General features: G+C 59.4%; 48 protein-coding genes, 1 tRNA gene and 1 pseudogene (2 of these 50 only partly in view). 21 read left to right on the top strand and 29 right to left on the bottom strand.

Annotated features, from left to right (window positions below; all coding sequences use genetic code 11):
• The 7 genes from EV281_RS25480 to EV281_RS25450 all read right to left on the bottom strand — a co-directional run.
• Window positions 1-1,692: the 5' portion of a glycogen/starch/alpha-glucan phosphorylase gene (locus tag EV281_RS25480; protein ID WP_132657049.1), read on the bottom strand. The gene continues 771 nt to the left of window position 1, outside the view; 1,692 of the gene's 2,463 nt are visible here — the first part of the coding sequence; its start codon is at window positions 1,690-1,692; the stop codon falls past the left edge of the window.
• 276 nt (window positions 1,693-1,968) lie between these two features.
• Window positions 1,969-3,153, bottom strand: a complete 1,185-nt coding sequence (locus tag EV281_RS25475; protein WP_132657048.1) for a TadE/TadG family type IV pilus assembly protein — start codon at window positions 3,151-3,153, stop codon at window positions 1,969-1,971.
• Between the two features lie 116 nt (window positions 3,154-3,269).
• Window positions 3,270-4,157 (bottom strand): transglutaminase family protein, encoded by an 888-nt coding sequence (locus EV281_RS25470; RefSeq protein ID WP_132657047.1) that lies wholly within the window; start codon window positions 4,155-4,157, stop codon window positions 3,270-3,272.
• Entirely contained in the window at window positions 4,154-6,565 is a 2,412-nt protein-coding gene (locus EV281_RS25465) for a circularly permuted type 2 ATP-grasp protein (RefSeq protein WP_132657046.1), read from the bottom strand. The genes EV281_RS25470 and EV281_RS25465 overlap by 4 nt, the downstream gene beginning before the upstream one ends.
• A gap of 14 nt (window positions 6,566-6,579) precedes the next feature.
• Window positions 6,580-9,900 carry a transglutaminase family protein gene (locus tag EV281_RS25460; protein WP_132657045.1) on the bottom strand — a complete coding sequence of 1,107 codons (3,321 nt, stop codon included), beginning with the start codon at window positions 9,898-9,900 and terminating at the stop codon, window positions 6,580-6,582.
• Window positions 9,901-10,008: 108 nt separating this feature from the next.
• A complete protein-coding gene (locus EV281_RS25455) occupies window positions 10,009-11,391 on the bottom strand; it encodes a sensor histidine kinase (RefSeq protein ID WP_132657044.1) in 1,383 nt (460 codons plus the stop codon).
• Window positions 11,388-12,065: a response regulator transcription factor gene (locus tag EV281_RS25450; protein ID WP_132657043.1), complete on the bottom strand. Its 678-nt coding sequence runs from the start codon at window positions 12,063-12,065 to the stop codon at window positions 11,388-11,390. The genes EV281_RS25455 and EV281_RS25450 overlap by 4 nt, the downstream gene beginning before the upstream one ends.
• A 181-nt stretch (window positions 12,066-12,246) precedes the next feature.
• Here EV281_RS25450 and EV281_RS32015 point away from each other — a divergent pair, with 181 nt between their 5' ends.
• The 8 genes and pseudogenes from EV281_RS32015 (at window position 12,247) to EV281_RS31275 (ending at window position 20,267) form a co-directional block, all read left to right on the top strand.
• Complete coding sequence (locus EV281_RS32015; RefSeq protein ID WP_281027486.1) at window positions 12,247-12,372, top strand: hypothetical protein; 126 nt, start codon at window positions 12,247-12,249, stop codon at window positions 12,370-12,372.
• 40 nt (window positions 12,373-12,412) lie between these two features.
• Window positions 12,413-12,946 (top strand): annotated as a pseudogene (locus tag EV281_RS25445) (GNAT family N-acetyltransferase); the annotation flags it as partial.
• A 43-nt stretch (window positions 12,947-12,989) separates the two neighbouring features.
• Window positions 12,990-14,054 carry an ABC transporter substrate-binding protein gene (locus EV281_RS25440; RefSeq protein WP_184328084.1) on the top strand — a complete coding sequence of 355 codons (1,065 nt, stop codon included), beginning with the start codon at window positions 12,990-12,992 and terminating at the stop codon, window positions 14,052-14,054.
• A 454-nt stretch (window positions 14,055-14,508) separates the two neighbouring features.
• Window positions 14,509-16,434: a methyl-accepting chemotaxis protein gene (locus tag EV281_RS25435; RefSeq protein ID WP_132657041.1), complete on the top strand. Its 1,926-nt coding sequence runs from the start codon at window positions 14,509-14,511 to the stop codon at window positions 16,432-16,434.
• A 340-nt stretch (window positions 16,435-16,774) separates the two neighbouring features.
• Entirely contained in the window at window positions 16,775-17,719 is a 945-nt protein-coding gene (locus EV281_RS25430; RefSeq protein ID WP_132657040.1) for a tripartite tricarboxylate transporter substrate binding protein, read from the top strand.
• Window positions 17,716-18,207: a tripartite tricarboxylate transporter TctB family protein gene (locus tag EV281_RS25425; RefSeq protein WP_132657039.1), complete on the top strand. Its 492-nt coding sequence runs from the start codon at window positions 17,716-17,718 to the stop codon at window positions 18,205-18,207. Before EV281_RS25430 ends, EV281_RS25425 begins: the two co-directional genes overlap by 4 nt.
• 92 nt (window positions 18,208-18,299) lie before the next feature.
• Entirely contained in the window at window positions 18,300-19,817 is a 1,518-nt protein-coding gene (locus tag EV281_RS25420; protein ID WP_132657038.1) for a tripartite tricarboxylate transporter permease, read from the top strand.
• Window positions 19,818-20,096: 279 nt separating this feature from the next.
• On the top strand, window positions 20,097-20,267 hold the full coding sequence (locus EV281_RS31275; RefSeq protein WP_165911956.1) for a hypothetical protein: 171 nt from the start codon (window positions 20,097-20,099) through the stop codon (window positions 20,265-20,267).
• A gap of 126 nt (window positions 20,268-20,393) precedes the next feature.
• Here the strand turns inward: EV281_RS31275 and EV281_RS25415 are convergent, their stop codons facing one another.
• Complete coding sequence (locus EV281_RS25415; protein ID WP_132657037.1) at window positions 20,394-21,488, bottom strand: DUF475 domain-containing protein; 1,095 nt, start codon at window positions 21,486-21,488, stop codon at window positions 20,394-20,396.
• Window positions 21,489-21,859: 371 nt separating this feature from the next.
• On the opposite strand from EV281_RS25415, the gene EV281_RS25410 reads away from it, so the two are divergent.
• The 3 genes from EV281_RS25410 to EV281_RS25405 all read left to right on the top strand — a co-directional run bounded on the left by EV281_RS25410 (window position 21,860) and on the right by EV281_RS25405 (window position 23,189).
• On the top strand, window positions 21,860-22,099 hold the full coding sequence (locus EV281_RS25410) for a hypothetical protein (protein WP_132657036.1): 240 nt from the start codon (window positions 21,860-21,862) through the stop codon (window positions 22,097-22,099).
• A gap of 38 nt (window positions 22,100-22,137) precedes the next feature.
• The gene (locus tag EV281_RS31270; RefSeq protein WP_165911955.1) at window positions 22,138-22,314 is read left to right on the top strand and encodes a hypothetical protein; all 177 of its coding nucleotides are present in this window, start codon (window positions 22,138-22,140) and stop codon (window positions 22,312-22,314) included.
• A 233-nt stretch (window positions 22,315-22,547) separates the two neighbouring features.
• A complete protein-coding gene (locus tag EV281_RS25405; protein ID WP_245508354.1) occupies window positions 22,548-23,189 on the top strand; it encodes a hypothetical protein in 642 nt (213 codons plus the stop codon).
• 13 nt (window positions 23,190-23,202) lie between these two features.
• On the opposite strand, the gene EV281_RS25400 is transcribed toward EV281_RS25405, so the two are convergent.
• The 3 genes from EV281_RS25400 to cpdR1 form a co-directional block, all read right to left on the bottom strand.
• The gene (locus tag EV281_RS25400; RefSeq protein WP_132657034.1) at window positions 23,203-23,712 is read right to left on the bottom strand and encodes a hypothetical protein; all 510 of its coding nucleotides are present in this window, start codon (window positions 23,710-23,712) and stop codon (window positions 23,203-23,205) included.
• Window positions 23,713-23,899: 187 nt separating this feature from the next.
• A tRNA-Val gene (locus EV281_RS25395) sits at window positions 23,900-23,974 on the bottom strand.
• An 84-nt stretch (window positions 23,975-24,058) separates the two neighbouring features.
• On the bottom strand, window positions 24,059-24,421 hold the full coding sequence (gene cpdR1, locus EV281_RS25390; RefSeq protein ID WP_007527565.1) for a response regulator CpdR1: 363 nt from the start codon (window positions 24,419-24,421) through the stop codon (window positions 24,059-24,061).
• Between the two features lie 189 nt (window positions 24,422-24,610).
• On the opposite strand from cpdR1, the gene EV281_RS25385 reads away from it, so the two are divergent.
• Complete coding sequence (locus tag EV281_RS25385) at window positions 24,611-25,492, top strand: N-formylglutamate amidohydrolase (RefSeq protein ID WP_132657033.1); 882 nt, start codon at window positions 24,611-24,613, stop codon at window positions 25,490-25,492.
• A 249-nt stretch (window positions 25,493-25,741) separates the two neighbouring features.
• Entirely contained in the window at window positions 25,742-26,515 is a 774-nt protein-coding gene (gene hisN / locus EV281_RS25380) for a histidinol-phosphatase (RefSeq protein WP_132657032.1), read from the top strand.
• Between the two features lie 38 nt (window positions 26,516-26,553).
• On the opposite strand, the gene EV281_RS25375 is transcribed toward hisN, so the two are convergent.
• The gene (locus tag EV281_RS25375; protein WP_132657031.1) at window positions 26,554-27,525 is read right to left on the bottom strand and encodes an alpha/beta hydrolase; all 972 of its coding nucleotides are present in this window, start codon (window positions 27,523-27,525) and stop codon (window positions 26,554-26,556) included.
• A 236-nt stretch (window positions 27,526-27,761) separates the two neighbouring features.
• Here EV281_RS25375 and EV281_RS25370 point away from each other — a divergent pair, with 236 nt between their 5' ends.
• Window positions 27,762-28,289, top strand: a complete 528-nt coding sequence (locus EV281_RS25370; protein ID WP_132657030.1) for a hypothetical protein — start codon at window positions 27,762-27,764, stop codon at window positions 28,287-28,289.
• Window positions 28,290-28,612: 323 nt separating this feature from the next.
• Window positions 28,613-29,083: an Hsp20 family protein gene (locus EV281_RS25365; protein WP_132657029.1), complete on the top strand. Its 471-nt coding sequence runs from the start codon at window positions 28,613-28,615 to the stop codon at window positions 29,081-29,083.
• 72 nt (window positions 29,084-29,155) lie between these two features.
• On the opposite strand, the gene EV281_RS25360 is transcribed toward EV281_RS25365, so the two are convergent.
• Entirely contained in the window at window positions 29,156-30,160 is a 1,005-nt protein-coding gene (locus tag EV281_RS25360) for a bile acid:sodium symporter family protein (RefSeq protein WP_132657028.1), read from the bottom strand.
• Window positions 30,161-30,254: 94 nt separating this feature from the next.
• Between EV281_RS25360 and EV281_RS25355 the strand changes: the two genes are divergently transcribed.
• Window positions 30,255-31,109 (top strand): LysR family transcriptional regulator, encoded by an 855-nt coding sequence (locus tag EV281_RS25355; RefSeq protein WP_132657027.1) that lies wholly within the window; start codon window positions 30,255-30,257, stop codon window positions 31,107-31,109.
• A gap of 109 nt (window positions 31,110-31,218) precedes the next feature.
• On the opposite strand, the gene EV281_RS25350 is transcribed toward EV281_RS25355, so the two are convergent.
• Window positions 31,219-32,271 (bottom strand): low specificity L-threonine aldolase, encoded by a 1,053-nt coding sequence (locus EV281_RS25350; protein WP_132657026.1) that lies wholly within the window; start codon window positions 32,269-32,271, stop codon window positions 31,219-31,221.
• Window positions 32,272-32,819: 548 nt separating this feature from the next.
• Here EV281_RS25350 and gltB point away from each other — a divergent pair.
• From gltB to EV281_RS25335, 3 genes are all read left to right on the top strand, one after another.
• On the top strand, window positions 32,820-37,544 hold the full coding sequence (gltB, locus tag EV281_RS25345) for a glutamate synthase large subunit (protein WP_132657025.1): 4,725 nt from the start codon (window positions 32,820-32,822) through the stop codon (window positions 37,542-37,544).
• A 224-nt stretch (window positions 37,545-37,768) separates the two neighbouring features.
• Window positions 37,769-39,223, top strand: a complete 1,455-nt coding sequence (locus EV281_RS25340; RefSeq protein WP_132657024.1) for a glutamate synthase subunit beta — start codon at window positions 37,769-37,771, stop codon at window positions 39,221-39,223.
• 252 nt (window positions 39,224-39,475) lie between these two features.
• The gene (locus EV281_RS25335) at window positions 39,476-40,117 is read left to right on the top strand and encodes a hypothetical protein (protein WP_132657023.1); all 642 of its coding nucleotides are present in this window, start codon (window positions 39,476-39,478) and stop codon (window positions 40,115-40,117) included.
• Window positions 40,118-40,260: 143 nt separating this feature from the next.
• Here EV281_RS25335 and EV281_RS25330 read toward each other — a convergent pair whose 3' ends face one another.
• Together EV281_RS25330 and EV281_RS25325 are read right to left on the bottom strand one after the other, a co-directional pair.
• A complete protein-coding gene (locus EV281_RS25330; protein WP_132657022.1) occupies window positions 40,261-41,472 on the bottom strand; it encodes a DUF459 domain-containing protein in 1,212 nt (403 codons plus the stop codon).
• Between the two features lie 191 nt (window positions 41,473-41,663).
• Window positions 41,664-42,887 carry a lytic murein transglycosylase gene (locus EV281_RS25325; RefSeq protein ID WP_132657021.1) on the bottom strand — a complete coding sequence of 408 codons (1,224 nt, stop codon included), beginning with the start codon at window positions 42,885-42,887 and terminating at the stop codon, window positions 41,664-41,666.
• A 204-nt stretch (window positions 42,888-43,091) separates the two neighbouring features.
• Between EV281_RS25325 and galU the strand changes: the two genes are divergently transcribed.
• Window positions 43,092-43,979, top strand: coding sequence for a UTP--glucose-1-phosphate uridylyltransferase GalU (gene galU, locus EV281_RS25320; protein ID WP_132657020.1), 888 nt, complete (start codon window positions 43,092-43,094; stop codon window positions 43,977-43,979).
• Window positions 43,980-43,985: 6 nt separating this feature from the next.
• Here galU and EV281_RS25315 read toward each other — a convergent pair whose 3' ends face one another.
• Window positions 43,986-45,527, bottom strand: a complete 1,542-nt coding sequence (locus EV281_RS25315) for an outer membrane beta-barrel protein (RefSeq protein WP_132657019.1) — start codon at window positions 45,525-45,527, stop codon at window positions 43,986-43,988.
• A gap of 143 nt (window positions 45,528-45,670) precedes the next feature.
• On the opposite strand from EV281_RS25315, the gene EV281_RS25310 reads away from it, so the two are divergent.
• Entirely contained in the window at window positions 45,671-46,666 is a 996-nt protein-coding gene (locus tag EV281_RS25310) for a KpsF/GutQ family sugar-phosphate isomerase (protein ID WP_132657018.1), read from the top strand.
• Here EV281_RS25310 and EV281_RS25305 read toward each other — a convergent pair whose 3' ends face one another.
• From EV281_RS25305 to EV281_RS25250, 12 genes are all read right to left on the bottom strand, one after another.
• Window positions 46,667-47,122 (bottom strand): NfeD family protein, encoded by a 456-nt coding sequence (locus EV281_RS25305; protein ID WP_132657017.1) that lies wholly within the window; start codon window positions 47,120-47,122, stop codon window positions 46,667-46,669.
• Between the two features lie 3 nt (window positions 47,123-47,125).
• Window positions 47,126-48,151: an SPFH domain-containing protein gene (locus EV281_RS25300; protein ID WP_132657016.1), complete on the bottom strand. Its 1,026-nt coding sequence runs from the start codon at window positions 48,149-48,151 to the stop codon at window positions 47,126-47,128.
• Between the two features lie 83 nt (window positions 48,152-48,234).
• On the bottom strand, window positions 48,235-48,498 hold the full coding sequence (locus EV281_RS25295) for a hypothetical protein (RefSeq protein WP_132657015.1): 264 nt from the start codon (window positions 48,496-48,498) through the stop codon (window positions 48,235-48,237).
• A gap of 156 nt (window positions 48,499-48,654) precedes the next feature.
• Window positions 48,655-49,686 carry a ferrochelatase gene (hemH, locus tag EV281_RS25290; protein WP_132657014.1) on the bottom strand — a complete coding sequence of 344 codons (1,032 nt, stop codon included), beginning with the start codon at window positions 49,684-49,686 and terminating at the stop codon, window positions 48,655-48,657.
• A 126-nt stretch (window positions 49,687-49,812) separates the two neighbouring features.
• Window positions 49,813-51,747, bottom strand: a complete 1,935-nt coding sequence (locus EV281_RS25285) for a bifunctional UDP-sugar hydrolase/5'-nucleotidase (protein ID WP_132657013.1) — start codon at window positions 51,745-51,747, stop codon at window positions 49,813-49,815.
• 200 nt (window positions 51,748-51,947) lie between these two features.
• The gene (gene omp10, locus EV281_RS25280; RefSeq protein WP_132657012.1) at window positions 51,948-52,316 is read right to left on the bottom strand and encodes an outer membrane lipoprotein Omp10; all 369 of its coding nucleotides are present in this window, start codon (window positions 52,314-52,316) and stop codon (window positions 51,948-51,950) included.
• 171 nt (window positions 52,317-52,487) lie between these two features.
• Window positions 52,488-53,933 (bottom strand): homospermidine synthase, encoded by a 1,446-nt coding sequence (locus tag EV281_RS25275; protein WP_132657011.1) that lies wholly within the window; start codon window positions 53,931-53,933, stop codon window positions 52,488-52,490.
• Window positions 53,934-54,063: 130 nt separating this feature from the next.
• Entirely contained in the window at window positions 54,064-54,921 is an 858-nt protein-coding gene (locus EV281_RS25270; protein WP_132657010.1) for a DUF3445 domain-containing protein, read from the bottom strand.
• 46 nt (window positions 54,922-54,967) lie between these two features.
• Window positions 54,968-55,252: a YciI family protein gene (locus EV281_RS25265; RefSeq protein ID WP_132657009.1), complete on the bottom strand. Its 285-nt coding sequence runs from the start codon at window positions 55,250-55,252 to the stop codon at window positions 54,968-54,970.
• Window positions 55,253-55,254: 2 nt separating this feature from the next.
• On the bottom strand, window positions 55,255-55,884 hold the full coding sequence (locus EV281_RS25260) for an aminotransferase class IV family protein (protein ID WP_132657008.1): 630 nt from the start codon (window positions 55,882-55,884) through the stop codon (window positions 55,255-55,257).
• A complete protein-coding gene (locus tag EV281_RS25255; RefSeq protein WP_132657007.1) occupies window positions 55,881-57,041 on the bottom strand; it encodes an aminodeoxychorismate synthase component I in 1,161 nt (386 codons plus the stop codon). Before EV281_RS25255 ends, EV281_RS25260 begins: the two co-directional genes overlap by 4 nt.
• 27 nt (window positions 57,042-57,068) lie before the next feature.
• Window positions 57,069-57,671 carry the 3' portion of a M3 family oligoendopeptidase gene (locus tag EV281_RS25250; protein ID WP_132657006.1) on the bottom strand. Its footprint extends 1,251 nt past the window's final position, so the window shows 603 of its 1,854 coding nt (coding positions 1,252-1,854); its start codon lies beyond the right edge, outside the window; it ends in the stop codon at window positions 57,069-57,071.

Raw genomic sequence — 57,671 nt, 5'->3', positions numbered from 1 at the left:
CTCGTGGATGCGCTTGATCTGGATGTCGAACATCGCCGACGGATCGAGCTTCACGCCCATGCGGCTGGCGACGAGATTGGAGAGCGCCACCTTGTTCGCGCGCTTTACGGCTGCAAACTTCTGCTGGAAGCTCGGGTCCGTTGCGAATTTGTCGAGTGCACGCAGCTTTTCGGCGTCATCAAGGAATTCATCGCCGATCGCCTCGCGCACCAGGCTGGTGAGGCCTGGATTGCACTGCTGCAGCCAACGGCGCGGCGTGATGCCGTTGGTCTTGTTGTTGATGCGGTCGGGATAGAGCTTATGCAGGTCGGCGAAGACCGTGACCTTCATGAGGTCCGTGTGCAGCGCGGAGACGCCATTGATCGAGTGTGAGCCGACAAAGGCGAGGTTACCCATGCGCACGCGGCGTTCGCCGCTCTCGTCGATCAACGAGATCGAACGGATTTCCGTGTCGGAGAAATTGCGGGTCTTGCGGGCTTCGATGAGGACCTTGGCGTTGATCGCGTAGATGATCTGCATGTGGCGCGGCAGCAGACGCTCGAAAAGCGGAACCGGCCAGCTTTCCAGCGCTTCGGGAAGAAGCGTGTGGTTGGTGTAGGAGATGGTGCGGCGGGTAATGTCCCAGGCCGTATCGAAATCCAGTCCGTGCACGTCGCAGAGCAGGCGCGTCAATTCGGCAACGGAAACGGCTGGGTGCGTATCGTTGAGCTGGATCGCCACCTTATCCGGCAGGGATGTGAAGTCGTCATACTGCTGCAGGTGACGACGCAGGATGTCCTGGAGCGATGCGGACGAGAAGAAATATTCCTGGCGCAGACGCAGTTCCTGCCCCGCGGGCGTCGCATCGGCCGGATAAAGAACGCGCGTCAGGCTTTCGGCCCTGTTGCTCTCGCGTAGCGCGCCTATGTGGTCGCCGGCATTGAAAGCATCGAGCAGGATCGGGTCGATCGGCTGCGCCGACCAAAGGCGCAGCGTATTGACGCGCTTGCCGCGCCAGCCGACGACAGGAGTGTCGAAGGCGGCAGCGATGACGCGCTCGGCTGGCTTCCAGACATAGCGCGGCTGTTCGTCATGGCCGGTTATGACCTCGATCGATCCGCCGAAGCCGATCTCATACGCACTTTCTCGGCGTTCGAATTCCCAGGGATTGCCGTGAGCGAGCCAGTTTTCCGGCAATTCCACTTGCCAGCCATCCGCCATCTGCTGACGGAAGAGACCGTGAACGTAGCGGATGCCGTAGCCGTAGGCCGGCACATCGACGGTTGCCATCGATTCCATGAAGCAGGCGGCGAGGCGGCCGAGACCACCGTTGCCGAGTGCGGCATCGGGTTCGAGGCCGGCAATGACATTGATATCGACGCCGAGCGAAGCCAGCGCATCCCGAACCTCTTCCATCAGGTTGAGATTGGAGACGGCGTCACGCATCAGGCGCCCGATCAGAAATTCGAGAGACATGTAATAGACGCGCTTGGCGCCGGTCTCATAAACCTTGCGGGTGGATTCCATCCACTTGTCGATGATGCGGTCACGCACCACGAGGATGGTTGCCGTCAACCAGTCATGCGGCTTTGCAACCTTGGCATCCTTGCCGATCCGGTAGGTCAAACGCTCGATGATTTCCTCGGCGAGGATTTCTGGCCGTGAACTGCGCGGAGCGGGGGAAGGAATGGTCGGCTTCGAAACAGTATTCATGGTCAGTCTCGCCAATTTTGATTTGGTTACAGTATGTTATGCCTGATTCAATCGATTTGTCGCTTACGCCGACAGGGCAGTTTATGCACCGTTATCACGCACTTGCAACAAGGGAATCGGGTAAACGAAAAATTTGCGGAACCTTCATATTTGAGGGGATTAAGGGACTTGATTTCAATCGGTTTTCCCGATCTGATGGGTGGAATAAGGATCAAACGAAAAGCCGCCCCGGTTTGTTCCGGGACGGCTTTTTGATTGAGAGAACGGAGGCTTTGATTACTGCGTCAGCAGGGTTTTGTCGGCGGCCGCGTTCTGCCCAATGGCCTGAAAGGCGGCAATGAGGTCGTTCATACTTTCTGCCTGGAAGTAGTAGGTAGGTCCACTGGCGCACGTGCTCAGGAGGTTTTTTCCCGCTTCGGGGGCCATGAATGCGATCGAATAGATATTGATCCCGTCCTTTTTGGCATTGGCGCAGGTGGCCAGCGTCTTCGTGTCGGATGCAGAATTGTTGTTTTCACCATCAGTCATGAAGACGATATATTTAGTTAGCTTGTTGTTGCCGGCATCAGCCTGAATCTTTGACTCCGAGCCTCCACCTGTCGAATTCAGGCCATTATAGGCTTTCTCCATCGGCACTGACGATTCCGTGTTGCCGCCTGCCGACATCGTATCGATGACTTCGGTCCTCGTCTTGGAAGTGCCCCAGTTGAAGTTATTAGAGTCCTGGATGGTGCCGCTCCACGCGATTGCGTTGGTGCGAACGTATTTGGATTGCGGGTCGGCCTTGTCCAACTGATCGAGAAGAAGGTTGGCAGCCGTCTTCAATGCGTCAATTTTCTTAATATAGCACGGGCTCTTCGTACCGATCGACTGACCGCTGGTATTATATTGCTTGCAACTCGTTGTCGGCACAATCTTGGTGCCGGTATTTGCGAGCATCGAGCCGGATTCGTCGAGAACGAGCGTCATAGAAACCGCGCTACGCTCCTGGCTGATGCCGCCGGTTGAGGTGCCTGCCGCCGCTATCTTGGACGTTTTGAATCCTAGGACGTTCATGAATGGCGTCAGGCTCAGCGGATAGGACGTATTGACCGAGATCTTGTAGCTTTTGCCGCCTGACGAGGTGGTCGTGTCGATGTTCACGGCCGTCGATGTTTCCAAAGCACTGATAGTTGCCGCATCGACATAGTTTGCCATCTGGCCGATCACGAAATCCTTGGCGAGGGTCTTTGCCTGATCGTCGGTGGTGACCTTGCCGGCAGAAAGTGCGGACGCTGCTGCAAGAGCTCCAGCGTCGGCTGCTTCTTGTAGCTGGCGCTGCGAAGCCATGATGTTCATGGTATCAATCGCGAAGCCTGCGGCGCCGATGAGCACCGGCAGCAATATTGCCGTCATCATACCGAAATTGCCACCACGGTCGCGCCGCAGCCGATCAAGAAGCGAATGCAGGGTGTTCATCATGTCCACCGATTCAAGGGAGCCCTAATTAGGCGCTATTGATGGACCAGATGACTTTAACGGCCGCTAAAACAGTGTCTAAAATTCTAGGAAAACCGCGGTTTTTTCCTATTTCGGGATTATTTCAGCGGAATTACGTCCACCGCCTGCACGGAACGCTGGCTTCCATAGCTTTTGAGTACACCGATAACGGGAGCGACATCGGCATAGTCACGGCCATACGCGACGACGATATGGTCGGTGCCTGCGGGAATATTGTTGGTGGGATCGAGCTCAATCCAGCCTGCCGTTTCTCCGCACCAGACCCGCACCCAGGCATGCATGGCGTCAGCCCCCTCCAGCCGTTCCTTGCCGGGAGGCGGAATGGTGCGCAGGAAGCCGGAGACGTAGCCGGCGGGAATGCCGAGACTGCGCAAGGCAAGGATCATCACATGGGTAAAGTCCTGACAGACGCCACGCTTCAGTTCGAACGATTCCAACGGCGTCGTGTCGACGGTTGTCGCCTCCGAATCGTAGGTGAAATCCTTATTGATACGGGCGCAGAGCGCGTAAGCGATCTGCATGACCGTCAGCGAAGGCTGGACGCAGGCCTTTGCGTATTCGGTGATCGCCTTGGTTTCCGTCAGGCGCGGACTGTCGCCAAGGAAATGATGGGGGGATTCCGGATCGAGCGACCAGATGCCGGCGACTTCTTTCGGCAGGTCGGCCAGCAATGGCGAGAAGTCGGCCGATATGACCTGGCTTTCGACCTGTACGCGGGCCTGCATGCGGATATCGAGGGTTTCATGCGGCGAGCGCAGCAGGAAGGATGTTGCCGGATGCTCGAAAAAATCGACGAAGTACGATTGTTCGTCGGGCTGCGGCGAAATGCTGATCGAGCCTGCGATCAGGCGTTGCCGGTTCGCCAGCGAGAGTGGCATGAGGCGCATGATATGGCGCGCACCGGATGCCGGCGTGTCGTAGGCATAGCCCATATGCAGGGTAAGATCGTAGAGCAGGGCCGTCATCCGAGATAGGTCTGCGCCAGGAGGTCGGAGAGGAGCTCCAGCTCGCGCTCGAGCCGGTGGTAGACATCGCTGTTCATCGTCTCCGGCGTCATGACGGCAAGTCCGGAATGCAGGCGCATTGCCTCGCGGTAGAAGGGCGACATCTGGCCGTTGATGAAGGCGTTCGGCAGCTGTTCAACCTCGCGATGGATCTCGTTCATCTGGAAGAGGATCGAGCGCGGGTTGAGCGGATCGAGCGCCAGGAGGTCGGTGACCGTCAGCCGTGCGGTGTTGACGTTGTAGCGGCGGCGGTGGGTCATGACGCTGTCGCCGATTTCGAGGAGCATGTCGAGCGCGCCATCGGGCGCTTCCGGGCCGGACATGCGGCCGAGAAGCCGCGTCATGTGCAGGCCGCGTTCTATGTAGCGGCCGAGCGAGAGGAAGCGCCAGCCGGTGAAACGATACATGTTTTCATGCACGAGGCCGGCAAAACCTGCGAGCTTGCGCAGCAGGATGGTCATCGCGTGGCTGGCGTCGTCGCCTGACGTAATCGTCGTATGGAAGCGGCGCGCGGTCTTGGCGAGATCGTTGAGGGCAAGCCACCCGTCAGGCGAGAAACGGTCGCGGATATTGCTTGCGGAATAGACGGCGCTGTCGATATTGCGCAGCAGCGATTCAGGCACAGGTTCGGCCGTATCTATGTCGACGGCGGCAAGATACTCGGTGACGTCGGCCAGAAGCGGCTGGTTCGGGTCGGCCGCCTCTGCATAACGCGCATGCCAGGCACGCAGGATGCGCAGCGCACCTTCGGCGCGCTCGATATAGCGACCCAGCCAGAAGAGGTTGTCGGCGGCGCGGCTCGGCAGGCTGCCCGGCATGTTACGGGTGAAGCTGCCTTCCGCGGGCAGAAGCGTGTGGCGCTCGACCGGCTTGCCGCTGACGATCCAGACATCGGCAGCTGCTCCACCGGATTGCATGGCAATGGCGGAGACATCGTCTCCCGAGCCGATGCGGGCAAAGCCGCCGGGCATGATCTGCCAGCCATTGGCGGTGCGAGCGGCGAAGACGCGCAGCGACATCGGCCGTGGTGTCAGTTTGCCATTGACCCAAGCAGGCGTGGTCGAGAGGGTGACGACTTCCTGGCCGACAAGTTTTGCGCCGTCGCTGGTCAGCCAGTCGGCAATCGAAGTCTTCGCGGTGGCGCGAAGCGATGAGCCGAGGACGGATTCGCCACCGTCATCGAAAAACGGCGCGCGGGAATAGGCCGGGCCAATCACCATCTTTTCGATATTGGCTGCTACATGGTCGCGCTCCTCCTTTTGACCGCACCACCATGTGGCGATGGACGGCAGGCGAAGATCTTCGCCCAGCAGATTGCGACAGACTGCGGGCATGAAGGCGAGCAGGGCGCGGGTTTCGAGAACCCCTGTACCGAGCGCGTTGACGATGGTAATGGTTTCGGCGCGCAGCGCCTCCACGAGCCCGGGGGTGCCGATATGCGAGTTCTGGTTCAGTTCCAGCGGATCGGCATAGGCGGAATCGAGGCGCCGCCAGAGCACGCCGATCGGCTTCAGTCCGGCAACGGTGCGCACCATGACGCGGCCGTTGACGACGGTCAGATCCTCGCCTTCGAGGAGCATGAAGCCCAGATAGCGGGCAATATAGGCATGTTCGTAATAGGTTTCGTTGGCCGGGCCAGGGGTCAGAACCGCGATGCGGTCGTCACCGGAATGTTTCATCGTCTGCAGCGCATCGCGGAAAGCGCCGAAGAAAGAAGCGAGGCGATGAACCGGTGTTTCGGCGTAGATGTCAGAAAAGGATCGTGTGGTCGCAACGCGGTTTTCGAGCGCAAAGCCCGCACCGGAAGGTGCCTGCGTGCGGTCGGCCAGCACCCACCAATTGCCATCGGGGCCACGACCGATCTCGAAGGCGCAGAAATGCAGATAGTGACCGGTTGCCGGTTTCACGCCAACCAAAGGCCGCTGGAATTCAGGGTTGGCTGCAATGAGGGCGGGAGGGATGATGCCCTCTTCCACAAGTCTGTTTTCGCCGTAGATATCGGCAACCATCGCCTCCAGGAGATCGGCGCGCTGGACGAGGCCGGCCGAAAGCGCCTGCCATTCGCGCTCGTCTATCAGCACCGGAATGTGGGAGAGCGGCCAGGCGCGCTCGCCACTGCCTTGGGCACCATAAGCGCGATAAAAGACGCCGGCATCCCGCAGGTAGCGGTCGGCGCGGGCGAGACGCTCGGCCAGATCTCTCTCGGACATGGCGTTCAGATGGGCGATGAAACGCTGCCAGACCGGCCGAATGGCGCCGTTATTGTCGACCATCTCGTCGGCGGTGCCCGGCAGGGGCGCATAATCGAAGACCGTGCCGTCGCGGTCTCCGATTTCGTCCCTCAATTCCAGTGCAGGCTTTTTGCCCATCAGACCCAGTTTCTTCAAATTCCAACAGGCCGCCTCAGATCCAGCGTGAGCGGGAATTCAGGCGAGGCCGTCTCGGCGCGCGGAATATAACCGCCTGCCGTGTGTCCCCACGGTTCGAAACGCGCAAGCCGGCGTGCTTCCGCCTCGTTGCCGTTGACCGGGAACGTGTCATAGTTCCGGCCTCCCGGATGGGCAACGTGATAGATGCAGCCGCCGATCGAACGTTTCGACCATGTATCATAAATATCAAAAGTCAAAGGCGTATTCACCGGCAGCACCGGATGTAAACCAGAAGCTGGTTGCCAAGCTTTGAAGCGCACGCCGGCGATGGACACGCCTGACGTAACTGTCGGGGTCAAGGGCACGATCCGGCCGTTGCAGGTTACGGTATAGCGCGAGGCATTACCGGTTTCGAGGCGGACTTGCAGGCGCTCCACCGACGAATCGACATAGCGCACCGTGCCGCCGATCGCGCCCTGCTCGCCCATCACATGCCAGGGTTCCAGCGCCTGCCGCAGTTCCAGTTTCGAGCCTTCGTATTCGACTTCGCCGCAGAAGGGAAAACGGAATTCGAGCTGCGCCTTGAACCATTCGGGGCTCAAGTCGAAGCCATTTTCACGCAGGTCCGCCAAGACATCGAGAAAATCCTGCCAGGCATAATGCGGCAGCATGAATCGGTCATGCAGTGTGGTGCCCCAGCGCACGAACTTCCCGTCCGCGGGATTCGCCCAGAAGCGGGCGATCAGCGCGCGCACCAGCAATTGCTGGGCAAGCGACATGCGGGCATTCGGCGGCATTTCAAAGCCGCGGAACTCGACGAGGCCGAGGCGACCGGTTGGCCCATCTGGCGAGAAGAGCTTGTCGATGCAGATTTCGGCCCGGTGCGTATTGCCGGTCACGTCGACCAGGAGGTTGCGGAACAGGCGGTCGACCAGCCAGGGCAGGGGCTGTAGGCCGCGACCGGGTGCCGGTATCTGCGCCAGTGCGATTTCCAGCTCATAGAGGCTATCGTGGCGGGCTTCGTCGATGCGCGGCGCTTGACTGGTCGGGCCGATGAAGAGGCCCGAGAAAAGGTAGGAGAGAGACGGATGACGCTGCCAGTGCAGGACGAGGCTCTTCAGCAGATCCGGACGGCGCAGGAAGGGACTGTTGTTCGGATTGCTGCCGCCGACAACGACGTGGTTACCGCCGCCCGTACCAGTATGGCGGCCGTCGATCATGAACTTGTCGGCGCCGAGGCGGCTTTCTCGCGCCTCCTCATAGATGGCCGTGGTTATGTCGACCGTTTCCTTCCATGTCGAGGAAGGATGGATGTTGACCTCGATGACGCCGGGGTCGGGCGCAACGCGGATGACATTGATGCGTTCGTCCTGTGGCGGTGCATAGCCTTCGATATGGACAGCAAGGCCGAGAGCGGAAGCTGCGCGTTCGATCGAGGCGATGAGATCGAGATAATCTTCCAGCGTCTCGGTCGGGGGCATGAAGACGCAGAGGCGGCCGTCACGCGGCTCGACGGAAATCGCGGTGCGGATGTGACCGTCGATTTCGCTGGCCGACTGCGGCATGGTCGGCTGCTGACCGGTGAAGGGCTGGAAGTGTGCGGTCTGCAGCTCGCGTCCCCTATCCTGTCCGAAATCCGGCAGTTCCGGTCGCTGCACGAAGGGATCGAGCGGGTTGATATAGGGATATTGCGATGGCGGAATATAGGCGAGGGAATTGAGCGGCAAGCGATAGCCGACCGGGCTATCGCCCGGCACGAGGAAGATGCGGCCGCGCCGCGTCGACCATTTTTCGCTCGTCCAACTGCGGCCGCTGGCCCGTGCATTCCAGGCCTGAACAGGCAGCACATAGCCGGTCGGACGGGTCAATCCGCGATCGAAGACGCGGGCGATACGCGCGCGCTCCTCGGCATCTTTGAGTTTGGAATTCGACGGATCGACATTTTCGGGGAGGCTTGATTCCTTGACCAGCCATTCGGCGGGATCTTCGAAAGCCGGGGTCACAAAATCGGGCGCCAGATCGAGCTCGCCGGCGATTGCGGTCAGCAGACGGCCGGCATCGTCCTCCGTGACCTGATAGTTCCGGCCTTCGTTGGCGACGAGACTATCATAGGACCAGATCGGCAGGCCGTCCTTGCGCCAGTAGAGCGAGAAGGTCCAGCGCGGCAGGCTTTCGCCAGGATACCATTTGCCCTGGCCGTAATGCAGGAAGCCGTTTGGTGCGAAGCGGGCGCGCAGCCGCCGGATGAGCGTGTCGGCCTTCTCGCGTTTCGTCGGGCCGACGGCCTCCGTGTTCCATTCGGCAGACTCGAAATCGTCAATTGAGACGAAGGTCGGCTCGCCGCCCATGGTGAGGCGCACGTCTTCGGCTTCAAGGATGCGGTCGACCTTCTCACCGAGTTCGTTGAGTTCATCCCAGGCATCGTCGGAAAACGGCTTGGTGATGCGCGGATGCTCGGCGACGCGCGCAACCTTCATGTCGAAGGCGAATTCGGTTTCGGCTTCGCCGTAATAACCACCCGATATCGGTGCGGCGTTGCGATAATGCGGAGTCGCGGCAAGCGGAATATGGCTTTCGCCGGTCAAAAGGCCCGAGGTCGGGTCGAGGCCGATCCAGCCGGCGCCGGGGAGATAGACCTCCGCCCAGGCATGCAGGTCAGTGAAATCATATTCCGTGCCCGAGGGGCCATCGAGCGCCTTGAGGTCGGGAGTGAGCTGGATAAGATAGCCGGAGACGAAGCGGGCGGCGAGGCCGAGATGGCGCAGGATCTGGACAAGCAGCCAGCTCGTGTCGCGGCAGGAGCCCTTGGCGATCTCAAGCGTTTCTTCCGGCGTCTGAACGCCTGCCTCCATTCGGATCACATAACCGATCTGCTGCTGCAGGCGCATGTTGAGGCCGACGACCATGTCGACCGTCTTCTGCTTGGAGCGGTCAAGCGTTTCCAAAAAGGCCTTCAGGCGAGGGCCAGGCTTTTCCGGCGTCATATAGATAGAGAGGTCTTCGCGAATGGTTTCCGGATAGTCGAAGGGCCACATCGTCGCTTCCTCTTCGACGAAGAAGTCGAAGGGATTGTAGACGGTCATGTCGGCAACGAGATCGACCTCGATCTTGAATTCGGTGACCGGATCGGGGAAGACGAAGCGAGCGAGATAGTTGCCGTAAGGGTCTTGCTGCAGGTTCACGAAGTGGTTCGACGGCGTGACCTTCAGCGAATGGCTCAAAACCCTCGTCTTCGAATGCGAGGCTGGCTTCAGGCGGATGATCTGTGGGCCGAGGCGGACCGGTTTGTCATATTGATAGTGGGTCAGATGGTAGATGCTGGCTTTGATCGACATATTGCTCTTTTTGTCCGCGTGCCGTTGATCGGCTTAGCTGTTCCCAGAGCCAGTGTGTGCAATGCAGCGAAAGAATGCAAGGCGGAAAGGTTAACGCGGTAACGGCGGTCAGGTGGCCCGGTTGAACGTCACCGATGCCTTGAGGCCTCTGCCGCCGCGACCGGGAAGGAGCGTAAGTCTCGCATTGAAAAGATTGGCGATTTCCTCGACGATCGGCAGGCCGAGTCCAGCGCCGGGCGCGCCGGAATCGTTGCCGCGGGAAAAACGCTTTCGGACTGCTTCCAGCTTTTCGGGCGGAATGCCGGGTCCATTGTCCTCGACTTCCAGCCGCACTGTCTCGGCATCTTCAACAATACGCACGGTTACCTCTGCGCCCTTGCCGGCGTAGGCGATGGCGTTGCCGGCAAGGTTGCGCAGCATTTCGCCGATCAGCAGCGGCTCGGCGCGGATCGTCGCAGGCCCCTCGCCCTCGAAACCGAGATCGATGCCGGCTTCGCCAGCTCGCGGAATCTGCTCGGCGGTGATCTCCTGGGCGATCGCGGTCAGATCGATGGCCGAAGCGGCCAGCGCCTCCTTGGCGGTCGCTGCATCGATCTTGGCCATCAGCAGAAGCTGGGCAAGGATGCGCTCGGCATGGGCCACGGCCTGATCGCCCTTCAGTGCGGCCTGCTGCGCTTCATCCAGTGAGCCGGCACGGGCCGAAAGCGCGAGCTGTGTTCGGATGATCGTCAGAGGCGTGCGGAGCTGATGGCTGGCATTGCCGGTGAAATTGCGTAGTGCATTGAGGGCCGATTGCAGGCGCACCATGAAAGAGTTGACGGTATCGACGAGCGGCTGCACTTCGCTCGGCACGGATTGTTCGATCGGATGGAGATCGTCAGGATTGCGCTCGCCGATGGCATCGCCGAGCTTGTAGAGCGGTCGCAGCGCCACAGTCACGGAAATCCAGACGATGATGGCCGCACCGGCAATCATGAAGGCAAGACGCAATGCGGAGCGGACGAGGATCGCCTGCGCGAGCTGGCGGCGGGCAATAGTGGTCTCGGCGACGGTAACGACGAAAGGCACGGAGCGGATGCCAGTCGAGGCGGAGCGCCTCAAGGTCGCGACGCGGATCGGCTCGCCACGGAAGACATCGTCGGCGAAGGCGGCCGTATCGCCTTGTGTTTCCTTCAATACGGGAAGAGCCTGATAGCCGGTTATGAATGTTCCGGGCGGGCCGTCGACGCGATAGAAGACGCGGTCCTGCGCTGCCGACGTCAGCATTTCCAGCGCAACATAGGGGATATCGACCTCAAGCGTACCGTCTTCTGCCACCACGACACGTTCGGCAATGGCGAGCGCAGAACCTGCGAGCACACGGTCGGAAACGATATTCGAGGTCTGCACGGCCTCGCGCCAGGTATCGGCAAGCGCCAGCATGCCGATAACGGCGGTGGAAACGAGCAGCCAGAAAAGCAATCGGCGCCGGAGCGAATAGGCTGCGGTCATGAGGTCTCGGACAGTTTATCGAGATAATAACCGATGCCGCGGGCGGTCTTCACCGTCAGGCCGTGCGGTAAAAGCCGTTTTCTCAGGCGGCTGACATACTGCTCTATGGCATTGGTGGAGATGTCGTCATCGAAAGCGGTCAGAGACTGTATGATCGCTTCCTTGGCGACGACTTTGCCGGCGCGCATGAAGAGGATTTCAAGAAGGCCGAGCTCGCGGGCTGGTATATCGAGCGGTGTGGCGCCGGCTGAAAAGGCGCGGGAGTTCAGGTCAAACGAAATCGATCCGAAACTGACGGTCGAGGAATGCAGGCCGGCCTGGCGGCGAAGGAGCACGCGGACGCGCGCCTCGAATTCAGCAATGTCGAAGGGTTTGATGAGATAGTCATCAGCGCCGAGATCCAGTCCTTTGACGCGTTCTTCCGGGGAGCCGCGTGCCGTCAGGATGAGCACAGCCGCGCGGCTGCCGCGGGCGCGCATGGCACGCAGCACATCGAGCCCATCCATCTCCGGCAAGTTCAGATCGAGAATGACGAGATCGAAATTCTCCGCTGCAATCACGGCATTGGCCGAGGCCCCATCATGGACGACATCCACCGCGTGACCTGTGCCGCGCAAGATCGCCGAAAGGCCATCGGCCAGCGCGATATTGTCTTCGGTAAGCAGGATACGCAACTGATGTTTCCCTCGATTTTTGGGGGAGTCTATCAGGGATGGCATCCGGCTGTCACAGCGATTCTGGGAATTGGTGAATGGAAGATCCGAACGCGCATCCACTCCGCCGACACATCCGGCCGAGGAGAGTGGCACTCGCGCGCAAGAAGATCGATCAGGCTGCCTGGAGAATGTTGATACCGTGGTCACGCTCATGATGCGACCGATCGCTCCCGACGTCAGCGGGCCTTTCAGCGCTTCGTTGGACGTGGCGGCTTCGAAGAAGGCGGTCAAGTCCTCATCGGCGATCGACATCATGACGGCCTGAAGGATGGCGAGAGACAGAGCCTCATGGTAACTTCGAGAAGGCTCGTAGGGAGGCTTTTCAGATGGGGGACCTGTCAGTCGCGCTTGCGGAAACTCCGGAAGAGATCGATGCTGTTCGGCATCTCAGTCGCGCCTTCAGGCAATGGCTTTACGACAATTATCCGGCCGAACGGTCGCAGGTGGAGCTCTACTATGATCCCGAAAAGTTCGAGACGTTGCTCGCTGAGCTGCCCCATATCCATGCAAGGCCGCAAGGTGCGATGTTTCTGGCACGCCTCGACGGAGAGAACGTCGGCTGCGTGATGCAGCATGAGATTGCGCCCGGCATTTCGGAAATGAAGCGGCTTTTCGTTTCAGAGAAGGCGCGTGGCAGCGGCGCGGCGCTTGCACTCTGCGAGGCCTCGCTGACCCGCGCCAGGAAAGACGGCTACCGCATGATGCAGCTTGACACCGGCTACCGGCAAGTCGCGGCGCAGAAGCTCTATCGTCGTCTGGGCTTTCGCGAGCGGGATGCCTATTATGCTGTCCCTGATGATCTCAAGCCTATTTTGGTTTTCTTCGAGCGTGAGCTTTGATGCTTCGCTTGTCTCGGTCTGTCTGGTCAGGCATTCTCTCTGCATGAGGAGCCTTTTCATTCTGCTTTTTTGCCTTGTGCCCGGCCTTGCAGCCGCAGAGCAGGTCTTCTACCCGGCGAAGTCGGGCAATGCCGATGCGCCGGTGTTGACGGTCTATTCCTCGCTCGACGAGCCGCTCGCGCAGCCGATGATCCGCGGTTTTCAGGAGGCCAATCCGGATGTGGCGGTCAAATATGAGGACATGCTGACCGGGGATATTCATGACCGCATCGTCAAAGAGACGGATGCCGGCTTCAAGACGGCGGACTTCGCCTTCTCTTCCGCGATGGACCTGCAGGTGAAGCTTTCCAACGATGGCTACGCTCAGGTGAGCAATCTGCCGATGAGCGCCCAGTGGCCGAAATGGGCAAACTGGCGCAACACGGCCTATGCGTTGACCTTCGAACCCGCTGTTTTCGTCTATCACAAGCCAAGTTTTGCCCATGAAACGGTGCCGAGCTCGCGGGCAGAATTCGTCGATTATCTGAAGCGCAAGGGCAACGAGGTTTACGGACGGATCGGCACCTATGACATCGAACGGTCCGGTGTGGGTTTTCTCTTCATGGCGAGAGACCAGGAACAGTTCGGCGACATTTGGTCGGTAATCGGCGCGATGGGGGCGGCGGGTGTAAAACTCTATTCCACGAGTTCGGCGATCCTCGAGCGTGTGGCCGACGGGCGCTTCGTGCTCGGCTACAATATTCTCGGCTCCTATGCGGCTGACTGGGCTTCGCGTCACCCTGACGTCGGCATCGTGCTGCCGAAGGACTATACGGTCGTAATGTCACGCATCGGCCTGGTACCGCAGGCTGCAGCCGAGCCGGAACTCGGGCGGCGCTACCTCGCCTTCTTCATGTCGAAGGAGGGGCAGACGATCATGGCTCGCGAGCTGCAGATCCCTGCCGTCAGCCCCGAAGTGGCGGGTGAGAACACCGCCAATACGTTGCAGGAACTGCTCGGCGCACAGTTGCGTCCCGTGCCGGTTAGCCCAGGCCTGATGGTTTATCTCGATCAGGTGAAACGGGCGCGGCTGATTGCGCACTGGAACGAGGTGTTGCGAACGCAGTAAAAATTGAGGCCGCTCAATATAAAACCTGCGGGCTGACCAAAATAAATTACATGATCTCAATAACTAAGCGGCCCTCGAGAGGGATCCCTTCTCTCTTTTTTGATTAGAAAAATCGTCGCAGGGCGAAATATTTTCGCGGCGTTGCAATGTCCCAAAATGGAGGATTCTATTGAGAATTTATGTCAATAAGTAATATTTATTAGCGAAACTCGGTGCGGTGGCGTCGCATTATTACAGCTGATTCTACAACTTTTGATTTTTTATTGATAATTCTCAGTGCCGCCATTTAGCGAAAATTAAGCAAAATCCTGCGGTTATTTCCAGCATGAAATCATCGCAGCAAGCTCGTCGCCGAGCGACTGCGCAGACGCATGATGTCGCAAACAGTCTTCCTTTTCCCGGGCCGGGGTAGATGCGCGACCATGCATCTCTCCATATTTAGAGGTTTTATTTCATGACGCGTCCAAATGTGAAAACGTCAATGATCGGCATATTTTCACTGATTGCCGTTCTGTTCGCACTGTCCGCTATTATTTCTATTCGTGGCCTGAACACGTTCAACAGGAATGCCGATAATTTCGCGACCAGCTTCCTACCGGGGGTTTCGAAGGCCTTGGATATCCAGATTGCGCGTTATTCGCTGCGCGGTTCCTATGGCGACTACGTCATGGGCCGTGCCGAAAACGGCTCGGACAGCTATGAGAAGAAGATCAAGTCGAAGCAAGGCGACCTGCTGAAGGCCGTGGCCGACTATAAGGAGCAGGTCGACACCGATGCCGAGCGTGAAGCCTTTGCCAAAATAGACGATGCGGCGACCAAATATGCCGCCGCCGGCGATCAGCTGATCGCGCTCGTCAAAGCAGGCGACAAGGAAAAGGCGCTCAACGTTTTCCAGAATGATGTCGGACCGATCGCCGATGACCTAGCAGCCGCCGTCGACAAGGTGGTGAAGTTCAACAAGGCGTCGGCAGCTGATGCAGCCGAGCAGAACAATGCCGAGTTCGAGAAGGCGCTGCTGCTGCTCTCCATCATCCTTGGCGTCAGCGCCCTGCTGGTTTGCGGCTCGGCCTATTTCGGCATCGCAGGCATTGCCAATGCGATCAGCCGCATCACCGGCTCCATGCGCTCGCTGGCCGGCGGTAACACGCAGGTGATCGTCGCCGATATGAAGCGCGGCGATGAAATCGGCGAAATGGCAAAGGCCGTCGAAGTCTTCCGCCAGGCTGCGATCGAGAACCAGAACCTGCAAGCCGAAGCAGAGAGAAACCGCAAGCAGGCCGAAGCCGACCGCGTCCGGCTGACACGCGACGCCGAAGCTGCTGCGCAGGCGCGCCTCAACGAAGCAACCGCGGGTCTCGCCTCGGGCCTCAAGCGCCTTGCAGGCGGTGACCTTAGCTTTCAGCTCCACGAAGCTTTTGCACCTGATTTCGAGCCGCTCCGCCACGACCTGAACGGTGCCGTCCTCCAACTCGGCGATACGATGAAGTCAATCGCGTCTTCCGCCGGTGCGATTGATAACGGCACCCGCGAAATCGGTAGCGGTTCGGACGATCTTTCCCGCCGCACCGAGCAGCAGGCCGCCTCCCTCGAGCAGACCGCCGCAGCCCTCGATCAGATCACCATCAATGTGTCGAATTCGTCGAAGCGTGCTGACGAGGCCCGTCAGGTTGCGATCCAGGCAAACGACAGCGCCACGCGCTCGGGCATGGTCGTCGCCAACGCCATCGATGCGATGCAGAAGATCGAGCAGTCCTCGAACCAGATCTCCAATATTATCGGCGTCATCGACGAGATCGCCTTCCAGACGAACCTGCTGGCGCTCAACGCCGGCGTGGAGGCAGCACGCGCCGGAGAAGCCGGCAAGGGCTTTGCGGTGGTCGCACAGGAAGTGCGCGAACTTGCCCAGCGTTCTGCGGCAGCCGCCAAGGAGATCAAGGATCTGATCCGCAATTCGTCGGTCGAAGTGCAGGGCGGCGTGCAGCTCGTCCGCGAGACTGGCGATGCCCTAAAGACGATCGAAAATCTGATCGTATCGATCAATCAGCACATGGACGCAATCGCAACGTCGTCGAGAGAGCAGTCGACCGGTCTTAAAGAGGTCAACAGCGCCGTCAACCAAATGGACCAGGTGACCCAGCAGAACGCTGCTATGGTCGAGGAGACCAATGCAGCAAGCGCAACGCTTGCCGCCGAAGCTGGACGTCTTCGCGATCTTATCGCGAACTTCAAGCTCTCTGGCGATGACAACCAGGCATCCACGGATGCGGCAGCGCTTCGCCGTACGGCATCGGCCATGGCACGCCCAAGCCAGCGGCCGCCCCGGCCTATCGCAGCAACGGCAACGCTGCCGTTCTGCAGGAATGGTCCGAGTTCTAATTAGGGAAACATGAGGGGCGAGGTTTGCCATCGGCGAACCTCGCCTTTGTGCATTGATACTGCTGCTGTGATCAGTTCTTTCATATCACCACTTCCCGTGAGCGCAGGTCGCCGAATTGCGGCAAAAAAGTGTCTTTCCGCACTAGATATCTCGCCAATGTCAGCTAAATGACAGCTTCATATGATGGCTTGGGCTACTTCCTCTCCGTGGAGGCGGAGAGTTGAAGAATTTCCGGGGGGAGTTCCGCTCGCTATCAGGACAATTGGGTCCGCCGATCGGTAATATCCTCTCATTTCAAAAATAGCACTAGCGGTCCGCTCAGCCGCAGCATGGAGGACACATCGTGAAGCATACTTTCATCGCAACTCTTTTGGCAGCGGCTATTGCGCTGCCGGCCTATGCGGCCGATTACACCATCATCGCTCCTGCAGCGCCCGGCGGCGGCTGGGACCAAACGGCCCGCTCGCTGCAGACGGTTCTGCAGCAGGAGGGTATTTCCAAGAGCGTTCAGGTTCAGAACGTACCGGGCGCCGGTGGCTCTATCGGCCTTGCTCAGTTCAGCAGCCAGAGTGCTGGCAATCCGAACGCTCTCATCGTCGGCGGCTATGTCATGGTTGGCGCGCTGCTGACCAACAAGTCGGCCGTCACGCTGAAGGACGTTACCCCGATCGCTCGCCTGACCGGCGAATATGAAGCGATCGTCGTTCCGGCCGCGTCCGACATCAAGACGCTTGCCGACCTCGTCGCCAAGCTGAAGGCCGATCCCGGCGCCGTTTCCTGGGGCGGCGGCTCTGCCGGCGGTACCGACCACATCGCCGTCGGCCTGATTGCCAAGGCTTCCGGTGTCGATCCGACGAAGATCAACTATGTCGCCTTCTCGGGCGGTGGCGAAGCGCTCGCCGCTATTCTCGGTGGCCAGGTCACGGCCGGCATTTCGAGCTACAGCGAGTTCGAATCGCAGATCAAAGCCGGGTCGCTGCGTCTGCTCGGCGTTTCCAGCGACACTCGTATCCCCGGTGTTGACGCGCCGACCTTCAAGGAGGCCGGTACCGACGTTTCCATCCAGAACTGGCGCATGGTCGCCGCCGCTCCGGGCCTGACGGATGAAGAAGTCGCCTCGATCGCTTCCGACTTCGACAAGCTGCATAAGTCTGCCGCTTGGCAGGAAACCCTTAAGACCAAGGGCTGGGCCGACACCTATCTTGCAGGTGACGAGTTCAAAGCACAGCTTGAAAAGGATGTCTCGGCGACCGAAGGCATTCTCAAAGAAATCGGTCTCGTTCAATGAGTGAAGCCGATAACATTTCGGCAACGAAGCGCCGCCCAGATTGGGCGGCGCTGGCCATTGCCGTTTTCCTCATCGCCGTCGCGGCCGTCGTGTTCTGGGATGCGACACATCTGAAGACGATCGCGCAATATGATCGTATCGGCCCATCCACGGTACCGAAAGCCATCGCCCTCGGCCTCTTCTGTCTTGGCATCTGGACTATCGTCGAGAGCTGGCGCGGCGAGTTCCCTGAACGTGAACATCAGGAAGTGGCGCCCGTCATCTGGGTCGTCGCAGGCCTAGCCGGGCAGATGCTGCTCCTGCGCACCGCCGGCTTCTCAATTGCGACCGGTGTGCTCTTTGCGCTGACCGCACGCGGCTTCGGCAAGCGTCAGATTTGGATCTCATTGCCCGTGGGCATCGTGCTGAGCTTCATCGTCTGGGCGATCTTCTCGCAGCTCCTGCAGCTCACGCTGCCGGCCGGCCCGCTCGAACATCTATTCTTCTGACAGCACTCGCCTCGCGCCAAGCGCTGTCAGTTTTTTGCTTTTTGCGCGGACGGTCCTAGTGCCCCAAAGGAGCCGCCGCTTGGGACAAAGACATGAGCACATTTGAATTCCTCTGGCAGGGCATTCTGGTTGCTGCGCAGCCGATCAACCTGCTCTACGCCCTCATCGGCGTGACCCTCGGCACGGCCGTCGGCGTGCTGCCGGGCATCGGGCCGGCTCTGACCGTGGCGCTTCTCCTGCCCGCCACCTACAAACTCGATCCGGGCGGGTCCCTCATCATGTTCGCCGGCATCTATTACGGCGGTATGTATGGCGGTTCGACCACCTCGATCCTCCTGAACACACCCGGCGAAAGCTCCTCGATCGTGACAGCGCTGGAGGGCAACAAGATGGCCCGCGCAGGCCGCGGCGGACCGGCGCTCGCCACAGCCGCCATCGGCTCGTTCGTCGCCGGCCTCATCGCGACACTCGGCCTTGCTTTCGTCGCCCCCTATATCGTCAAGCTCGCGCTCGTTTTCGGCCCGCGCGAATATTTTGCGCTGATGGTACTTGCCTTCGTCACCGTCTCCTCGGCTTTCGGAGATTCGGCGCTGCGCGGTCTTACCTCGCTCTTCATCGGCTTTGCGCTCGCCATGGTCGGTATCGACCAGCAGACGGGCCAGGCGCGTCTCTCCTTCGGCATTCCGGACCTGCTGGATGGTATCGAGGTGACGACGCTTGCTGTCGCGATGTTTGCGATCGGCGAGACGCTCTACATTGCCGCTCAGGGCAACCGCGGCGAGGACAAGGTGGAAGCGGTGCGTGGCTCGCTCTGGATGAACGCCCAGGACTGGGCTCGTTCCTGGAAGCCCTGGCTGCGCGGCACGATTATCGGCTTCCCGATCGGCGCCATGCCTGCCGGCGGCGCCGAAATCGGTACCTTCCTTTCCTATGCGACGGAAAAGCGCCTGTCGAAGAACCCGGAGGAATTCGGTCATGGGGCCATCGAAGGCGTTGCCGGCCCTGAGGCAGCCAATAATGCCTCCGCCGCGGGCACCTTGGTGCCGCTGCTGACCCTCGGCCTGCCGACATCGGCAACCGCAGCAATCATGCTCGCCGGCTTCCAGCAATACGGCCTGCAGCCGGGGCCGCTGCTTTTTGCAACCAACCCGCAGCTCGTCTGGGGTCTTATTGCCAGCCTGCTTATCGCCAATGCGATGCTGCTCGTATTGAATCTCCCGATGATCGGCCTCTGGGTTCGCCTGCTGACGGTTCCGAAGCCGTGGCTCTATGCCGGCATCCTGCTGTTTGCGACGCTCGGCACCATCGGGGCCAACCCGTCGGTCTTCGAACTCGGCATGCTGCTCGCGTTCGGCCTGCTCGGTTACATCATGCGGATCTTCGGCTATCCGATCGCGCCTGCCGTCGTCGGACTTATCCTCGGGCCGCTGGCGGAGCAGCAGCTCCGCCGTGCGCTGTCGATCAGCCAGGGCGATGTAACCACCCTCGTAATGTCGCCGATCGCTTGCGGCCTGCTCATCGTCGCAGCTGCCGCTTTCCTCATTCCGCTGATCTTGAGATTGCGTGGCCGCGGCCAGGTTCTCTCGCAGCTCGCGGCAAATGAAGATTAAAACAAAAAGACGACCCTGACCCCTAATTCAGGCTGGCCGTGGCGACGTGGCCGGCCATTTCTTTGCGGTTTGCTATTTCTCAATTGAGGGGTTTTTTAGTAGTTATCTGAATTAGAAGCGGAAATGTGGATTTCTCGCAGGAGATTTCTGGGCGGTTTTTGTTTGCCGACGAAAGAAATATGCGCTTCTTGCATAGCAGCGGTGATTTCCTGCGCGTTGTAGGTGCATTCGGGCCTCCCCACCTGTCACTAGTCAATTACAGAGCGAGAGGAAAAGAAGATGTCCGCTATCAGAAAGTCGATCCACAATGGTTTCCTGGCACGCGCTTTTGCAGCGCTCGGAGCCGCAAACGCAGTCAGTGCCGCTGTTGAAGGTGGTCGCAAGCCGCGCGCCCGTGACCTGCAGGAACTGGGTATCGATCCGGTGAACTTCGGCCGCGTCATCCGGTAAGACGCGTCAAATGCCTGGATTGAAATCCAAACCATGCATTCAATGAATAAGCTCGCAGCCGTTGGTCGCGGGCTTTGTCTTTTGGATATACGAGCCGCAGCGCCAGACCGCCACGGCTTTTGAGTGTCAGGCGTGCAGGCGCTCCCGCTCGGGAGCGTGCGTTTCCCTTTGTCGCTCCTGTCTGTTGTAGCGGATCGACGACCAGAGCGAGACACCGATCAGGGCCGCGCCGCCAAGGCCGGTGATCACTTCGGGAATATGCGTCAGAGTCTGCACATACATGATCACCGAGAGGATCAGGATGGCATAGAAGGCGCCATGTTCCAGGTAGCGGTACTCCGCAAGCGTTCCCTTCTCCACCAGCATGATCGTCATGGAACGCACATACATGGCGCCGATGCCGAGGCCGATGGCGATGACGAAGAGGTTTTGGGTCAGCGCAAAGGCCCCGATAACGCCATCGAAGGAGAAGCTGGCATCAAGCACTTCCAGGTAGATGAAAGCGCCGAGGCCGCCTCTTGCGGCCTCACTCATCGCGCGCTGCGATGCATCGAGAAGGCCGCCGATGACTTCCACCGCCAGGAAGGTCACGAGACCATAGATCGCACAATAGACGAAGGTGGTCGCGTCCTCGCCCTCCAGGAGATGGGAGAACAGCAGGATCAGCAGGAGTACAAAGGCGATCTCGATGCCTTTGATCGTGGCTGAACGCGCCATGACCCGCTCCAGCCAGCCGATCCAGTGCACTTCCTTCTCATGATTGAAGAAGTAAGTAAGACCGACCATCATCAGGAAAGTGCCGCCGAAAGCTGCGATCGGCAGATGCGCATCATTCATGATGCGGGCATATTCGGCTGGCTCACGTGCCGCGAGCACGAGCGCTTCCCACGGACCGATCTTTGCCGCGATGGCGACGATTGCCAGCGGGAAGACGATGCGCATGCCGAAGACGGCGATGACGATGCCCCAGGTCAGGAAGCGATGCTGCCAGACTGGGGTCATTTCCTTCAGCTTATTGGCATTGACGATCGCATTGTCGAAGGAGAGCGATATCTCCAGAACGGCCAGTACGGTGCAAATAAAGAACACCGTGGCCATGCCACCCAGCGTGCCGGTCGACTGCCAGCCGAGGAGAGCACCGAGCGCAAGGCCGAGGCCTGTGACGATGAAGGCCCAGCGGAAATAGCCGAGCGAGGACTTCTGAGACTGAGGCTGGTTCATGGCTGCACCTCGCGGGCGCAAACCTGTTCGGAGGATAGGGTGAAGACAGAAAGGCGCATACCGCAACGGGCATGCGCGATTGGCATGGTGAGCTTTTTCATTGATGAAAAATCCGCCGGCTAAATTGCAGGCGGTACCGACATCACGAGAGCGCCGTAAAAACTCTCGCCAGAGGGGCCCGGCACCAGGTTTCCCCCGCAGCCGATGTCTGGATGAGGCGACGGGTGCTTCACTAGGTAGTGAAGTTGCGACGCCAGTCAAGGCGCCTGATCAGGCAGGGTTACGGTTTTCTCTGGAACCATACAGGCGCCCACCCGTTAAACCTAGCCGAGCCGATGAAACATCTCAGATACTCTTAAAGGAGGGCGACGATGCAAAATTCGACCCATGTTCCCGACAGGCGCGCGGAAGCCTCTGATCGCATGAAGCGGGCGAAACCGAACCGCATGCAGAAGGCCCAGGTTCTGCCTCCGCACCATGTCGACCTGACGTTGACGCCGGATGCCATTCATGACGTTCATGTGCCCGCGCATGTGAGCGGTAGCGATCTTTCAAAGGGTGGCCCCGACATCAAGAGCGACAATGCTCATGTCGCAAAGCCCGTCCGCTGAAAACCAGTTCCGCAATCGAAAAGACAGGTGAGACACGAATGACGATCAATCTTGTGCCGCGCGATATCTTCATCCGGCATGAATATGAATGGCAGGCTGTGCGCGATGCGGCCGAACGCCGGATAGATATAGGCAAGCGCGAGATGCCATCCCCACCCGTGAGTGGACAAACCGCAAAGCCCGCCAACTCGCCTTCGGTAGCGCAAGGCTGCTGAGCAAGGGAAAGTTTGAACGAAACGCCCGGCCAGATGCCGGGCGTTTTCATTTCCGGCAAGTATCGCGGCCTTGGAAAAGCGCTGCGCAGTCTTGCTTCGCCAACCTTTCGGAAAGGATTGGGCGGCGATAATCCGGCCCGTTGAAGGGAATCGGATCGATGGCCAAAACAGCAACACGCGGCCGCCGCAAGGCGCCGACAAAAAGGAAGAGCGTCGCATCCTCCGGAGGCGCAATGCCTTGGATGATGCTCGGCATTGCCGCGGTGGGTGCGATCGCCGCATATGACAACTGGAAGACCATTCGGCCTATGCTTGGCAAAGCGCCCGCTACGATCGTCCGCGAAACGGCTGAAGCCAAGCCCCAGGCGCCCAAGGAAGCATCGAGGCAGGTCGCCGTCGCAGCCCCTGCGGCCAAACCTCGGCCGACGAACGATCCGGTGCCGCCCGCAGCGATCCCCTCGGCTCCGGTGCCGACGGCAAAGATCGTGCCGGCCTCCATTTCTCCTGCTTCCTCGTCCTCCTCGGAAAGTGCCAAAGCGGCGTTCGGCTATTGCGGGCAGGGTGAGCATATCAATTGCGTCGGTGATGCCGGCACCTTCTGGTACAAGGGCGAGAAGATCGTCATCGCCGATATGGTCAGCCCCGATGTGGACCGCGCGCGCTGCGAAGACGAACGGAAGATCGCCTTTGCTGCCAAGTCACGGTTGCTCGCGCTTCTCAATGCCGGTCCATTCAATATGAACGCTGCCGGCAAGTCGGATGAGCGAGGTGCACCGCGCGTTGTTTCGCGGGACGGGCGTTCCTTCGGCACGCGACTGATTGACGAGGGTCTGGCCAGGAAGCCGGGGGCTGCCGGCGGCTCCTGGTGCGCCTAAGGGCAGCCACCGACTATTTCTTATTTTTTTCCGGTGTTTTTTGTGCCGGCCCTTTGCCGTTGGTGCGGAAACTGCCTGTGAAGGCCGCATCTTTGCTTTCGGCCGTGCATTCAATGGCGGTCGGTTTGCCTGCATAGGGATTGCCGAAGGTGCAGGAGCCGGCGACTTTCACTTCACCCGTCATCTTGTTGCCGACGCCCGTGGTGACCAGACTGAGCGGCAGACGCGCATTGCCGTTAGATGCGGGCTTGATGCCTTTTCCATCACCCTGGAAGCCGAGCAGCTTACCGTCGGACGTGAAGATGAAGGTCACCGTCCCGTTGACCAGAGTGACGCTTGCCAGTTCACCCTTGCAGCCCTTCGTGGCGTCGAATTTGGCAACGACCAGCTTTTGGCACTTGCCTGGCAGCGTAATGACGCCAGGCGCGCCTGGAAAATTGTCATCGGCCTGCGCAGTTGCGGCAAAGGCGAGGGTGGAGAAGGCGGCGACGGCAAGTACGGATAATTTCATTTCGATTCCCATGTCCCGGCAAGGCGAATCAAGCCTCGGGCTCCATTATCGCGCATGGCATGGCTCTGTGTCCGAATTTGGTTTTGGCGCTGCACTGCGATCTGAATAGCGGTGATCACAGGGCCAGTTCCCAAAGAACTGGCAAAACTAAAATGGCCTTTCGATTTCTCGAAAGGCCTTGCTTTTCAGCGAATTAGGATGGTGGGCGTGACAAGGATCGAACTTGTGACCCCTACGATGTCAACGTAGTGCTCTCCCGCTGAGCTACACGCCCATCCGATGTCGGCGCATAGACCACAAAACCTCCGGAGCCGTCAATAGGCTTTTTTGAAGTTTTGTGACGATCCGCCAAGACGCCTTATGCGGCAAGCATCTTGTTGACCTCTTCAACGAGGTCACGCAGGTGGAAAGGCTTGGAAAGGACCTTCGCATCCTTCGGAGCCTTCGAATCAGGGTTCAGTGCAACGGCTGCAAAACCCGTGATGAACATGACCTTCAGGTCGGGATCGAGTTCGGTCGCACGTCGCGCGAGCTCGATGCCGTCCATTTCCGGCATGACGATATCGGTCAAGAGCAAGGAGAATGGTTCTTCGCGCAGGCGGTCATAAGCGCTCGCACCATTGTCGTAGGAAAGGACCTTGTAGCCAGCCTTTTCCAGCGCCTTCACGAGGAAGCGGCGCATGTCATTGTCGTCTTCGGCGAGAAGTATCTTCTGAGTCATTAATCCGGACCGCTGATCACTGATTGTTTTATGGGATACCAAGCCTCTACACTAGACTTCGCCCAGTAAACAACCGGTGAAATCGCCTGACCCAGACCGCCATCCCCTCTATGTAGTATGGACTTAAGGGCGGGCAACTGGCAACATGGCCCGCACAGCCACGTGATGACATGGTAAAGAGGGCAGAAAGTGCCGGAAATGCGCGAATACGAGCTTTTTGAAGTGCATGAGCCCGTGTCGCAGACCATTCCCTTCGTCTACAACTCTCCTCATAGCGGCCGCATTTATCCACCGGAATTCATTGCCCAGTCGCGGCTCGAAGGTATATCGATACGCCGTTCTGAAGACCACTATGTCGATGAACTCTTTGGTGCGGCCGTTGATCTCGGTGCCCCCCTGCTGCTTGCGAATTTCCCGCGTGCCTATCTCGATGTCAATCGTGAGCCCTACGAGCTCGATCCGCGCATGTTCGATGGGTTGCTGCCGCCCTATGCGAATATCAATTCGCTAAGGGTTGCAGGGGGGCTTGGCACCATTCCGCGTATCGTGGCCGAGAACATGGAAATCTATGCGCGCCGCCTGCCCGTTCAGGAAGGGCTGGAACGTGTCGAAAGCGTCTATAAGCCTTATCACTTCGCGCTGCGGCGCCTGATCGCGCGCACGCACGTACAGTTTGGTTTCGGCGTGCTGATCGACTGTCATTCGATGCCGGGCAATGTGCGCGTTGCCGGCACCAACGCGCGGCCGGACTTCATCATCGGCGACCGCTACGGCACCAGCGCTTCGTCCGAGCTGTCGCGCGCGGCAATCGGCATCCTCGAGGAATTGGGTTTTGCGGCGATCCGCAACAAACCCTATGCCGGCGGCTTCATCACCGAACATTATGGTCGCCCGTCGCGCGGGTTGCATGCGCTGCAGATTGAGGTGAACCGCTCGATCTATGTCGATGAGGTAACGCTTGAGAAACGGCCCGACTTTGGCATCGTTGCGACTGCCATCACGTCTTTCATGCGGCAGATGGCTGATTATGTCGAGAAATTCGCTGGCGATCGGGCGCTCGCTGCCGAATAATTTCTACATGAGGTCAAAAAAAACCGCGCCTTGTCAGCGCGGCTAAGTCTAGGGAGGAAACACCCAAGGAGGGTATTTACAGTCAGAAGACTCTAGCCAAGACCCTACTGCTGCATTGCACAATTGTCAAGCATTATATTGCGCTGCAAAATCTTTAGGCAGCTGATCCGAAATTGCCTGTCACATTTGCATTCCACCGCTTTTTCGCTATGAAAAGCGCCGTTTCTCGCCAGCTATACGGATTTCCCCATGCTTCCTGACCGTTCGTTCTTCAACCGTCTTGCCGAAGCTGCCAAGGCAGAAACCCTGCCGCGTTTCCGCTCGGGCATCAATGTCACCAACAAGCTGTCGTCTGGCTTCGATCCGGTCACGGAAGGCGATAGGGCGGCGGAGACGGCCATTCGTGCGCTGATCGAGCAGCATTTTCCGGAACATGGCATCCTGGGCGAAGAGCATGGCAATGTCGGCCTCGACCGCGAGCATGTATGGGTGATTGACCCGATCGACGGCACGCGCGCCTTCATCTCCGGCGTTCCAGTCTGGGGGACGCTGATCGGTCTGCAGAAGAATGGTCGAGCGGTTGCCGGCATGATCGAGCAGCCGTTCACTGGCGAGCGCTATTTTGGCGACGAGAACGGGTCGACCTATAGCGGGCCGGAAGGCGAGCGCCGGTTGCAGGTACGCGATTGCGGCGCGCTTTCCAACGCGATCCTCTTTACCACCTCGCCACATCTCTTTGTTGGCGAGGAGATGGAGAAGTATCGCGAAATCGAGAGCAAGGTCCGTCTCTTCCGCTATGGCTGCGATTGTTATGCCTATGCGCTGCTAGCCGCCGGCCATGTCGATCTCGTTGTCGAGAATAGCCTCAAGCCTTATGACGTTGGTGGCATCATTCCGGTCATCGAGGGCGCCGGCGGCATCATCACGACCTGGAACGGCGGGCGGCCTGAAAATGGTGGTTCCATTATCGCTGCCGGCAGCAGGGCGGTGTATGAAGAGGCAATTGCCATCCTGCAGCGCTGAGCCTGTCACACAACGCAGGGTTTTGAGACAATAAAGGCTCAGACGCCGATCGCCGTCACGTCTTCATTCGCCTCGGCGTCGCTGCCGGGAATGAAGGCGTGGAAAGCGGCGAGCGCGGCGGCGCGGTAGATATCCCTTTCCTGGAATATCTCGTGGCGGGCGCCGTTGATCGGCACGAGCTGGCCCGCACGGAAGTAGCGAGAAAGCCGTTCCTGCACCGTGTAAGGCACCAGCCCGTCGCGTGTCGGCGCGATGACGACCGAGGGTATGGTGATCGAGAAGAGATGATAGGGCTGGGTCACCCGGTCGATCGCTTTCATGCATTCGTGCATCCAGCGGGCAGTTGGCGCTCCTAGAGCGAGCTCCGGATGGGCCCTGGCGATCGCCATATTTCGCTCGAAACGCGTTTCATCCGATGTCAGAAGATTACCAGGGAACTGCAGCTCTTTCATCTTGCCGAGCGGCATGCTTCCAAGGCCGACAGCGCAGAGGGTGGTCGATACCGTGCGGATAATACCCTCGGAAGCTACTTGGCCGGTAAGGCCAAGGAAAGGTGCCGATAGCACCATGCGCTCGATACGCGTCGACAGATAGGGTGCAGCGGAAAGCGCGATCAGCGCGCCAGTCGAATGGGCGAGCATATAGAAGGGCAGGCGGGTATCCGGCAGCACGATCTTTTCGAGGAAGGTATAGAGATCGCGCTCGTAATCGGAAAAGCGGCGGATGTGGCCGTGATTGCGCTTCTTGATCAGCCGCTGCGAACCACCTTGGCCGCGTAGGTCATAGGTGGCAACCCAAAGGCCTTTGGCGGTGAGATCGCGGATGGTCTCGAAATACTTCTCGATATATTCGCTGCGTCCGTGCAAGAGCACGACCGTTCCGTGGGCAACTGAGGTTTGCGACCGGAAGACGGCATAACGCAACCTGTGACCGTCGTGGGTCTCGAAAAAACCTTCGGTACGGTTCTCCGGCGCCGGATTATCTTGGGTCGAGTAGAGAACCTGTTCCATGGGTGGCGTATTTCTTCACGTGAGAGATATACTAGGGGATATCGCAGGAAGCGGGAAAATCAATGGCGAAATTGCCGCCAATATAAGCAGATCATAATACATTCGAAATTTCCTATAGGGCAAGCTTCGCGAAAGCGGAGACACGCTAGGGTTTGTGCGAACGAAAGACTTGTTCCGGCATGAGGCCGGTTATTCGCACGTTCATGACTGAAGATTGGGGCGCCGGGAGGCTGGCCATGAATTCGGTTTCTTTCGTCGGGACTGTCAATTCTGGCGTCCACCAATTAACCGGGCCGGAGCGGCCGGAGTCCGTTCTCGATTATCTGCAATCGGATTATCTTGATATCGATCCGCCGGATGTGCATCTGGCGATGCTGAAACTCTTCAGCGACGACCCAAAGTCACAGTCAGCGTTCGCGCGCGAGTATTCCGCCGTCATGGCGATACCGCAAAATACCGGTATTTCGCCGGAAAACGGCCAGTTCCTTGCGCTCGAGCAGATGATCGTTGATAACCGCGATGCCTTCCCGGCGGAGGGCTTCACGATCACCACCAAGCTGCCGGGCGGCGGTTCCATCGTTGCCGAAGTGCCGCCCTCCAACAGTGGCGGCAAGGACAAGGGCAGCCATTTTTTCATATTTTCAAGCGGTGATTCAGCGGCACTGTCGCGCATCGTCAGTGCTCTCATGCTCAGCCATCAGGATGTTGCCGGAGCAGACAGGCTGGATGCGACGCAGGACCAGCTTGCGGGGCTTTATGCCTGAAGAAAAGAGGCCGGCGGAGCTGAGAGGCTCGCGCCGGCCGAATTGAGGCTGAAGAAGAAGGGACGATACACTCCAGCCTTCGGGCCAATGTCACCCGATGCGTCTATCTGTAGCGAGCGGCGTCTGAACCTTCGCCGAACCTGCCGTTCATGCGGGGTTCACGCAAGAATTCCAACGATTTCAAGAGGGGCTTGAAGTCCCGGAAAGCCATCCCCATCTGAACTTTGCGGACGCCAGAAGGGTCCGCGCAACCGTCCTGAAGCTGCCAAGAATGGGGTTTTCAGGCATCTTATCGCAACACGTCGCTTCCCTAGGAGGACATTATGCGTCACGTAGACTTCTCTCCCCTTTATCGTTCCACCGTCGGCTTCGACCGTCTCTTTACGATGCTCGACAGCCTTTCCCAGCCGGACCAGGTTCCGACCTATCCGCCCTACAATATCGAGCGGACCGGTGAGAATACCTATCGCATCACCATGGCCGTTGCCGGCTTCGATGAGACCGAACTCGCGATCGAATCGCATGCCCACGCGCTCACCGTGAAGGGTGAAAAGCGCGAGGAAAATGCCGATGCCAGCGAGTACCTGTATCGCGGCATCGCCAAGCGCGCCTTCGAGCGCCGCTTCCAGCTTGCCGACCATGTCGAAGTAACCGCCGCTTCGCTGAAGAACGGCCTCCTTCACATCGACCTCCTGCGCAGCATCCCGGAGGCTCTGAAGCCCCGCAAGATCGCTATTGCCGCTGAGCCCGTTGAAGCTCCGAAGGCGATTGAGGCACAGGTCGTCAACAACTAATCCGCTTTCCTACGGATCAAATAGAACGGCGCCCGAAATGGCGCCGTTTTTGTTTGAGGTCGTTTTACTCGATCATGCCGGGCTTGCGGCTTCTTCGAGTTCTTTTTCCGTAGCGCGGCGGGCTGCGGCCGCGGCATATTTCTGGGCAATGACGGCGCAGACCATCAGCTGGATCTGGTGAAACAGCATCAGCGGCAGCACGATCGCGCCGATCGACTGGCCGGCAAAGATGACGTTTGCCATCGGGACGCCGCTTGCCAGGCTCTTTTTCGAGCCGCAGAAGGTGATGGTGATCTCGTCGGCCTTGTTGAAACCAAGCCAGCGGCTGCCATACATGGTGAGCACGAGAACGAGGGCCAGCAACAGCATGTCGGCAATGATGACCGCGGCGATATCGCCGATCGAGAAGGTGTGCCACAGTCCTTCGACGACAGCCGTCGAGAAAGCCAGGTAGACGACCATAAGGATTGAGCCGCGGTCGACTGGCATCAGGATTTTCTTTTTGGAGCGGATCCAGTCGCCGATCCAGGGCTGGAGGATCTGGCCGACGATGAAAGGCGCGAGAAGCTGGAGCAGAATCTGCTGAAGCGCATCGAAAGAAAAGCCGCCATGGCCGCCGACCGAGAAGAGCAGGCCGACGAGCAGCGGCGTCAGGAACATGCCGAAGATGTTGGAGGCCGAGGCTGAGCAGATTGCTGCCGGTACATTGCCGCCGGCCATTGACGTGAAGGCAATTGAAGACTGCACCGTCGATGGTAACACGCAGAGGAAGAGAATGCCGAGATAAAGCGGCTGCGGCAGGATCGAATCCGGAATGAGGCCCATGGCGAGGCCAAGGATCGGGAAGACGCCAAAGGTCGCCAGCAGGATCACCAGGTGCAGGCGCCAGTGCAGCAGGCCGGCGATGACGACATCACGCGAGAGGCGCGCGCCATGCAGGAAGAAGAGCAGTGCGATAGCGATATCGGTCGCTACGCCGAACCAGCTGGCAAAAGTGCCGCTTGCCGGGAAAATCGAGGCGAGGATGACGGTACAGACGAGCAGGATCGTGAATGTGTCAGGCAAAAAGCGGCGCATGGCAGTCTCGCTGGAATAAATGAATCATTGTTCTGTCGCTCATTATGATCCAGGATGCAAGGAATAACAGTTATCGTAAATCTGGATCACGACCATGCTGGATCTATCGCAGCTACGCAGTTTCGTAACCGTCGAGCAGATGGGAAGTTTCACGCTCGCCGCCGAGAGGCTGGGTCTCGGGCAGTCGACGGTCAGCCAGCACATCCAGAGGCTGGAAACTTCGCTCGGGCGCCGGCTGCTTGAGCGGGACACGCACAAGGTGGTGCTGACCGGAGATGGTGAGTCCCTGCTGTCGCATGCGCGCGCCATGTTGTCGATCGAGGGGCAGGTGCAGTCGCTGTTCAAAGGCGGCAGCTTGCGAGGACGGCTGCGGCTCGGTGTTTCCGAGGACTTTGTAACGAGCCAGTTGCCGGCGGTGTTGGAGGATTTCGTCCGTTCGCATCCTTCGGTCGATCTGGAACTGACGGTCGCTCTTTCTGGCGTGCTCTACGAAATGCAGGATGCGGGAGCGATCGACCTCGTGCTTGCCAAACGCAGGCTCGGCGATGAACACGGAAGGCTCGTCTATCGTGAGCCGCTGGTCTGGCTGGCACGTGACCCGGAGCACGTGCTTGCCTCCGATCTATTGCCGTTGATCGCCTTTCCGCCGCCGAGCGTTACGCGCGCCATCGCGCTGGAGGCGCTTGGTCGCCACGGTGTTGCCTGGCGCATAGTCTGCACCTGCGGCAGTTTGAGCGGGCTGACTGCTGCTGCCCGCGCCGGCATGGGGGTGCTGGTGCAGCCACGCAGCATGGCGCCATCGGGTCTGAAGGAAATCGCGCCGGGCCGATTGCCGGGGCTCGAGGATGTCGAATTCGTGCTGGTGCCGCGCAAGGGAGCCGACCAGGCGCTGGTGGCGGCCCTTTCGGAGGATATTTTGAAGAAGGTCAGGGGGCTGCGCTCGACCTGAGTGCAAAAATCCCGCCGTTCCGGCGGGATTTCGTTCGAAGAAACAGGCTTTGTTCCAAAAGAGACTGGAACGCACGTTCTCGTGCGCAGGCGTCCGGCGCTTTCGAAAATCAGACCGCCAGGCACTTCAGGAAGCCGTCAACATCGGCTTCCGTTGTGGCGAAGCTGCTGACCAGACGAATGAGCGTTTCGCCTTCCGAAACCAGATCCGGCATGCCGGCCGGGATTGGCCACTCGTAGAACTTCGCGCCCCTGTCCTCTGCTGTTTTCGCCGCGAACTTCGGAATGACAGCGAAGACTTCGTTCGAGGCTGTCGGCCAGGCGAGGCGGGCGGAATTGCTGGCACCGATACCGGCGCGCAGGCGGTCTGCCATACTGTTGGAATGGCGGGCGAGATCGAGCCAGAGGCCATTCTCGAAATAGGCCTCGAATTGGGCCGCGATAAAACGCGATTTGGAGAAGTGCTGGGCGGCACGCTTGCGGATGAAATGCATTTCCTCTGCCTGATCCGGACTGAAGAAGACGATCGCTTCTGCGCACCAGCAGCCATTCTTCGTACCGCCGAAGGAAAGGATGTCGACGCCGCGCTTCCAGGTCATTTCGGCAGGTGTTGCTTTCAGCGCGACGAGCGCATTGGCAAAGCGCGCACCATCCATGTGCAGGGGCAGCCCTCGTTTCTTCGCGATCGTGGAAATCTCGCCGATTTCCGGCAGGGAATAAACGGTACCGATTTCGGTCGATTGCGTGATGGTCACAGCGCTGGCGCGGCCATGGCGGAGGGCATCCTCAGGGAAGTGCGCGATCTTTGCGGAAAGCTTGGACGGATCGATCTTGCCGGCTTCACCGTCGACGGCCACGAGACGGGCCGAGCCGGAGAAGAATTCCGGTGCGCCGCATTCATCCTCGATCACATGGGCTTCCGAATGGCAGAAGGTGATCCCGCCGGGGCGCTGGACGCTCGCCAGCGCCAGGGAGTTAGCAGCGGTGCCGGTCGCAACAAAGAAGACCGAAACCTCGCACTCGAAGATTTCGGAAAAGCGGGTTTCCACTCGTCTGTCGAGATCACTGTTGCCGTAAGCGGCGGCAAAACCGTCGGATTCGGCGAGCAGACGTTCGGCAATGGATTTATGGGCGCCAGCCCAGTTATCGGAAGCAAAAATCATAGAGGAAACCATTGAAAATGATGGGGCGGGAGGTTCGGGAACGGACATTACGCCAAAGCTTCACAGGATCAAGGGAGGAAACCTAGATGCATCACAAAAATTGAACTGCGCAATCAATAAAACAAAATTACAAGGTGCAGGGTAATTTTATGTCGCCATTTTGGTCGATCTGGCAATCTTCAGTCGCAAATTGACATTTTTTTAAGAGGGCGCTCTTGCGGACTGAGATTGTTTCTGTCATTGAACTGATGAACTAGGACAGGGTTGCTGTCCTATTTTGGCCTTCTCGGCCGAAGAGGCGCCGAAAGCCCTAGCGCAGAGCGGCTTTCACGCTATAGTTCCTTCGAGTGCCGAGCCTTCACATGGCGGCGCGCGAAGGCGAATGGCAGGCGCGGAACGCGACGGTTTGCTTTCCTTGAAAAGCAGGCGTCAGCGACCGGATCTTCACAATGCAACAGCGCTGTCATGCGCCGCACCTATCTTTAAGGGTGCGGGGTGCGACCCAAAAGCCGCCCGCAGGCCCCGCGGGCTTCGACAGGAGGAAGACGATGACGAAGATGACGCCATCCACGGGTATTGACCAGTTCGCAGCAGCAAACGTGCGTGCAACGGCCAATACGCGTAAATTTGCCTCCGGCATGCCGAAAAAACAGGGGCTTTACGATCCGCGCAATGAACATGACGCCTGCGGCGTCGGTTTCGTCGCACATATGAAGGGTCAGAAGTCGCATCAGATCGTCAAGGACGGTCTCTTCATTCTCGAAAACCTGACGCATCGCGGTGCCGTCGGCGCCGATCCGCTGATGGGTGACGGTGCGGGCATTCTCGTGCAGATTCCCGACAGCTTCTTCCGAGAGGAAATGGCCAAGCAGGGCATTACCCTGCCGAAGGCTGGTGAATACGGTGTCGGCCATATCTTCATGCCGCGCGATGAAAAGCAGATCGAGCACTTCAAGAAGGTGATCAAGGACGTCATCACTGAAGAAGGCCAGGTTTTCCTCGGCTTCCGCGATGTGCCGGTCGATAATTCATCTCTGTCAAAGGCGCCGGCAATTGCCGCGACCGAGCCGCATCATGTGCAGATCTTCATCGGAGCCGGCAAAGATGCTGCGACGAATGACGAATTCGAGCGCCGGCTTTTCACAGTCCGCAAGGTGATCTCCAACCGCATCTATGATGAGTTCGACGGCGAGGAGAGCAACTTCTATCCGGTGTCGCTGTCCAGCACGACGGTCGTCTACAAGGGCATGTTCCTGGCTTATCAGGTCGGCGCCTATTATAAGGATTTGTCGGACCCGCGCTTCGAAAGCGCGGTCGCTCTCGTGCACCAGCGTTTCTCTACCAATACCTTCCCGTCCTGGAAGCTCGCGCACCCGTATCGCATGGTCGCCCATAACGGCGAAATCAACACGTTGCGGGGCAACGTCAACTGGATGGCGGCGCGTCAGGCTTCGGTTTCGTCTCCGCTCTTCGGCGAGGATATCTCCAAGCTCTGGCCGATTTCCTATGAAGGTCAGTCGGACACGGCCTGCTTCGACAACGCGCTCGAATTCCTTCTGCGCGGCGGCTATTCGCTCTCACATGCCGTTATGATGCTGATCCCCGAGGCATGGGCTGGCAACCAGTCCATGTCGCCGGAGCGCAAGGCATTCTACGAATATCATGCCGCTCTGATGGAGCCGTGGGACGGACCGGCTGCGGTCGCCTTCACCGACGGCAAGCAGATCGGTGCGACGCTCGACCGCAACGGCCTGCGTCCGGCCCGTTACCTTGTCACCAATGACGACCGCGTCATCCTTGCGTCGGAAGCCGGTACGCTGCCGGTCGCGGAAGAAAACATCATTCAGAAGTGGCGCCTGCAGCCGGGTAAGATGCTGCTGATCGACATGGAAGAAGGCCGCATCATCTCTGACGATGAAGTGAAGGCGCAGCTTGCCAACGCCCATCCCTATCGCAGCTGGCTGAACCGCACGCAGCTCATCCTCGAAGAGCTGAAGCCGGTCGAGCCGCGCGCGCTTCGCCGCGACGTTTCGCTGCTCGATCGCCAGCAGGCCTTCGGCTACACAACCGAAGACACCAAGATCCTGATGTCGCCGATGGCGACGACGGGCCAGGAAGCGATCGGCTCGATGGGCACCGATACGCCGATTTCGGCCATGTCCGAGAAGTCGAAGCTGCTTTATACCTATTTCAAGCAGAACTTCGCGCAGGTGACGAACCCGCCGATCGATCCGATCCGAGAAGAGCTCGTCATGAGCCTCGTCTCGTTCATCGGCCCGCGTCCCAATATCCTCGACCATGAAGGCATGGCGAACGCCAAGCGGCTCGAAGTGCGTCAGCCGATCCTGACCAATGGCGATCTCGAAAAGATCCGCTCGATCGGCCATACGGAAGACCGCTTCGACACCAAGACGCTCGACTTCACCTATGATGTGGAGCGTGGCGCCGAAGGCATGCCAGAAATGCTCGACCGTCTCTGCGAGCGCGCGGAAGCCGCGGTCAAGGGCGGCTATAACATCATCGTGCTGTCCGATCGCCAAATCGGGCCTGACCGCATCGCGATTCCTGCGCTGCTTGCAACCGCTGCCGTGCACCATCACCTGATCCGCAAGGGGCTACGCACCTCGGTCGGTCTCGTCGTCGAAACCGGCGAGCCGCGCGAAGTTCATCACTTCTGCCTGCTGGCTGGTTACGGCGCCGAAGCGATCAACCCCTATCTCGCCTTCGACACGTTGCTCGACATGCATGCCAAGGGCGAATTCCCGAAGGAGGTCGACGCCAACGAAGTCGTCTATCGCTATATCAAGGCTGTCGGTAAGGGCATTCTGAAGGTCATGTCCAAGATGGGCATTTCGACCTATCAGTCCTATTGCGGCGCGCAGATTTTCGATGCGATCGGCCTGCAGTCGGAATTCGTCGACAAGTATTTCTTCGGCACGGCGACGACCATCGAAGGTGTCGGTCTGGAAGAGATCGCCCGCGAGACGGTCGCTCGTCATAAATCAGCCTTCGGCCGCGACCCGATCCTCGCCAGCACGCTCGATATCGGCGGCGAATATGCCTACCGTATGCGTGGCGAAAGCCATGCCTGGACACCGGATGCCGTGGCTGCCCTGCAGCACGCGGTACGCGGCAATGCCGAGGATCGCTACCGCGAATTCGCAGATATGGTGAACACGTCGGCACTGCGCATGAACACGATCCGCGGCCTCTTCAAGATCAAGAGTGCTGACGCTCTCGGCCGCAAGCCTGTGCCGCTCGATAGCGTCGAGCCGGCGATCGATATCGTCAAGCGTTTCTCCACAGGCGCCATGTCCTTCGGTTCGATCAGCCGCGAGGCGCATACGACGCTGGCAATCGCCATGAACCGGATCGGCGGCAAGTCGAACACTGGCGAAGGCGGCGAGGAGAGCGACCGCTACATGCCGCTTCAGGATGGTTCGTCGAACCCTGAGCGTTCTGCCATCAAGCAGATCGCATCCGGCCGCTTCGGTGTGACGACGGAATATCTCGTCAATGCTGACGTGCTCCAGATCAAGGTCGCGCAGGGCGCCAAGCCCGGTGAAGGCGGTCAGCTGCCGGGCCATAAGGTCGATGCCGTTGTCGCCAAGACCCGTCACTCGACGCCGGGCGTCGGCCTGATTTCGCCGCCGCCGCACCATGACATCTATTCGATCGAAGATCTGGCGCAGCTGATCTACGACCTGAAGAACGTCAACCCGACCTCTGATGTTTCGGTCAAGCTCGTCTCGGAAGTCGGCGTCGGCACGGTTGCCGCCGGTGTTGCCAAGGCGCGCGCCGACCACATCACGGTTGCCGGTTTTGACGGCGGTACCGGCGCTTCGCCGCTCACCTCGTTGAAGCATGCGGGAAGTCCTTGGGAAATCGGCCTTGCCGAAACCCAGCAGACGCTGGTGTTGAACGGTCTGCGCTCGCGTGTCGCATTGCAGGTCGACGGTGGTCTGAAGACCGGCCGCGACGTCGTCATCGGCGCGCTGCTCGGTGCAGACGAGTTCGGCTTCGCAACGGCTCCGCTGATTGCTGCCGGCTGCGTGATGATGCGCAAGTGCCACCTCAATACCTGTCCGGTCGGTGTTGCGACGCAGGATCCGGTGCTGCGCAAGCGTTTCAAGGGCACGCCCGAGCACGTCATCAATTACTTCTTCTTCGTCGCCAACGAAGTGCGCGAGATTCTCGCCTCCCTCGGCTTCACCAGGCTCGATGACATCATTGGTGCTTCGGAACTGCTGGAGAAGGATGAGATGCTGGCGCACTGGAAAGCCAAGGGGCTCGACTTCGCAAAGATCTTCCACAAGGTCGATGCACCGAAGGAAGAGACCTACTGGACGACGCGCCAGAAGCACCCGATCGACGACATTCTCGACCGCAAGATGATTGCAGCTGCCGAACCGGCCCTGGCGTCGAAGACGCCCGTTGCCTTCGAGGTTGATATCAAGAACGTCGACCGCTCCGCCGGTGCCATGCTGTCCGGCGAAGTGGCCAAGCGCTACAACCATCGCGGCCTGAAGGAAGACACGATCAACGTCACCCTGAAAGGTACGGCCGGCCAGAGCTTCGGCGCGTTCCTGGCCCGTGGCGTCACCTTCAACCTGATTGGCGACGGCAACGACTATGTCGGCAAGGGTCTTTCCGGCGGCAAGATCATTATCCGTCCGCCGGAGAACTCGAAGATCGTTGCTGAGAACTCGATCATCGTCGGCAATACGGTGCTCTACGGTGCGACCGAAGGCGAGTGCTATTTCCGCGGTGTTGCGGGCGAGCGCTTCGCGGTTCGCAACTCCGGCGCCATCGCCGTTGTCGAAGGCGTGGGCGACCATGGCTGCGAATATATGACGGGCGGCGTGGTTGTTGTGCTTGGCGGAACGGGTCGCAACTTTGCGGCCGGTATGTCCGGCGGCGTGGCCTATGTTCTCGACGAGGCTGGTGATTTCGCCAGCCGCTGCAACATGGCCATGGTCGAGCTCGAGCCGGTGCCGGAAGAAGACGACATGCTGGAGAAGCTGCATCATCACGGCGGCGACCTCATGCACAAGGGACGCGTCGACGTCTCCGGTGACATGACGCGCCACGACGAGGAGCGCCTCTACCAGCTGATCTCCAACCACTTGCACTACACGGGCTCTACCCGTGCCAAGGAGATCCTTGAGCACTGGGCCGATTATCGCCCGAAATTCCGCAAGGTCATGCCGGTCGAATATCGCCGTGCGCTTGAGGAAATGGAGCGCAGCCGGATGGGCATCGCTGCCGAGTAATTGCACCGAACAATCCGCCACGCCTCAACAGCGCGTGGCGGATGACTGAAATATCTCAATGACTCAGCGACGATCAGCAGCAAGCTTGGAGCTTGCGCCAGCGCGCGGATGGAAATCAGGGATATGTTCGAATGACGGTCAAAACAAACAACCTGCCTCCACGATCGAGGCTGAGCAGACAACTGGCCGCGGGCGAGGCGGTCATGAGGGTAAGGGACGAAAATATGGGTAAGGTAACAGGTTTCCTGGAAATCGATCGGCAGGTGGCGAAGTATCAGCCGGCGTCGGATCGCATCCGGCATTTCCGCGAATTCACAATCCCGATGTCGGACCCGGAAGTGCAGAAGCAGGCGGCTCGCTGCATGGACTGTGGCATCCCCTATTGCCATGGGCCGACCGGCTGCCCGGTGCATAACCAGATTCCCGACTGGAACGACCTCGTCTACAACAACAACTGGGAAGCGGCGATTCAGAACCTGCATTCGACCAACAACTTCCCGGAATTCACCGGCCGCGTCTGCCCGGCTCCCTGTGAGGAGGCCTGCACGCTGAACCTCGAAGATGCACCGGTCGCCATCAAGACGGTCGAGCAGGCGATTGCCGATAAAGCTTACGAGCTGGGCTTCATCCGCCCGCAGCCGGCGACGATCCATACCGGCAAGAAGGTTGCGATCATCGGCTCTGGTCCCGCTGGCATGGCGGCCGCTCAGCAGCTCGGCCGCGCTGGCCACGATGTGCATGTCTACGAGCGCGAAACGAAGCCGGGTGGTCTGCTGCGCTATGGCATTCCGGACTTCAAGATGGAGAAGAACTTCATCGACCGTCGCGTCGAGCAGATGAAGGGTGAAGGCGTGACCTTCCATTGCGGCGTCAATGTCGGCGTCGACGTCAAGGTCGAGCAGCTTCTGGCCGACTATGATGCGGTGCTTTACTGCGGTGGTTCGGAGACGCCGCGCGAAGCCGGTATCCCGGGCACCGGTCTCGCCGGTGTTCATGACGCGATGCCCTACCTCGTGCAGCAGAACAAGCGTGTCGGCCGAGAGAATATCGACAGCACCGGCTGGCCGTCGGATCCGATCCTTGCGGGCGCCAAGCACATCGTGGTCGTCGGTGGCGGTGATACGGCGTCGGACTGCGTCGGCACGGCCTTCCGCCAGGGCGCCGTCAAGGTGACGCAGCTCGACATTCGTCCGCAGCCGCCGGAAAAGGAAGACAAGCTCGCCGTCTGGCCGTTCTGGGCAACGAAGATGCGTACCTCCTCCTCTCAGGCCGAAGGCGCGGTTCGCGAATTCCAGGTTGCGACGCTCGAATTCATCGGCGAAGACGGCGTGCTCACCGGTGTGAAGTGTTGCGAAGTCGATGAACGCCGTCGCCCAGTTCCGGGAACGGAATTCGTCATCAAGGCCGATCTTGCCTTCATCGCCATCGGTTTCAGCGGCCCGTTCAACGACAGCGTGCTGAAGGAACTTGAGGGCAAGCTGACGCTCAATGTCGACAAGCGCGGCTCGACCAACGTTGTCGCCAACGATCGCGATTACAAGACCTCGGTCGACAAGCTCTGGACGGCAGGCGACGTACGCCGCGGCCAGTCTCTGGTCGTCTGGGCAATTCGCGAAGGCCGTCAGGCTGCTCGCGCCATCGACGAGGCGCTGATGGGCTCGACGGTTCTACCGCGCTGATCTACTTGAATAATTAACCAGACGTTGAACTCCGCCGTATTCCGGCGGAGTTTTTCGTGGTGCGACCGCTTGACGCGTCTGTGCTTGAGGCAAGCCTCATGCAATTCCCGAACGGCAGCCTCCTTGTGTATGCAGGCCCAACCGGCCTGTGGCGATTGGCCGGACATGCCCCGCCGTTCAGTCGTAAGGCGTTTCACCGTTGGCCGCGGCGCAAGGGACATGGCCGCTGCGGACTATCGCAAAGGACAAACTATGGTTTCCGCAATCGACAGTACGCGGCTGATATCAGCCCAATATGCCCTGAAGAACCTTCGCGGCTCTGATGACGACAGCAGTCAGAGTGCCGGCGATTCCTCCAGCGCTGCCAGTATTCTCAGCAGCTACGGTCTGGATCCGGACACGTCGTCACTGCTTTCCAACAATGCGCTTGCAAGCCTGCTCGATACGCTTTCGGCGCAGAACGACCAGACCGACGAGGCGACCGACACATCGGGCGACAATCCTGATGTGACGAGTTCTTCCTTCATGGCCATGCTGAAGAAGCAGCTTGAAGAGGCGGCCCAGCAGGAAGGGACGAATGGCACGGCGCATGACATGCTGGCCGCTCTCGAGAACGGCACGCTGACGATCTCCGATCCGACGCAAGGTGTTTCCATCACCGCCTGGGATGTCGACAACCCTGGTGAAGCCGATACCGACAGCAAGCCGGGCACCGATATCGAGGCCAGCGGCTGGAGCGATTTCCTCAACGCCCATCTGAAGCGCGGCGATGATGCGTCGTTCATCAAGCAGGGCGATCGTTATGTGGATCAGGTCGATAACAGCAATGCCTATTTCGGCCAGATCGGCGCCGACTTCTATTACCTGACCTGGCCACAGACGACAGCTAAGTAGGCCTGAAACCAGGCAGGACCACACGACAACATCGGCCCGAAAAAACCGGAATCGGTTTTTGCGAAGCGTGGTGCGTAGATGGAAGGAGGGGAGAGCGCCCTCTATGCGTCCGGTTGGATGCGCGGCGCTCTAGCCGGCCTTTCTCATTTCACGGAAACATCAGCTGTCGTCTTGAGCATCGGCATACGGTAGTCGTCGATGCGGCCCGCCGGTGCCGGTGCCATCTCCCCTCGTTCCACCAACAGATCACGTGGTGATTTCGTCAGTGTGGCGGGCGAGGTTGTATTCGCCCCAAGCAATTCCGCTCCGCCATCGAGATTGGGATCGGAGAGGCTGATCGGCTGCGTATGCTCCACCGGATTGGCGGGCAGCGTCAGTGCCGGCAGGTTGCCGGAGTCGAGGCGCACGAGATCGGGGCTTGCCTGAGTGCCGAGAATGCGGCGCGCCGGCTTTTCGACATAGAAGGCGAGTTTGCGGCGGCCGGCCTGCGTCAGATTGATGCCGTCAGTCGTGCGCAGGCGCACCTGCTGGCCGTTTATATCAGAGCCCGTGACGATGAACTTACCGTTCTCATCCACAAAGCCGTCCCAGATATCGACGAATTCGCCGCCAATGCTCTCCGTCTGGTTGCGATAGAGCTGGTTCATCTGCACGGCATCCGCCGTCATCGAATCGGGCTCGAAGGCGGGAAGCCCAACCCAAAGCAACGGAATCTTGCGGTTCGTGACCTCCTTGCCGAAGGCGAGCACGCGGCGCTGATATTCGGTAAACCAGCCGTCGGTGCGGAATTTTTCCTTGCCGGCATCAGTCACCATCTGCTGGCGATCGTTGGCGCCGATCATGACGACGACCATTGCCGGCTTCAACTCGTCGATCATTTTCGGCAGTTCGCCGGGCCAGTTGTAGTAATCGTCGCGTACGAGGCCGGAAGACACGTTGCTGCGGGCTTCGACCACAACACCGGGGGAGGTTTCGAAGGCGGCGGTGAGGCCGTCACCCAGGCCACCGGCGAGAAAGTCGCCGACAACAAGGATTTTCTGGGCGCTATCCAGTTTTTGAACGACGGGCTCAGCAGGTGCCACGGGCATGGTGCGCGTCGGGGTGATAGCCTTCTGCGCTACCGGTGGGCGTCGGCGCGGTTGCTGCCGTCTCGGCTGGTCTCTCATTTCCGGCTGCGGCTCTTCGTCGATGTAACGACGTCCGAGAAGGAAATCGAGGATGGAGCGGCGCTGATAACGAAGCTCCTGCGCCTCGGCATAATGCGCCGGTACCATCGGACCAAGGCAAAGGCTAAGCGTGGCTGCGGCGAGTGTGAGCCTGCGAATCCATTGGGTTCGGTCAATTTTCTTCGTCATAGGGCAGTTCCGCATCCGCCGGGCATCTTGCATAGGCGGCGGCTTTCCGTCCACTCCACATCATTATCTAGATCACGCTTTTCCCGCTTCTACAGTATCCGGCAGAAAATCGGAATCGATTTTCGGAAGACCTGATACGTAGATTCAAAGAGTTAGAGCATCCTTGTGCGTGCGATGGGACGCAGGGCCCTCTAGCGCCGCAGCGCGTGGAGGAGCGAAAGCGATGGCTCACCATCCGGCTGCAGGCCGAAACGCTCTTGCACTGCGGCGATTGCGGCCTTTGAGCCGGACCCGAAATTGCCGTCGACATCGCCGCTATAATAGCCGAGCGTCTTCAGACGTGTCTGCAGCTCGAACTTCTCGGTGATGTCGAGCGCGCCTTCTGGACGTGGCCACCGCTGTTGCATGCCGCCGTAGCCTGAAATCTGGTCGGCAAGCAGGCCGACGGCGAGCGCATAGCTGTCGGAGGCATTGTAGTTCTTGATGGTGAAGAAGTTGCCCGTCATCAGGAAGCCCGGGCCATCCGTGCCGGCCGGCATCTTCAGCATGGCGCGCGTGTCGCCATCCTTGAAAGGCTTGCCGCTCGGACGTTTCAGACCAAGCGCTGCCCACTGCGCAAGCGTATACGTCTTGCCCACCTGCTTTGCCGCAGATGCCGGGACCACGACCTCATAGCCCCAGGTCTTGCCCGTGTCCCAACCATTCTTCATCAGAAGATTGGCAGAGGTCGCCAGTGCATCGGGCACAGAATTCCAAATATCGCGATGGCCGTTACCATCCGCATCGACCGCATAGAGAAGATAGCTGGTCGGAATGAACTGGGTGTGGCCCATGGCACCAGCCCAGGAGCCGGTTAAATCCTTGGCGGGCACGTCGCCGCTCTGCAGGATCTTCAAAGCTGCAATCAATTGCTTCTTGGCGTATTTGGCGCGTTTGGGATCGGCATAGGCAAGCGTTGCGAGTGCGCGCGGAACGTAGTGAAGGCGCTCATCTTTAGCGAGTACTGCGCCGTAGTTTGATTCCATCGACCAGATGGCGAGCAGAATCGACTTGTCTACGCCGAAATGACGCTGAATGGCGTCGAGCGTCTTGGCGTGCTTGATGGCCATTTTGCGGCCGATTTCCACAGTGTAGGGGTTGACGCGGGAATCCACGTAATCCCATATTTTCGACGTGAATTCAGGCTGATAGGTTGCCTTTTCGAGTACGGTCGGATCGGGTTCGGTTACCCCAGAAAAGGCTTTCTGGTAGGTTGCCTTACTGATGCCACTCTGTGCGGCAGTCTGGTAGAAGTCCGCGATCCAGTTCTGGAACCGGGCATCCGCATTTGCGTTATTGGGGGCCAATCCAGCCGCGGTGGCGACAACGATGGCGAGAGCAAGACCACGAAGGGAGTTTGTGTATTTCTGGGTCATCGGCAGTCGTATCCGTCATCTTCAGTTTTAGCCTGGGCGGTACGTCATGTCCGTCCTACGCCGAAATTACAGGAACGGAGTCAACAAATTCTTTACCATGGACGGCCGGTCCAGTCACCATTTGCAAAACCGTAGCAATTCTATACTAGTTCAAATCGATGTAGCGTTTCATTAAAAACGGTATAGTCAAAACAGGAGGTCGGTGTGACTCTGAATAAGAAAGTACGCAAGGCAGTATTTCCGGTCGCAGGTCTGGGAACGCGGTTTCTTCCTGCTACAAAAGCGGTCCCGAAGGAAATGCTGACTGTCGTCGACAAACCAATCATTCAGTATGTCGTCGACGAAGCACTTGAAGCAGGCATTGAACACCTCGTTTTTGTTACTGGTCGCAATAAGCATGTCATCGAAGATTACTTCGATATTCATTTCGAACTTGAGCAGACGCTCAAGGAGCGCGCCAAGAAGGCGGAAATCACCCTGCTGCAGCAACAGCTTCCCAAGGCAGGCACGGTGAGCTTCACCCGTCAGCAGGAGCCGCTCGGCCTCGGCCACGCCGTATGGTGCGCCCGCGAGATTGTCGGCGACGAGCCTTTCGCACTGCTTCTGCCCGACATGATCATGAAGGATCAGAAGGGCTGCATGAAGGGTATGATCGATCTTTACGAACACAGTGGCGGCAACATCGTCGCCGTTGAGGAATGCGCTCCCGATCAGGCACATAAATACGGTATCGTCGGCGTTGGCGAAGCCATCGGCGAAGGCTTCCGCATCACCGGCATGGTCGAAAAGCCAGCCAAGGGCACAGCTCCTTCCAACTTCTTCATCAATGGCCGTTACATCCTGCAGCCGGAGATCTTCAAAATCCTGGAAACCCAGGAGCGGGGCGCCGGCAACGAGATCCAGCTCACCGACGGCATGCTGAAGCTGCTCAAGGAGCAGAATTTCGCAGGCTACCACTTCAAGGGTGAGACTTACGACTGTGGCGCCAAGGATGGTTTCATCCTGGCCAACGTTGCCTTCGCCCTTGAGCGTGCGGATATCCGTCCGAGCGTCGAAGGCGGCTTCAAGAACCTGCTCGCTCGCCTGACGTAAGGTTTCTCAGCGCTTCAATTTGAGACCGACGCCGGCTCGCCATTGCTGCGAGTCGTCGCCTTCCTCACGGCTTGTCAGCTCGTAGCCAAGCGTGCTGGTGAAGTCGAGGTAGCGATTGATGTTCCAAGTGAGACCAGTCGAGGCGGTGTAAACCGTCTCGTCGCTTATTGTGCTGCCGCTCGGATAGTTCCGCAGCGTTACGCCGCCGATGACTGTCGTTACCAGATTGTCGCGCAGTTGGTGATCGACGGTCGTCGTCAGCTGATGCGAGACATAACCGCTTTCTCCGGCCGCAGTCGACGGCTGGATGCTGGTTTGAAGATCGAGATTGACATTCGTTCCACGGATCGGCGACCAGAGCAAGCTGGCATCGACTGTTGCCGTATCGATCGATTGCAGGCGGCTGTCATCGAATTCGGCCGTTGCATAACCGACAGCAACCTCGCCCCTGAGCTTTTCGCCCATATCGACCTGCACGCCGCCCTTGGCGCCGTAGCTATCTCCGGAACGCTGGTATCCAGCAGAATCGGTGCGTTCATCGTAATTGGTTTTGCCGACTGACGCTTCGATGAACGGAATGAGTGCCGGGGAGAGTTCATAGCCGATGCGGCCGCGCACCGTGCCTGTCGTCTGGTTGCGATCGCTCATAGAGACTGTCGTGCCGTTCGAGAGCTTGGCGTCGGAATAGATCGAGCGCGAGACTGCAACGGCGGCCGTTCCGCGCAAGATGCCGAAGTCGTGCTCGATAGAAGCGCCGCCAGTAAACTCCTGCACGTCGGATTGCTGATCGGCATTGGTGATCGCATCCGGATCATCCGTATCCTCGCGATAGAAATTATAGCCGCCGATGATGTGGCCGACGGTGTCGCGCGTCAGATCCAGCCGCAGATCGCCATCGATCTTGAAGGAGGGCTGTTCTTCACCCTCGCCGCTAATGTTCTTCTGCCAGGCGCCCTCCGAGGTGACGGTCAACTGATGCCGGCTCCAGTCGGAGGTCAGCGTCGCACCCATGTCGGTTTCGAGGAAGCCGCGGCTCTTTTTCGTGCCGCCGTCCTTCGTGATCTCGCTGTTGATGGTCTGAGTGACACTCGGACGCAGGACAAAGCTGCCGAGGGGGATACCGGGCGTCTGCTCCGTCGAGACGCTTTCCAGCATCTTGCGCGCCGGCGTTTCGTCCAGGCGCGGTTCGCGGGTGTTCAGCCTGCGCATGTCCTCGTCGAGGATCGAACCGGTAATCTCGTCGTCGGGCTGTGGCGTTGGAGTAGGGGAAGCCGCGATGTCTGCATCCCGACTCCCGGCAGCGGCGTTGGCGATTGGGGGCGTGGCATCACCTGTGTCACCGACATCAGCCGAGTCGTTGGCGCCGGCGACTTGCGCAGCGGCGACGGCGGTTGTGCGGGAATTCGTCGTGCCTGCCGATTGCTGCTGCGATGTGACCTGCTGAGCGAAAGCAGCGGGCGCGATCAGCAGGCCGATTGCCGCAACGGAGACGGCACGGCTCTTGGCGCGGAGCGGCGTCACACTGCTCGTCTGTTGTCCCTGGCCCATTCAATCCGCGCCTGAAATGCTTCGAAGTCTTACCCAAGGGTAAAGCCTTGTGGTTAACCATTCGTTGCCGCGCGGGCGGTGTGTTCATACATGGGAAATATTGTCGGGTGGACAGGTAAAGTGAAAAGGTCTAACGCATTGCCATGATCAGGAGAGCGGTAAAACTCATCGAAAACAGCGTGCTGGAGGCGGGCAGGCGCACGATCAGCATCGAAAGGCGCGGCCTCGAGGCAATCGAACGCGCCTTCGAAGATGGTCTGGCAGGACCCTTTACACGTGCTGTCGAGGTGATCGGCGAAAGCTCCGGCCGTGTGATCGTGACCGGCGTCGGCAAGAGCGGCCATATCGGTACCAAGATCGCGGCCACTTTCGCTTCAACGGGAACGCCGGCCTTTTTCGTTCATGCCGCCGAAGCCAATCACGGCGATCTCGGCATGATTGCCGGCGACGATGTCGTACTGGCAATCTCCAAGGGCGGCGAAAGCGCGGAACTGAAAAGCATCATCTCCTATACGCGGCGTTTTTCCATTCCGCTGATCGCGCTGACCTGCAGCCCGCAATCGTCGTTGGCAATGGCCGCGGACGTGGTGCTGCTGATTCCGAACGAGGAAGAAGCTTGTCCGAACGGCTTGGCCCCAACCACGTCGACGCTGATGCAGCTTGCTGTTGGCGATGCGTTGGCGATCGCGCTTCTCGATGCGCGCGATTTCACGGCGACGGATTTTCATGTCTTCCATCCCGGCGGCAAGCTCGGTGCGAGCTTGATGCATGTCGCCGACATCATGCATACCGGTGACCGCCTGCCCCTGGTTGCGAAGGGCACCTCTGTGCCGGACGCTATCAAGGTTCTGTCGCACAAGCATTTCGGTTGCGTCGGTGTCCTGGATTCCGAGGGCCGGCTCTGCGGTATCGTCACGGACGGAGACATGTCCCGCAACCTCGGTCGCAACCTCGCCGAACTGATGGTCGACGACATCATGACACGCTCGCCGAAGACCGTCAGGCCGACAGTCCTGGCGACGGCTGCTCTGGCGCTGCTTGAGCAATACAAGATCGGTGCGCTCATCGTCATTGATGACGACCAGCGTCCGATCGGCCTTGTTCACTTCCACGATCTGCTGCGGATCGGTGTCGCCTGATCAGGTCGGCTCTACCGTCAGGTCGCGACCGTTGCAGGAGACGACCCTGACCTGTGTTCCAGCCGGCAGATCCGGCCCCATCACCCGCCACGTCGTATCGTCGAGGCGAATGCGGCCGCGGCCTTCGCGGATCGGTTCGTGCAGTGTGGCCGTGCGACCGACGAGGCTTGCACCGCGTTGGTTGAGGAAAGGTTCGTCCGTCTTGCTGTTGCGCAGCGTCAACCGCCGGCCTATGAGCGTGGAGATGACCGCAAACGCGGCGAAGAAAAGCGCCTGAAGCTGCCATATCCAGAAGGCGGTATCCCAGAGGAGGAGCGACAGGACGCCGACGCCGAGCGCGGCGAGGCCGATCCAGACCAGGAAGAAACCGGGCACGAGCATTTCGGCGGCAAGCAATACGAGGCCTGCCACCCACCAGCTCCACGGTCCAAGTTCGCCGACGATCTTCGCCAGCATGGCTTATCGCTCCGAATTAGGATTGAACGGGTTCGGCGGAGGCGGGGCGACCGGTGGCGTCGAGCGCACCGGACCGGGGCGCGGACGCGGGGGAGGCGGCGGGTTGTTGCCGTCGCCAAAGACTTCGCGGGCAATCGCGCCAATGCCGCCGAGCGAGCCGAGGATGGAAGAGGCCTCCATCGGCATCAGCACGACCTTCGCATTATTCGCCTGGCCGATCGAGCTCAGCGCTTCCGTATATTTCTGCGCGACGAAATAGTTGATCGCCTGCACGTCACCGACCGCGATCGCTTCCGAGACCATCTTCGTCGCCTTGGCTTCGGCCTCGGCCAGTCGCTCACGGGCTTCGGCATTGCGGAAGGCGGCTTCACGCTGGCCCTCGGCTTGAAGAATGGCGGACTGCTTGGCGCCCTCGGCTCTCAGGATCTGCGCATTGCGTGCGCCTTCGGCCTCCAATACCTGGGCACGCTTCTCGCGCTCGGCCTTCATCTGGCGGGCCATCGCGTCGACGAGGTCGCGCGGCGGCTGGATATCCTTGATCTCGACACGGGTGACCTTGATGCCCCAGGGCTGCACAGCCTCGTCCACGACGCGCAGAAGCCGGTCGTTGATCGCATCGCGATTGGAGAGCAGTTCGTCGAGATCCATCGAGCCCATGACGGTACGAATATTGGTCATGGTGAGGTTCAGAATAGCATTTTCCAGATTGGAAACCTGATAGGCGGCCTGAGCGGCATTCAGCACCTGGTAGAAGGCTACGGCATCGGCGGAGATAGAGGCGTTGTCTTTGGTAATCACCTCCTGGGTTGGCACATTCAGCACCTGTTCCATCACGTTCATTCTGGCGCCGACGCGCTCGATGAAAGGCGTAATCAGGTTCAGTCCGGGTTCCAGCGTGCGCGTGTAACGGCCGAAACGCTCAATCGTATAGCGATACCCTTGCGGAACCGTCTTGATGCCCGCAAAGAGCACCAAGATTACGAAAATCACCAATACGATTACGACGATATCGAAACCGCTCAGCAGCATGTATTCCTCCCAAAGCCCGCTTACCTGACGTGGTGAGTTAACACGTTCTTTGCAAGGAAGGAATGACGGCCTTGCCTGTCAAATCAGGGTGATAGGCCGGCATCGTCCAGGTCGCTCTTCGTGATGTAGCCGCCCATCAGGCAATTGGTGAGAAAGGGCTGATCATCCGGGCTGAGATGGCTGGCCTTGACGTCACGGAGCCGGATCTGACATGCGACCTGAGCGACGATGCCTTTGGGAGGGGCGTTGGCATAGCCCCGCTGATAGTATTCCCACGCGAGGTAGCCGACGCCTGCGATGACAATCAAGCAGGCGAGGGCAAGCAATTTCCCGAAACCCCAAGTCATGAAATACGTCCAGATCAATAAAGGCGTCAGGCCGCAAATTCGCGTCGAAGCTGCGCCCTGACGCGATCGCGATCGCCTGCCGGCTATTCCTTAAATCTGGGGCGCGGGGCGTTTTTTTCTATTGCGAAACGCGAGAAAATCGGACGCTCGCGTCGATCATGCCCAGCCCAACAACTCGCGGCGCACGACTTTTTCCAGCACCTGCATGCCGCCCTCGCTGTCATTCAGGCAGGGTATGTGCGTGAACTGCTCGCCGCCATTGTGCTTGAAAGAGTGGGCGGCCTGTTCAGCAATCTCTTCCAGCGTCTCCAGACAGTCGGAAACGAAGCCGGGGTTCATGACGGCGATGCGTTTGACGCCGTCCTGCGCCAGCTTTTCGACGGTCTTGTCGGTATAGGGCTGCAGCCATTCTTCCGGCCCGAAACGAGACTGGAACGTGACCATGAAGTTTTCTTTGGCCAATCCGAGACGCTCGCGCAGCAGGCGTCCGGTCTTCTGACACTGGCAGTAATAGGGGTCGCCCTGCTGGAAATAAGAGAGCGGAATGCCGTGGAAGGAAGTGATCAGCATCTCCGGTTTCCAGTCGAGGGTGGCAAGGTGCCGCTCGACGGACTTTGCCAGCGCATCAATATAGGTCTCATCGTCATGATAATCCGGCACGGTGCGCAATGCTGGCTGCCAGCGCATGGTGAGCAGCTTCTGGAAGGCCTTGTCGTTGACGGTTGCCGTGGTGGCGGCCGCATATTGCGGATAGAGCGGGAAGAGCAGAATGCGGTCGCAGCCTTCGTCCTTCAGCGCTTCGATGCGCGAGGGGATCGATGGTGTGCCGTAGCGCATCGCCCAGTCGACTTTGACGTTTGGCAGGTCCTTGAGGCGCTCGGCCATGAGGTCCGACTGGTTGCGGGTATAGGTGCGCAGCCAGCTTTCATTCAAATCCTTGTTCCAGATCGTCTCATAGGCCTTGCCGACCTTTTGCGGGCGTGTGTTGAGGACAATGCCGAACAGGATCGGATACCATTTCCAGGGCGACCATTCGATGACGCGCTTGTCGGTCAGGAATTCGCGCAGGTAGCGGCGCATGGACGTATAATCGGTGCCGTCAGGCGTGCCGAGATTGACCAGCAGGACGCCGACCTTGCCGAATTTGACGGCGGGATGGTCCGCCGGGCGGAGTAAAGTATCTGTCATTCTGGCCCCAACGCGCTTTCGTGTGTCGCCCGCTCATACGCAGCCGGCCGATCACGGTTCACCCTATAAGAAGAAAAGCCGGCCCGGGGAACCCCGGACCGGCTCTCATGGTCGGGACAAATCGTCTTACTTGGCGGGAACCTGAATTTTCTCGCCGATCCGCAGATGGCGCGGGTTCGGGCTGCCGTTTGCCTCAGACAATCTGCGCCATTGCGCGCCGTCGCCATAGAAGGTTTTGGCGAGATCCCAGAAGGTATCACCGGCAACGATGACGTGGGTCGAAGGCGTCGATGGTGCGGACGCTGCCGGAGCAGGCTCTGTCGCCGGGGCAGGGGCGGCAGGCGCCGGTTCTGCCGGCGTCGCGGGTGCCGGGGCTGGCGCCGCGGGGGCCGGTTCGGTGGAAGGACCCGGTGCAGGCGTTGCGGGAGCCGGCTCGGTGGACGGCGCAGGTGCGGCCTGCGCCAATTCCGTGATGCGACCGTCCGTATAGGGCTTATACGGCGAATGCGCAGCGATATATTCGGCTGTCACGTCGGCCAAGTCCGGACCGTAATCATAGGCATTCTGGCCGTTCTTGAAGGCGACATAGCCATCGCCGCCGGCGCGCATGAAGTTGTTGGTGGCGACGCTATAGGTCTTGGCATTGTCGATCGGAACGAAAGTGTCGCCGTCCTTGACCTGCACATCGCTGATGCGGCTGCCGGCCGGTTTCGACTGGTCGAAGGAGAATTTCAGGCCGGCGACCTGTGGGAAGCGACCGGCGCCCTGGTCGATCTGGCTGACGCCGTTTTCCAGCGCCTTGACGATATCGGCGCCGGTCAGCTGGAAGGTTGCAAGCGTGTTCTGGAAGGGCAGCACGGTGATGACTTCGCCCTGGGTGACGTCGCCGCCGTCGATGGAGGCGCGCAGGCCGCCGCCGTTTTGGATGGCGATGGTCACACCCTGGTTTTTGGTGCGGTCGAGCATGGCGTCGGCCACCAGATTGCCCATCGAGCATTCCTTGACGCGGCAGACCTTGCGATCACCCTCGATCGGTCCCTCGGAAGAGCCGATTACCTTCTTGCGCAGGTCTTCGATCGGCTTTGCCAGCTCGACAATGCGCGCGGCGACAGCCTGATCCGGCATGAAGGAAGAATCGATCAGGATTGGATCGCCTTTCGCCTCCTTGACGACGCCGTTGTCATCGAAATTGACGACGAGATCGCCGAGATATTTGCTGTAGGAGGCTGCCTGTACCACCGGCACCTTGTAGCCGCCGGGATTGTCGACCATCGTCGGGTAAGGACCTTCCGCCTTCGGATCGGTGTTCGAGAGCAGGCTGTGCGAGTGACCGCCGACGACCACGTCGACGTCGGGGATCTTGGCGATCATCGCAAGGTCGCGCGGGTAGCCAACATGGGTCAACGCAATGATCTTGTTGACGCCTTCGCCCTTAAGTTTCTGGACTTCTGCCGTAATGCTCTGGACGTCGTCGGCAATCGTTACATTCGGGCCGGGAGAGGAAAGCTCCGGCGTATCGTTGGTGACGGCGCCGACGATGCCGATCTTCTGACCGGCGACGTCGAGCACGAGAGATGGCTTCACGCGGTCGCCGATCTTGGAAGCAGCACTTGCCTTGACATTGGCGGTGACGACGGGGAACTGGACCTTGTCGAGGAAGGTTGCGAGCCCGTCCTCGCTGTCGTCGAATTCATGATTGCCGACGGTCATGGCATCGAACTTCATGAGGTTCAGCATTTCGGCTTCGGCTGCGCCCTTGTAGGTCGTGTAGAAAAGCGAACCCTGGAAATTGTCGCCGGCATTAAGCAGCAGCGTGTTCTTGCCAGTCAAAGCTTGGCGGCGCTGGTCGATGGCGGTCTTCAGGCGCGCAGCACCCCCAAAACACTCGTTCTTGCCTTCTTCCTCCGCAGAGCACGTGGAATCGAACTTGTTGATCGATTCGATGCGCGAGTGGAAATCGTTGATATGAAGAATATTGAGTTCGTAATCCGCAAATGCGGCCCCTGTGCTCAGCGCCAGAATAGACGCGGTCAAAAGACCGAAGCTGAAAGACTTCGCCATCCCTGTTCTCCTAATTAGGGACAAGATCCTTTCCCCTGATCCTGCCCATCCCTCACGTGGATCGTCATTGACGATGCCGGCGCGCGGATGTTTCCACCTTGGTGGCCCAACCGCAAGAGAGAAGCTGTGGAGATGGCGTCGCTTTCCAAGGGGCTGCCGGCAAAAAAGCTGGCAGCGGCGCTCAACGTCGAAGAAGCGGATTAGCTGCGACGCGTCAAGGTGAACTGTGCCCCCGCATCCGACGTGCAGTTCAGCTGGCTCGTGCTGACGAGAGCGCAATTGACTTTCGACTGGGTGTTGCGAACCAGCGAGGTCATGTTGATTTCGACCAGCGTCGGCGACGTTTTGATATAGGTGCCGGAGGCCAGAAGCTGGTTGCTGTCGGTCGTACGCGTCGTGAAGGTACCGCCCTGGAATGTGGAGACGATACCGTTCGGATCAGCCCAGGTTCCCTCGACACCGGCCGGGGCGGGTGCTGATGCAACAGGGAGGGGCCGCGGACCGGAGGAAACGCAGGCGGCAAGAGCTGCCGATGCAACCGCAAGAACGAGACCAGTTCTGATTTTCATAAGGCTTCTCCCGGCGAATTCGGAGCGGAAACTATTCGCGAACTTCGCGCAAAACATGGCGCGGGCCTTCCACGAAGGCAAGCCTTCGGCAGAGGCGTCCGGCATTTAGACAGCAGGCGTTACAAAAATGCCCGCCTTGCAGCGGGCATCTTCCAAACATTGCAGCAGAGCTTAGCGAACGAGGATGTTCTTGAACTGCCAAGGATCCTTGGTGTCGATGTCTTCCGGGAACAGGCCCGGGCGACCGTCGAGCGGAGTCCAGTCGGTGTAGTGACCTTCGACCGGACCGAGATACTGGAGCTGCACTTCGAGGCAGCGCTTGTAATCCATTTCGTCGGCTTCGACGATGCCGGCCTTCGGGTTTTCAAGTGCCCAGACCATGCCGGCCAGAACGGCAGATGTCACTTGCAGGCCGGTTGCATTCTGGTAGGGGGCGATGCGGCGGGTTTCTTCCAGCGACAGGCGCGAACCGTACCAGTAGGCATTCTTGTCATGGCCGTAGAGAAGTACGCCGAGCTCGTCGACGCCGTCGACCAATTCGTTCTCATCGAGAACGTGGAGGACCGGCTGTGCTCTGCCGCCGTTGCCGAACATCTCATGCAGCGACAGGACCGCGTCGTTTGCCGGATGGTAGGCATAGTGGCAGGTCGGACGGTAGGTGACGTCGCCGTCCTTGTCCTTTACCGAAAAGAAGTCGGCGATCGAGATCGATTCGTTGTGGGTAACGAGGAAACCGTATTGCGGGCCGGGCGTCGGGCACCAGGTGCGTACGCGGGTGTTGGCGCCGGGCTGCTCCAGGAAGATAGCGGCCTTGGAGCCCTTTTTGTGCTTCTTGGCGTTCTTCGGCATCCAGTTTTCATGAGTGCCCCAACCGAGTTCGGCCGGCTGCAGGCCTTCGGAGATGAAGCCTTCAACGGACCAGGTGTTCCAGAAGACGTTGAGCGGCTTCGGGTGGATGGTGCGCTGCGTATCGCGTTCAGCGATGTGGATGCCCTTGACGCCGACCTTCTTCATGAGCTTTGCCCATTCTTCGCGATCGTCCTGGCCCGGCTCGTCAAACTTCAGACCCATGTCCCGGGCGAGGTTGAGCAGTGCCTGCTTGACGAACCAGGACACCATGCCCGGATTTGCGCCGCAAGTGGAAACGGCAGTCGTGCCGCCGGGGTTTTTAGCCTTCTCCTTGCGAACGGTTTCGCGCAGCGCATAGTTGGTGCGTTCCTCGTTCTTCATGTTTTTGTCGAAGTAAAAGCCCAGCCAGGGCTCGACGACGGTGTCGATGTAGAGCACGTCAAGCTTGCGGCAGAGCTTGATGATATCGAGCGACGAGGTGTCGACCGAGAGGTTGACGCAGAAGCCCTGGCCTTCGCCTTCCGTCAGCAGCGGCTTCAGCAGTTCCTTGTAGTTATCCTTCGTCACGTATGCCTGAATGTGCTTGACACCGTGCTTTTCCAGAATGTGGGCATCGTCCGTGCGCGGGTCGATGACGACCATCCGGCTCTTGTCGAACTTGAAGTGGCGCTCGATCAGGGGCAGCGTGCCACGGCCGATGGAGCCAAAGCCGATCATAACGATCGGACCGGTAATTTCGCCATATACCGGATAGTTCTGTTCCGTCATTCTTTTCTCCTGCTGGAAGGGAACGAAGGCCTTTAGCCTAAGGAATTCATGTGAAAATGCTGCGAAGCTCGTGAAGTGACCGGCTCTAATCACAAAATGGCGTCACAATAAAGAGCGTTCCCTGCAAAGGTCAAATATCGGCACTGCATAACGCCCGCAATTTCTGCGCGAGCTCGTCTCTTTGCAACGTCAGGCCCTTATATGCGGTCTGCCGTTCATCGAGCGCTTCCAGCTGGTCGGCGAAACGTGCGGCAATCTCTGCCGCCCGCGGATGCCTGGCAAGAGCAGCAACCGGGTCGATGTAGATGCGGATGGTGAAAAGGATATCGCCTGACACGGGGAGCTTGCGGAGCGTCTGGCGCTCGACGCGGACGAAACGCTCTTGAAGTGTGAAGGCTTCGGCACAAGGTGCCCGCCGATGTTTTGAGATGGGGAGGAAGAGATCGGCTGTGGTGTTGAGGGACCAGTTCAGCCGCTCGACCGGCTTGGCAACCTGGAGATTATCGAAGATGCGCGTAATGAGCGCGGCGTTGCGCGTACCTTCGCTGAAGCCCGGTACGTCGGCATGGATCTCATGCATCGGGCGACTGAATTTCTCGCGTAGCGACCACGAAGAGGGAAAGGCGACATGGGCAGCAACGAGATGCCAGCCATCGGCCTTGCGGCGCATGAGGACGAGATCGTCTTGAATGAGCGAACCGGCCTTGAAAAGTGGGGGCAGATCTGAGGCGTTCTGCCGGTACATCGCCGGGTGCTGCTCGGCGATATGCGTAAGGAGAAGATCGTATGCCTCCTGCTGGGCGTCTTCCGTTGCCTCCTCTGCGACGAAGATATCGTCGAGGCGTTCGTTCGCCAGCCGCGCTTTTTCCGTAAGATAGCGATCGAGGTCGCTGTCGGGCTCGATCCATCTGAGGGGATCGAGCGGTATCAGGCCTATCGTGAAGGGCCGGGCGGAGCCGTCATAGGGTGTATAGGTCGGAAGTTTCATCGCCGCTCCTTTTTGAGCCTGACGAGCAGTACGGGTGGTTCGTGGCTCAGCGCATGAGGGATTCCAGTCCCTCGGTCACGGTTGTCAGTGCGACTTCGGTAATGTCATATTCGGCGACGCCATGGATGGTGAAGGGGTCGGCCGCGACATAGGCCTCAATCTCGGTGCGGCCGCCGACGGCGAAAATGACGCCGCCTGTGCGCGGCACCTTGCGGCCGGAGGCGAGGAACCAGCCCTTCGCGTATCCTTCCTTCACCCAGGCCATGTGCGGCTCCATGTGCTTGTCGGCCTCTTCGTTCGGCTTCACATAGGTCAGGGAGAGGATAAACATGATCAATCCTTTTGCAGCGTAGCGCGGATCAGACCGCGGAGCGAATTTCCGACGTAAAGCGTGCCCTGCTCCAGATCGTCGAGCCTGATGCGCCCGACGCGCGCCTTGCGCTGACAGATGAGCTCGGTGCGCAACACACCGGCGAGCAGACCGCAGGAAATCGGCGGCGTCGTGAGAGTGCCGGAGCCATCATCGAGGAAGACAGAGGTGATCGTGCCCTCACAGACCTCTTCCCGCTCGTTGAGAAGAATAACTTCGTCCGCCTGCTGCTGCGTGAACTCGGCGCGTGCTGCCTCGTAGATGCCACGGCGTGTGGTCTTGATACGTAGCAGTCTGTCGGCGGAATCGAGACGGGTGCTCGAGATACGGAGGGTCCAGACGGTGTCGGGCGGAAGCGGGACAAAGGGCGCCGTTGTGATGTCGATATGACCCTGACGGTCAAAAGTCAGCCTGACGCGGCGCGGTTCGTGTTTGCCTTTCACCGCTTCTTTCAATTTGGCAGCCGCGTGCAGCGGCTCGGGAAAGCCGATGCGGCGGGCGGAGCGGGAAAGACGGGCGAGATGCAGGCGCAGGCGAATGAAGCCGTCATCCGGTTGCCAGCGCAGCGTTTCAATCAGCGAGAAATCGGTCATCGGGCGATCCGTTGATCGCCGACGGCGAAGCGGGCCTTGAGCAGACATTCCTCATATTCGGCTTCGGCCGTTGAATCGAAGACGATGCCGCCACCGACATTGAAGACGGCCCTGCCGCCATCGAAGAGGGTCATGGTGCGGATGGCAACGGAGAAGCGCATGGCACCGTCGGGCGCGATCATGCCGATCGCGCCACAATAGGCATCACGCGGGCCGTCCTCGAGCTCGTGCAGGATTTCCATGGCACGCATCTTCGGTGCGCCGGTGATCGAGCCGCAAGGAAAAAGGGCGGCGAAAATGTCGCGAATGCTCAAATCAGGCAGGAGTTTTGCCTGTACGTGGCTCACCATCTGGTGGACGGTCGGGTAGGTCTCGACGTCGAAAAGTTTCGGAACATCGAGCGTGCCGACTTCAGTGATGCGCGAGATATCGTTGCGCAGCAGATCGACGATCATACGGTTTTCCGCTTGCGTCTTCATATCGGCCTTCATCGCCGCAACGATCTCGGCATCTTCGGCCGGAGTTGTGCCGCGCTTGGCCGTGCCCTTCATCGGATGCGTTTCGATCCAGCCATTTTTGTCAGTTCGGAAAAACAGTTCCGGCGAACGGGAGAGAATGATTGGACCGCCGAGATTGGCGAATGCACCATATTTGACCGGTTGGCGGTCGATCAGCGACCAGAAGGCGGCGAGTGGTTCGCCGCTCCAGCGCGCTTCGATCGGCATCGTCAGATTGGCCTGATAGATATCGCCGAGGCGCAGATGCCGGTGCAGGCGTTCGAAACGCTCTTCATATATGGGGAAATTCCAGCCAGCCTTCGGGGCGGTCAGAAACTCTTCGTTTTCGATGCGCTGCCGTGGTCTCGCAAGCGGATGATCGTCGGGCCGTGGCGCATCAAAGACGCCGAACAGCAAAAGCGGCGTCTCCCGGTTCTCCTCAGCAAAGCCGGCAAGTTTTTCTTCGAAAAGATGGCCGGCCCCATAGGCCATGTAACCGGCAAGCCACTTGCCTGCCTTTCGCGCCTCCTCCATCCGCTTGAGCGCCGGCAGGAATTCTGCGCGCGTGCGGGCGACAATCGTGGTTTCCGGGCCGGCGAAGAGCATGACTTCGCCGGTCGTATCGTCCCGGAACAGGATGAAGGGTTCGGACGCTGCCATTGGCTTTCCGGCAAGGGCGTCGGCGGCTTACGCCTTGTCCAGCGCCTCCAATTCATCGATCAGGCCCTCGATCATCGACAGGCCCTTGCTCCAGAAAGAAGGATCGGTCGCATCGAGGCCGAAGGGCTTCAGCAGTTCCGAATGATGCTTGGTGCCGCCAGCCTTCAGCATTTCGAAATACTTTTCCTGAAAACCAGCCTCCGCCTTCTGGTAGACGGCATAGAGCGAATTCACCAGGCAATCGCCGAAAGCATAGGCGTAGACGTAGAAGGGCGAATGGATGAAGTGGGGGATATAGGCCCAGAAGGTCTCATATCCCTCGGAGATCTTGATCGCCGGGCCGAGGCTTTCCGACTGCACGGACAGCCAGAGCTCGCCGATGTCGTCAGCCGTCAGTTCGCCGGCCTTACGGGCGGTATGTACTTTGCGCTCGAATTCGTAGAAGGCGATCTGGCGCACGACCGTGTTGATCATGTCCTCGACCTTCTGGGCGAGCATGGCCTTGCGTTCGCGCTTGTCCGTCGTCCGGTTGAGCAGTGCGCGGAAGGTCAGCATCTCGCCAAAGACAGAAGCGGTTTCGGCAAGCGTCAGCGGCGTCTGGCACATGAGCGCGCCTTGCGCGCTCGCGAG

This window comes from Rhizobium sp. BK418 (assembly GCF_004341105.1).
GTDB lineage: Bacteria > Pseudomonadota > Alphaproteobacteria > Rhizobiales > Rhizobiaceae > Rhizobium.
The sequence above is the reverse complement of the archived record's forward strand: the minus strand, read 5'-3'. Positions and strand labels throughout refer to the sequence as shown.

Excerpts from the sequence above, each read along its gene's own strand:
- EV281_RS25375 (WP_132657031.1), bottom strand. The coding sequence starts at position 27,525 with ATGGAACAGGTTCTCTACTCGACCCAAGATAATCCGGCGCCGGAGAAC.
- hemH (WP_132657014.1), bottom strand. The coding sequence starts at position 49,686 with ATGACAGATACTTTACTCCGCCCGGCGGACCATCCCGCCGTCAAATTC.
- EV281_RS25410 (WP_132657036.1), top strand. The coding sequence starts at position 21,860 with ATGCAAAATTCGACCCATGTTCCCGACAGGCGCGCGGAAGCCTCTGAT.
- EV281_RS25465 (WP_132657046.1), bottom strand. The coding sequence starts at position 6,565 with ATGGGCAAAAAGCCTGCACTGGAATTGAGGGACGAAATCGGAGACCGC.
- EV281_RS25335 (WP_132657023.1), top strand. The coding sequence starts at position 39,476 with ATGGTTTCCGCAATCGACAGTACGCGGCTGATATCAGCCCAATATGCC.
- EV281_RS25460 (WP_132657045.1), bottom strand. The coding sequence starts at position 9,900 with ATGTCGATCAAAGCCAGCATCTACCATCTGACCCACTATCAATATGAC.
- EV281_RS25440 (WP_184328084.1), top strand. The coding sequence starts at position 12,990 with ATGAGGAGCCTTTTCATTCTGCTTTTTTGCCTTGTGCCCGGCCTTGCA.
- EV281_RS25295 (WP_132657015.1), bottom strand. The coding sequence starts at position 48,498 with ATGACTTGGGGTTTCGGGAAATTGCTTGCCCTCGCCTGCTTGATTGTC.
- EV281_RS25360 (WP_132657028.1), bottom strand. The coding sequence starts at position 30,160 with ATGCGCCGCTTTTTGCCTGACACATTCACGATCCTGCTCGTCTGTACC.
- EV281_RS25355 (WP_132657027.1), top strand. The coding sequence starts at position 30,255 with ATGCTGGATCTATCGCAGCTACGCAGTTTCGTAACCGTCGAGCAGATG.
- EV281_RS25325 (WP_132657021.1), bottom strand. The coding sequence starts at position 42,887 with ATGACCCAGAAATACACAAACTCCCTTCGTGGTCTTGCTCTCGCCATC.
- EV281_RS25470 (WP_132657047.1), bottom strand. The coding sequence starts at position 4,157 with ATGACGGCCCTGCTCTACGATCTTACCCTGCATATGGGCTATGCCTAC.
- EV281_RS25475 (WP_132657048.1), bottom strand. The coding sequence starts at position 3,153 with ATGATGAACACCCTGCATTCGCTTCTTGATCGGCTGCGGCGCGACCGT.
- EV281_RS25350 (WP_132657026.1), bottom strand. The coding sequence starts at position 32,271 with ATGATTTTTGCTTCCGATAACTGGGCTGGCGCCCATAAATCCATTGCC.
- EV281_RS25315 (WP_132657019.1), bottom strand. The coding sequence starts at position 45,527 with ATGGGCCAGGGACAACAGACGAGCAGTGTGACGCCGCTCCGCGCCAAG.
- EV281_RS25265 (WP_132657009.1), bottom strand. The coding sequence starts at position 55,252 with ATGTTTATCCTCTCCCTGACCTATGTGAAGCCGAACGAAGAGGCCGAC.
- EV281_RS25420 (WP_132657038.1), top strand. The coding sequence starts at position 18,300 with ATGAGCACATTTGAATTCCTCTGGCAGGGCATTCTGGTTGCTGCGCAG.
- EV281_RS25310 (WP_132657018.1), top strand. The coding sequence starts at position 45,671 with ATGATCAGGAGAGCGGTAAAACTCATCGAAAACAGCGTGCTGGAGGCG.
- EV281_RS25255 (WP_132657007.1), bottom strand. The coding sequence starts at position 57,041 with ATGGCAGCGTCCGAACCCTTCATCCTGTTCCGGGACGATACGACCGGC.
- cpdR1 (WP_007527565.1), bottom strand. The coding sequence starts at position 24,421 with ATGACTCAGAAGATACTTCTCGCCGAAGACGACAATGACATGCGCCGC.
- EV281_RS25275 (WP_132657011.1), bottom strand. The coding sequence starts at position 53,933 with ATGACGGAACAGAACTATCCGGTATATGGCGAAATTACCGGTCCGATC.
- EV281_RS25305 (WP_132657017.1), bottom strand. The coding sequence starts at position 47,122 with ATGCTGGCGAAGATCGTCGGCGAACTTGGACCGTGGAGCTGGTGGGTG.
- EV281_RS25330 (WP_132657022.1), bottom strand. The coding sequence starts at position 41,472 with ATGACGAAGAAAATTGACCGAACCCAATGGATTCGCAGGCTCACACTC.
- EV281_RS31275 (WP_165911956.1), top strand. The coding sequence starts at position 20,097 with ATGTCCGCTATCAGAAAGTCGATCCACAATGGTTTCCTGGCACGCGCT.
- EV281_RS25455 (WP_132657044.1), bottom strand. The coding sequence starts at position 11,391 with ATGACCGCAGCCTATTCGCTCCGGCGCCGATTGCTTTTCTGGCTGCTC.
- hisN (WP_132657032.1), top strand. The coding sequence starts at position 25,742 with ATGCTTCCTGACCGTTCGTTCTTCAACCGTCTTGCCGAAGCTGCCAAG.
- EV281_RS25405 (WP_245508354.1), top strand. The coding sequence starts at position 22,548 with ATGCCTTGGATGATGCTCGGCATTGCCGCGGTGGGTGCGATCGCCGCA.
- EV281_RS25415 (WP_132657037.1), bottom strand. The coding sequence starts at position 21,488 with ATGAACCAGCCTCAGTCTCAGAAGTCCTCGCTCGGCTATTTCCGCTGG.
- EV281_RS25425 (WP_132657039.1), top strand. The coding sequence starts at position 17,716 with ATGAGTGAAGCCGATAACATTTCGGCAACGAAGCGCCGCCCAGATTGG.
- EV281_RS25370 (WP_132657030.1), top strand. The coding sequence starts at position 27,762 with ATGAATTCGGTTTCTTTCGTCGGGACTGTCAATTCTGGCGTCCACCAA.
- EV281_RS25285 (WP_132657013.1), bottom strand. The coding sequence starts at position 51,747 with ATGGCGAAGTCTTTCAGCTTCGGTCTTTTGACCGCGTCTATTCTGGCG.
- EV281_RS25400 (WP_132657034.1), bottom strand. The coding sequence starts at position 23,712 with ATGGGAATCGAAATGAAATTATCCGTACTTGCCGTCGCCGCCTTCTCC.
- gltB (WP_132657025.1), top strand. The coding sequence starts at position 32,820 with ATGACGAAGATGACGCCATCCACGGGTATTGACCAGTTCGCAGCAGCA.
- omp10 (WP_132657012.1), bottom strand. The coding sequence starts at position 52,316 with ATGAAAATCAGAACTGGTCTCGTTCTTGCGGTTGCATCGGCAGCTCTT.
- EV281_RS25270 (WP_132657010.1), bottom strand. The coding sequence starts at position 54,921 with ATGAAACTTCCGACCTATACACCCTATGACGGCTCCGCCCGGCCCTTC.
- EV281_RS31270 (WP_165911955.1), top strand. The coding sequence starts at position 22,138 with ATGACGATCAATCTTGTGCCGCGCGATATCTTCATCCGGCATGAATAT.
- EV281_RS25300 (WP_132657016.1), bottom strand. The coding sequence starts at position 48,151 with ATGCTGCTGAGCGGTTTCGATATCGTCGTAATCGTATTGGTGATTTTC.
- EV281_RS25365 (WP_132657029.1), top strand. The coding sequence starts at position 28,613 with ATGCGTCACGTAGACTTCTCTCCCCTTTATCGTTCCACCGTCGGCTTC.
- EV281_RS25340 (WP_132657024.1), top strand. The coding sequence starts at position 37,769 with ATGGGTAAGGTAACAGGTTTCCTGGAAATCGATCGGCAGGTGGCGAAG.
- EV281_RS25435 (WP_132657041.1), top strand. The coding sequence starts at position 14,509 with ATGACGCGTCCAAATGTGAAAACGTCAATGATCGGCATATTTTCACTG.
- EV281_RS25260 (WP_132657008.1), bottom strand. The coding sequence starts at position 55,884 with ATGACCGATTTCTCGCTGATTGAAACGCTGCGCTGGCAACCGGATGAC.